This window comes from Halorubrum marinum (genome assembly GCF_048381195.1).
GTDB lineage: Archaea > Halobacteriota > Halobacteria > Halobacteriales > Haloferacaceae > Halorubrum.
The window spans coordinates 1-56,809 of record NZ_JBLWMM010000001.1 but is presented as its reverse complement, the minus strand read 5'-3'; the positions used below and the strand labels follow the sequence as shown (position 1 = coordinate 56,809).

The following is a 56,809-nucleotide window of genomic DNA, read 5'->3' as shown; positions in this document are numbered from 1 at the left end:
TCGCGTATCCGGCGCCGGAGCGGATCGGGGACGGTTTTTCGCGGAACTGGCGCAGCGACGGTCCCGTCGGACCGCGACTCGGTCGATCCGGCCTCCGCGCTGGCTGCCGGGACCGTCCAGTAGAGAACGAGCCCGGGCCCGGCGTAGAACTCCACCGCGAACCGGTCGCCACCGCCGTCGTAGTGGACCCGCGCCGCGTCGCCTTCGGCACGCCATCCCTCTTGTTCGACGAGGGCGGCGATCGCGTCGTGCATGGTCGTGCTCGGGTCGGGCGACACATGTGGGCTTCGGCCGGGGCGCGTGAGCGGCCAGAAAGAAAGGAGTTTATCGCCGCCGGACACAGGACGGGTATGTCCCTTCGCGTCACGTTTCTCGGAACTGGCGGGGCCGTCCCGACCACCGAGCGCGCGCCGAGCGCACTGTTCGTCAACCGCGAGGGCGACCGCCTCCTCTTCGACTGCGGCGAGGGGACCCAGCGACAGATGATGCGGTACGGCACGGGGTTCGGCATCGATCACCTGTTCGTCTCGCACCTCCACGGCGACCACGTCCTCGGCATTCCGGGCCTGGTACAGACGCTCGGGTTCAACGACCGAACGGAGCCGCTGACGATCCACTGTCCGCAGGGAACCGCGGACGACCTCCGCGACCTCGTCCACGCGGTCGGCCACGACCCGGCGTTTCGCGTCCGGATCGAGCCCGTGGCGACCGGCGGGGTCGCGCTCGACGCCGACGGCTACGCGGTCCGCGCCTTCGAGACGACCCACCGGACCAACTCGCAGGGGTACGTCCTCGAGGAGGACGACCGACCGGGACGGTTCGACCGCCCGAAAGCCGAGGAGCTCGGCGTGCCCGTGGGCCCGAAGTTCGGTCGGTTACACGCCGGCGACCCGGTCGAGGCCGAGGACGGGACGGTCGTCGAGCCGGAGACGGTCGTCGGTCCGCCGCGGCCCGGACGGACGCTGGTGTACACCGCGGACACGCGCCCGCGTGAGCGGACGGTGGAGGTCGCCGCGAACGCGGACCTCCTCGTCCACGACGCCACGTTCGCGGACGACATGGCCGACCGCGCCCGCGACACCGCCCATTCGACCGGGCGAGAGGCGGGAGATATCGCCGCGCGGGCGGGGGCGAAACGGCTCGCGTTGGTCCACGTCTCGTCGCGGTACGCGGCCGACGCCTCACCGATCCTGCACGAGGCTCGGGAGGCGTTCGACGGGGAGTGTCTCCTCCCCGATGACGGCGCGCTGATCGACGTGCCGTTCCCCGACGCCGACGACTGATCGGCGGCCCATATCGTTCACGATCGAAAGCCGAGTTTTGACGCCTATGAGCCCCTCTAGCGAGGGTTTTTGCGTTTCCACCGCGTAGCATATCGAGAACCCATGTCCGCCTCACAGACGACCGACGCCGACACCGAATCCGACGGCGACCCCGCGGCGACCGGAAACGTCGACGCCGATTCGACGAGAGAAGATCGGCTCGCGTCAGCCCGTGAGCGATTCGACCGGATCGATCGCGAGATCACCCGGCAGATGAATCGACTCGGTATCCCCGCTCTCCGGGTCGCGCTCGGTATCGTCTTCATTTGGTTCGGCGGACTGAAGGTGATCGGTGGGAGCCCGGCCGCGGAGCTCGTCGCGGCCACGGTGTACCTGGTTCCGGCGGAGCTGTTCGTCCCCGTTCTTGGAATTTGGGAGGTGCTCATCGGGCTGTGTCTGCTGTACCGGCCGCTCATCCGGGTGGGGATCTTCCTGCTGTTCCTCCAGATGCCCGGGACCTTCCTCCCCATCGTTCTCCTGCCGGAGGTCGTGTTCGTCACGTTCCCGCACGAGCTGACCGTTGAGGGGCAGTACATCATCAAGAACCTCGTGATAATCGGGGCCGCGCTCGTCGTCGGCGGGACGGTGCGGGAGGACGCAGACGAGTAGCTCGACGGCGGGTCGATGGGCCGGTGGTCGATGGGCCGGTGGACAAATCGCCGGAGCGCCCGACGAGTTCGACTCGGGAAACCTTGATGGGCCGCCGCGACGACTCCTCGCGTATGAGCGAGGACTGCATTTTCTGTTCCATCGTCGCCGGGGACATCCCGGCTCGCACCGTCCACGAGACCGACGACGTGCTGGCGTTTCTCGACGCGAACCCGCTCTCGCGCGGACACACGCTCGTGATTCCGAAGGGTCACGCCCAACACGTCGGCGATCTGGACGACGACCTCGCTGGCGCGTTGTTCGCGGCGGTGACCGAACTGACGCCGCGCGTGCAGTCGGCCGTCGACGCCGACGCCGCCAACGTCGGGATCAACGACGGCGCGGCCGCCGGGCAGGAGGTCCCGCACGTCCACGTCCACATCATCCCCCGGTTCGAGGGCGACGGCGGCGCTCCCCTGCACGCGGTCGGCGGAGAGCGTCCCGACCTCACCGACGAGGAACTGGACGCGGTCGTCGACGCGATCGCCGGATGAGCGACTGAGCCCGGTCGATCACAGCCGACTGCGATCGGCTGCAGCCGACCGCAGTCGACGTTCAACAGAGTTAACCCCGAAACCGCGCGAAGCCGACCGTATGCACGCGACGACGCTCGCGCTCGTCGGGGCGACCGGCGGCGCGGGGACGACGCGGACCGCCGTCGAGCTGGCCGCGCTCGGCGCACGCGACGGCCGGGACGTGGCGGTGATCGACGCCGCGTTCACGACGCAGGGCCTCGCCGAGTACGTGACGGGTCGGATCGAGACGGACTGCACCGCCTTGGTCACCGACGACACCGACGCGCCCCTGTCGACCGGAACGTACCCGATCGATGTCGATGGCGACGGAGGCGACGACGGGCGGAGCGGTGCCGAGGGACGAAGTGACACTAGCGGCGACCAGCTCCCTGGACGGGCCGACGCCGTCCCCGCCCGCGCGCCGTTCGAGCGGCTCGCGAGGGCGAAGACCGCGGCGGCGGCACAGAAGCTCGAACGGCGGATCGACGAGGCGGCGACCACACACGACGCGGTGATCGTCGACGCCGCGCCGGTCGGTTCGAACGAGGCGGTCGCGGCGGTCGCCGCCGCCGACCGCGTGGCGGCGGTGTATCCGGCCACTACCCGCGGACGGGACGCACTTCAGCGACTCCGCGGGCGGATCGCCGACGTCGGCGAGAGCGTCGACGAGGCGATCGCGGTGGCGAGGACGAGCGGAACCGGCTCCGGTTCGGGCAACAGCGAGAGCGGGGACGGAGTCACGCTCCCGGCGACCGATCCGCGGGTCGCGGCCGCGCCGACCGCGGCGACCGGGACCGGAGCGTACGCTCGGGCCGTCGCGGACGCGTACGCTGAGGGCTTCGGGACGACGGTCGGAGTCGAGTTCCCGGACCCGGGGCTGGTGGACCGGCTGAGACCCTGAGAGTGGACAGAAGCGGAGCAGAAGCCGAATGTACGGAGGAGACGAATCTGCGAGCGAAGGCCGGAACCCGGATCGGACCCGCGCTCAGCGGAGCCCGTCGGGCGACCCGAGCGCGCCGCCGAGTTCGGCACCGTCGGCGTCGGGACCGGTACCGAGCGGGGCCGACCCAGCCACGTGGGATTCGACCGCGTCGGCGACGTCCGGAAGCGGGTCGTGCGTCTCGACGAACGTCGCGAGCGCGAAGTCCGCCTCGTCGCCGCCGGCGAGCGCGACCGCCTCGCTGCGCGCGATTCGGCCGTCCAGCCAGTCGCGGACGACTCCCCGCCGGCTCGGTGCGAGCGGGCAGACGTCCGAGACGCCGCAGCGATGGAGCGCCTTCGCCCCGATCATCGGTGTTACACCGGCCTCACGGGCGGCATCGCCGACGCTCCGTCCCGCGGTGTAGGCGTCGACGAGCGTCGCCGTCGCGGCCGGGGTACACGGGAGGTCGTCCGCGTGCGACTCCAGCCGCTCGACGAGCGGGGTCTCGGTGTCGTCCGCGACGGCGACCCCGCGCTCCCGCTGGCGGGACGTCACTTCGAGACCGTCCGCGATCTCCGACAGCGTCATACGTTCCGGTGCACGCGTTAGAGGGTTAAAACCACCGTACTGCGCGGCGGTTTGGACGCCGAACACCGATCGGTTACCGGTCGGTTCGGGTGCGCCGATCGCGCCGATCGACCGCCGATCCACCCGGGTTTAAGTAAGGCATCGGGCCGGAGTTCGATGTGTGATGAGTCAGGCACGCCCGACCGCCGTTCGCTCGCAGCGCACCGAGGCCACCGACCGCGACGAAGCGCGGACCAAGACCGCCAACCGCAACAGAACGCGGACCGCGACCGCCGTCGAGGAGTGCCCGGAGTGCGGCGGGCGGACCCGCGTCGACTCCGCGGAGCGCGTCTGTGCCGACTGCGGGCTCGTGGTCGAGGCCGACCGGATCGACCACGGCCCCGAGTGGCGCTCGTTCGCGGACGACGACACGAACCCAAAGCGCACCGGCGCGCCGCTGACGCGGTCGCGGCACGACCGCGGGCTGTCGACGGAGATCGGTCGGTCCACTCGCGTGAAGGGTCGCAAGCGTCGGCGGCTCGCTCGGATGCGCACGCAGCACAACCGGGCGCAGATCTCGACGAAGCGCGACCGCAACAAGGTGTACGCGTACACCGAGATCCGGCGGCTGACCGGCGCGCTCGAACTCCCGAACGGCGTCCGCGACACGGCCTGTGCGCTGTTCGACTCGGCGCAGGACGAGAGCCTGCTTCGCGGCCGGTCGCTGGAGGGGTTCGCCGCCGCCTGCGTGTACGTGGCCTGCCGGACCGCGGACGTCGCCCGGACCGTCGGCGAGATCTGTGACGAGGCGAAGGCGACCGAGGACGAACACCGAGCGGCCTTCGACGCGATGAACCGCGAGCTCGGGCTACCGATCGGGCCGACCGGCCCCGCGGAGTACCTCCCGCGGTTCGCGAGCGATCTCGGCTGCACAGCCGAGATCGAGCGTCGCGCCGGGGAACTGGCCGAGCGCGCCGTGAGCGAGGGGATCGCGAACGGTCGCAACCCGGTCGGCGTCGCCGCGGCCTGCCTGTACACCGCCGCCCGCGAGCTGGGTGCCGACTGCACGCAACGGGAGGCCGCCGACGTCGCCGACGTGACGCCCGTCACGGTTCGGCGCACGTACGCGGATCTGACCGAGGAGTGATGTACCCCCGCGGAGCGTAATGCTCCTGAGCGGGGAGCGAGACCTCGTATCGCTCCCGGGCGCTCGGGAGCGATCGCGTGGCGTGAGGACGCATCGCACGAAAACCGTTAAGCCCGGCTGTCGCCTACGATCGCCCATGAGCGCTGACCGGTCCGCGTTACAGCGGGCCATCGAGCGCGGCGAGCAGGACGGCGGCCCGATCGAGTTCAAAGAGCGGCTGACCCGAGAGGTCCACCTGGTCGACGGCCGAATGGAGTCGCTCGTGGCGCAGCTTCGCCACCGCGTGCTCTCCGGCGACGGCGAGGCGACGTACGTCCTCGGGGTCACCGACGACGGCGGGCTCGCCGGGGTCGCACCCGAAGACTTCTCCGAGACGATGGACGTGCTCTCGCTTCTCGCCGAAGAGGCGGACGCCCACATCGCCGACGTGGAGACGTGGAGCGCCGGGGCGGACGGCGCCGGCGATAACGACGGCCTCGTGGGAATGGCGACGATCCGCGAGGGCGGGCTGTTCGAGGCCGACGACGACCACCTCGTGGTCGGGACCGCGGGCCACGTCGACCACGGGAAGTCGACGCTCGTGGGAACGCTCGTGACGGGGCGGGCCGACGACGGCCAGGGCGGCACTCGCGGCTTCCTCGACGTGCAGCCGCACGAGGTCGAGCGGGGGCTCTCCGCCGACCTTTCGTACGCCGTGTACGGGTTCGCCGACGACACCGACGAACCGGTCCGCATGGACAACCCGCACCGCAAGTCGGACCGCGCTCGGATCGTCGAAGAGGCTGACCGGCTCGTCTCGTTCGTCGATACCGTCGGCCACGAGCCGTGGCTTCGGACGACGATCCGCGGACTCGTCGGACAGAAGCTCGATTACGGACTGCTCGTCGTCGCCGCCGACGACGGACCGACGAAGACGACCCGCGAGCACCTCGGCATCCTGCTGGCGACCGAGCTGCCGACGATCGTCGCGATCACGAAGGCGGACGCCGTGAGCGACGAGCGACTCGCCGCGGTCGAGCGTGAGGTCGAGTCGACGCTGCGGGACGCGGGCCAGACGCCGCTGTTAGTGGACCGACACGGGATAGACACGGCCGTCGCAGAGGTCGGGGACGGCGTCGTGCCCCTGCTGCGAACCAGCGCGGTGACGAAGGCGGGGATCGGCGCGCTCGACCGGTTGTTCGAGACGCTTCCGAAGCGAGCCACCCCCGAACGCGAGGCGTTTCGACTGTACATCGACCGGAGCTACAAGGTGACGGGCGTCGGGGCGGTCGCCTCGGGCACCGTCAACTCCGGGTCGGTCGAGGCGGGCGACGAGCTCCTCTTGGGTCCGATGGCGGACGGGTCGTTTCGGGAGGTGGAGGTCAGGTCGATCGAGATGCACTACCACCGCGTCGACGAGGCGAGCGCCGGTCGGATCGTCGGGATCGCGCTGAAAGGCGTCGCCGAGGAAGAGATCGAGCGCGGGATGGCGCTGGTCCCGCGTGACAGCGACCCCGAACCCGTCCGGGAGTTCGAGGCCGAGGCGATGGTGCTGAACCATCCGACGCGGATCCGCGAGGGGTACGAACCGGTCGTCCACCTCGAAACGCTCTCCGAGGCGGCGGTGTTCGAACCCGTGGAGGGTCGGCTCCTCCCGGGCGACACCGGCCACACCCGCGTGCGATTCAAATTCCGACCGTATCTGATCGAGGAGGGTCAGCGGTTCGTGTTCCGCGAGGGAGCGAGCAAGGGAGTCGGGACGGTTCGCGAGGCGAATCCCGACGCCGACGGATAACAAGAAACTCGTGGTCAGTTGTGCCCATACCGACCGGATATGACGGATCGGATATTCAATGACGAATATTTCTTCGGATCATCATGAGTCTGTAACATGAACCGACCGACCGTCTGACAAGGCACTGCGAACTGCCGATTTCGACGCCAGATATGTGGCAAGATTTATCACGACCACCCCGTATCGTGAGTGTATGCCACGCGAACACGAACTGAAGTCAAGTCTCACTCGTCGGCAGGCGTTGGCGAGTGGAATGGCCGTATCGTCCTCCCTACTGCTCGCCGGGTGTACCGGCGGCGACGACGGCGACGGAAACGGCGACGGAAACGGCGGCGGCGGTGGCGGCGGCGGCGGCGATGACGGAAGCGATCTGCCGAACCAGGAGCTGTACGTCGCGCAGGTGAAGGGTCCCCTCGACATGGACCCGGTCGTCATCAACGACGTCCCTTCCCAGCAGATTGCAAACCAGATTTACGACGGTATCTACGAGTACGACGCCGGAGTCGGTATCGTGCCGAAGATCGCGTCCGACGAACCGACCGTCGAGCGCGACGGAACGCGCTACATCGTCCCGCTCCGCGACGACGCGGAGTTCCAGAACGGCGACCCGGTGACGGCCGAGGACGTCATGCACACGGTGCTCGCTCCCGCGGAAGAGCAGAGCGAGAACGCCGCGGAGGTCGACATGGTCGAGTCTGCGGAAGTCATCGACGAGACGACCGTGCAGTTCGATCTGGCGTACCCGTTCGGGGCGTTCGAGACGGCGCTCGTGCGGAACGTCGTAAACGAGTCCGTTCGGACCGAGGACACGGAGGCGTACAACACGAACCCGCTGGGATCGGGTCCCTACCAGCTCGTCGATTGGGAGCCGGAGAGCTACGCGACGCTCGAACGCTGGGACGACTACTGGGACGACTCGAACGGCCTGCCGAACGTCGCGACCATCGAGTTCGACCCGATCGAAGAGCAGACGACCCGGGTGACAGAACTCGAGACCGGCAACGTCGACATCATCGAGACGATCCCGCCGCAGCTGTACGAGACCGTCGAGAACAACGACAGCGCTACGATCGATCAAGAGCCCGGCGTCGGCTACTTCTATCTCGCGTTCAACTGTGGCGAGGGGCCGACGGCCGACCCCCTCGTGCGCGAGGCGGTCGACTACTGCTTCTCGATGGACCAAGCGATCGAGAACTTCGTCCAGCCAGCGGGCGTCCGGCAGGTGAGCCCGTACCCGCAGACGATGGCCGAGGAGTGGGACTTCCCGCTCGACGAGTGGGGAGACATCTCCCACGGCCGCGACCTCGACATGGCCGAGGACCTGTTCGACGAGGCGGGCGTGGACATGGATTACGACTGGCGAATCATCGTCCCGCCGGACGATATGCGCGAGCAGATCGGCATCTCACTCGGCGACGGGCTGCAGAATGCCGGCTTTAGCAACGTCGAGGTACAGCGTCTCGACTGGGGGACGTTCACGGACGCGTACCAGAGCGGCGACGAGAACGACTTCAACATGTACACGCTCGGCTGGTCCGGCTCCCCCGACCCCGACGCGTTCGCGTACCACCTGTTGAGCCAAGAGACGGAGGGAGTTACCAACGGAACGTTCCACGACTACGACGAGGCCTCCGAGATGTTGACGCAGGCCCGCGAGAGCGCCGACCGCGAGGAGCGCCGACAGCTCTACATCGACGCGACGACCGAGCTGCTCGAAGGTCGCGTCCACATCCCGGCGTACAACCTCAACAACTCCTACGGGATCCACGACCGCGTCTCGGACTTCAGCGCGCACGCGATCTCCAGTCAGATCCAGATCTTCACCGGACACAACAACGTCTCGGTACAGTAACCCGGCCGCGACGACGAACAGCGCGGTAGCCACCCCGGCCGCACGCCGGTTTTCGTCCGTCGACGCCGACGCGTTCCAGTCGAAACGACGGGCGGCCCGTCCGAAACGTGATAACGAACTCGCCAAGCGATCAAACGCCCAACAACTCGAACCCTAACGAGAGAAATACGGATACGGACGGCTCGACGACGATCAGTCAGGTATAATAACCCGGTCCGAACTACACAGTAACAACACGCCACGAAATGGGGCTCCTACGGTACACACTCTGGCGGCTCGCACAGTCAATTCCCGTCCTGATCGGTATTATTACGATCACGTTCTTCCTCGCAAACCAGATCCCCGGCGATCCGGTGGAGATCATGCTGGGTCCGACTCCGGCACAGGGGCAAGTAGAGGCAATTCAGGCCAGGTACGGTCTCGATCGACCCGTCCACGAGCGTTACCTGACGTACCTCTCCGGCGTGGCAGTGGGTGATCTCGGGCAGAGCATCTACTACGACCGGCCGGTCCTCGAGATGATCCTGCTTCGGCTGCCCGTGACGCTGTATCTCACGGTGTCGGCGTTCATGTTCGCGATCGTGACGGCGATTCCGCTCGGCATCATCTCGGCGAAGCGGCGCAACAAGCCGGCCGACCACATCTCGCGGATCGTCTCGCTCATCGGCGTCTCGACGCCGTCGTTCTGGATCGGGCTGATGCTCATCATCATCTTCGCGTTCTACCTCGGCTGGTTCCCGGCCCGTGGCCTCCCGTTACCGTGGGAGGCGCCGGGGGACATCAGAGGCGCGGAGACCCAACTCGACGTGATCCGGACGTCGTTACATCACCTCGTGATGCCGATGGTCGCGCTCGGGACGCTACAGATGGCACAGATCACCCGAATAGAGCGGTCGTCGATGGTCGAGTCGCTCCAGGGCGAGTACGTCAAGCTCGCACGGGCGTACGGCGTCCCCGAGTCGACGATCGTCCGCAAGCACGCGTTCCAGGTCGCACAGCTGCCCGTGATAACGATCATCGGTCTCGGGCTCTCGACGGCTCTCGGCGGCGCAGTGCTGACCGAGACCGTCTTCGAGATACAGGGCATGGGTCGGCTGATCATCACGGCGATCAACAACCAAGACTACGAGCTGATCATGGGGACGACGTTCATGTTCGGCGTCGCGTTCGTCGTCGGCGTCATCATCACCGACGTCGCGTACGCCTACATCGACCCGCGGGTCGCCTACGGTGACGAATAATGGCTACAGGAACCGAATCACAGACGGACGACCTCTCGATGGGAGACGACGAGAGCGGCGCCGGCGAGATCGAGGCACGCGTCGGGCTCCGCTACACGCTCAAACAAGTGAAACGCGACACGACGGCGCGGATCGGTATCTACACCGTCGGCTTCGTCACTCTCGTCGCGGTGCTGGCAGCGGTCGATCACTACCTCTTCAATTACGCGATCGCGGAGACGATCTGGTACAGCCCGGTTCGAGACCCGGACGAAGTCCAGCGACTGCTCCCACCCATCGGGATGGAGAACCAGTTCGGTGCCGGAGTTATCGAGCACCCGATGGGGACCGACCACCGCGGACGCGACATCTTCGTGCGCCTGTTTTACGGGACGCGAATCGCCATCACCGTCGGGTTCATGGCGACCGGAATCGGCCTCATCGGCGGGACGCTGATCGGCGCGGTCTCCGGCTACTACGGCGGCTGGGTCGACGACGTGCTCCAGCGCTTCACGGAGACCATCTACGCGATCCCCTTCCTCGTGTTGGTCATCGCGTTCATGACCGCGTTCGGCCGCGACCTCACCTTCGCGATGATCGGCGTGGGGATCACGTCGATCCCGGTGTTCAACCGACTCATCCGCTCGCGGGTCGTCTCGATCCGCGAGGAGGATTACATCGAGGCCGCGCGAGCGGCCGGGGTGAAAGACCGGAACATCATCCTCCGGCACATCATCCCGAACAGCTTCGCCCCGGTTCTGGTGCAGGCGACGCTCCAGATCGGCGTGAGCATCCTCATCGTCGCCGGGCTCTCCTTCCTCGGGTTCGGCGCGCAGCCGCCGACTCCGTCGTGGGGACAGATGCTTTCGGCGTCTCGCAACTACATGTTGCCGGCCCCGACGTTCAGTCTCTGGCCCGGGTTGGCCATCCTCGTCACCGTCATCGGGTTCAACATCCTCGGCGACGGGCTACAGGACGCACTCGACCCCCGTATCAATAACTAACATGAGCGAACCACTACTCAGCGTCGACAATCTCAAGACACAGTTCTTCACGGAAGACGGGACCGTCCGGGCCGTAGACGGGATCTCCTTCGACGTCTACGAGGGAGAGATCGTCGGGCTCGTCGGCGAGTCCGGCGCCGGCAAGTCCGTCGCCACGTCGAGTCTCCTCCGTCTCGTGGACAGCCCCGGCGAGATCGTCGGCGGCGAGATCACGTTCAAAGGCGAGACGATATTCGGCCTCGAAGAGCGCGACGACGGCGAGCTCCGACCGCGGGACGAGATGCTCACCGAGGAGGAGATGCGCAAACAGATCCGGGGCCGAGAGATCGCGATTATCTTCCAAGATCCGATGGAGTCGCTGAATCCCGTCTTTACCGTCGGGGGACAGCTCCGTGAGTTCATCGAGATCAACCGCGATCTCTCCGCGGAGGAGGCGAAAGAGGAGGCGATCGACATGCTCCGCGAGGTCGGCATCCCGGCCCCGGTGTCGCGCTACGACGAGTATCCGCACCAGTTCTCCGGCGGGATGCGCCAGCGCGTGCTGATCGCGATGGCGCTCGCCTGCCAGCCGGATCTCATCATCGCCGACGAGCCGACGACTGCCCTCGACGTCACCGTCGAGGGACAGATCCTCGAGATGGTAACGGATCTCCAGAAGAAGTACGACACCTCGTTCATCTGGGTCACACACGACATGAGCGTCGTCGCCGAGATCTGCGACCGCGTGAACGTGATGTACCTCGGCGAGATCATCGAACACGCCGAGGTCGACGACCTGTTCTACGACACGAAACACCCGTACACGCAGGCGCTTCTGGACTCCATGCCCAGGCCAGACAAGACGGTTCACGAGCTCGACCCGATCACCGGGGTGATGCCCGAAGCGATCGATCCGCCGTCGGGGTGTCGGTTCCACTCGCGGTGCCCCGACGCGAGAGAGGTGTGCCGAGAGGTCCATCCCGAGCCGCGGAATCTCGCCGACGAGGGCGAGGCGAAACACACCGCGGCGTGCGTGAAGTACGACGCGTTCGACGTCGGATACGAGGGGAGTCGTCCGATCGAAACGGACGCGACCGGCGGATTCTCGGCCGGGTTGACCGAAACGGAGGGCGAAGAATGAGCGGAGTCGGCGGCGACGAGATCCGCGAAGGCGGTAGCGGAGTCGGCGAAGGCGACGAGATCGCCGCAGAACGTCAGGCCGACGAGAGCGAATCGCTGTTGCAAGTTCGGAACCTGTGTAAGTACTTCGACAACGACGGCGGGCTGTTCGGGGGAATGACGCTCGATCGGGAGTTCCCCTTCGTCAGGCAGGAGCCGGAGAAGGTCCGCGCGGTCGAGGACGTGAGCTTCGACATCAAGAAGGGCGAGACGCTCGGGCTCGTCGGCGAGTCCGGCTGCGGAAAGTCCACGCTCGCCCGGACGGTGCTCCGGCTCCTCGAACCGACCTCCGGAAGCGTCTACTTCAAAGGCGAAGACCTCGCGACCATCTCCGGCGAGCCGCTTCGGCGGAAGCGAAAGGACATGCAGATGATCTTCCAAGACCCGCAGTCCTCGCTGGACCCGCGGATGAAGGTCGGCCCGATCGTCGAGGAACCGATGAAAGCACACGGGATGCTCGACGACGAGGGGCGCGAGGCGCGCGCCAAGGAGCTGTTGGAGAAGGTCGGACTCGACCCGCAACACTACAACCGCTACCCGCACGCGTTCTCCGGCGGACAGCGACAGCGCGTGAACCTCGCGCGGGCGCTGTCGGTGAACCCGGACTTCATCGTCTGTGACGAGCCCGTCTCCGCGCTCGACGTCTCGATTCAGGCGCAGGTGCTGAACACGATGCAGGAGCTGCAAGACGAGTTCGATCTGACGTACCTCTTCATCGCACACGACCTCAGCGTCATCCGGCATATCTCCGACCGCGTCGCCGTGATGTACCTCGGGCAGATGGTCGAGTTGGCTGACAAAGAAGAGCTGTTCGAGAACCCGCAGCACCCGTACACGCAGGCCCTGCTCGATGCGATTCCGGTGCCAGACCCCCGAAGCGCGGGCCGGACGGCGCTGTTGACCGGCGACGTTCCCTCGCCGATCGACCCGCCTTCGGGATGCCGGTTCCGAACCCGGTGTCCGGTGCTCATCCAGCCGGAGGAGTTCCAGTTGACGGAGGCGGAGTGGTCGAACGTCGTGACGTTCCAGCGGGCGGTCAAGCGGCGGGAGTTCGAGACGACAGACTCCTCGGCGATCCGAGACCGCTACTTCGCGGACGCGGAGCCGACGGGCGACGCCGGGACGCTCGTCGACGAGGCGCTAAACCACATCGGGGCGGAGGAGTGGGACGAGGCGGAACGGCTCCTCACGGAGTCGTTCGCCGACGCCAGCGTCTGTGCGACCGAAGAGCCGGCGTACGAGGTGTCTCCGACGTACGGGGACGGCCGTCACTACACCGCTTGTCACCGCGCTCGCGAGACCGCCGTCGCCTCCGGCGTGGCCGCCGACCTCGACGCGCCCGGCTACGACCAACTCGCGGAAGAAACGAGCGCCGACGACTGAGTGCGGCGACGGCGCTCGCCGTCGGCAGCGGTCGGCGGGGATAGCGCGACCGGTATCAACGGATCCGGATCCGCGTTTCGTCCTCGTGGTGTGGCCGCCGATCGGCGACGGAGAGAAACGCGGACACCGTGTGCTCGCCCCGGTCTGCGGGCACTGAGCGATCGAGGTCGTCGCCGCTCTCGCGACGGAAGTGACCGTTCCACGTCACGGTGGCGGTCTTCGTCTCGCCGGCTCGAAACGTGACGGGCGTCTGTGCGTCGCGGACGTACCGTCGCTCGTCGGTGGCTTCGAGGACGCCGTCGACGGCCCATCCCCACGGTCGACGAGTCGGAGTCACCACCTCGATCGGGAGCGGGAGCCGGTTCCGGAGGCGGACCGTTATCTCGACGGGGTCGCCTGCGTCGTACGCGGGTCGGTCGGTATCCACCGATATCGTGACTGCGCGGCGTGCGAGCCACCGGGGAACGAACCGCGAGACCGCCGCAGTGAGGTAGTTCTTCGTCTGATCGAAGCCGGTTCTGTCGTCCGTGTCGCCGTGTCGTCGCTGGACCATCGTCGTGGTGGTGTTAGAAGTCACGCCTCGCCGACGGAGACCAGTTCCATCAGCGGGTAGCCGTCGGCCATCGCCATGCGCGTGCGAACCGTGACGCCCTCGTACGCGATCCGCATCTCGACGTCCATCAGGGCACCGGTGAGCTCCGTGTAGCCGTTCTCGTGGTCGATCGCGTCCGCGACGCGGTCGTCGTGGATGTCGACGGCGACCGACTCGCAGAACGGCTGGTTCTCTATCGCCTCCGCCATCGCCGCCTCCAGGCTCCGGGTGCTCGACGGGCTGACCGGCGTCCCCGCGAACTGGTGATACAGGGAGCCGAACTTGATTCCGGCCTCGAAACACGCCTGCTGGGCGTCGGTTGCCATATCGAAAGTGGGCGGCGTCGGCGTAAGAAGCTTCGGAGGACGGAGGGGACCCATCGCTCGGATTACGCGCGTAGCGCCCCGGCGATATCGAACGGAAGGCGTTAGGTCCGGGAGCGTGAATCCGGGCTATGAACACGCTTCGCGTGACCGGCGGTCGGGTCCTCCGCCCCGACGGCCGCGTGACCGACTCCGACGTGACGATCGACCGCGACGCGGGGACGATCCTCGCGGTTGGCGAGGAGACCGAAGACGGCGTCGGCGCGGACGCGGCGGGAGCCGACGGCGCGGAAGCCGACGCGACAGCGCCAGACGAGACCCTCGACGCGACCGGGTCGCTGGTGATTCCGGGGCTCGTCAACGCGCACACGCACGCCGCGATGACGCTCTTACGCGGGTACGCAGACGACAAACCGCTCGACGCGTGGCTACAGGAAGACATCTGGCCGGTCGAGGCGGCGCTCACGCCGGACGACATCGAGGCGGGCGCGGCCCTCGGCGTTCTCGAAATGATCCGGTCAGGGACGACCGCGTTCGCGGACATGTACTTCGCCATGGACCGCGTCGCCGACGTTGTCGATCGGGCAGGCGTGCGGGCGCGACTCGGACACGGCGTCGTGACGGTCGGGAAAGACGAGGCGGACGCCCGAGCCGACGTCGAGGAGAGCCTCGCGGTCGCCGAGGACCTCGACGGCGCCGCGGACGGGCGGATTCGGACCGCGTTCATGCCGCACTCGCTGACGACGGTCGGCGAGGAGTACCTCCGAGACGGGATCGCGGCCGCGCGAGAGGCCGGGGTTCCGGTCCACCTCCACGCGAACGAGACGACGGACGAGGTCGATCCGATCGTCGAGGGGCGCGGGGAGCGACCGATAGCGTACGCCGAGGACCTCGACGCGCTCGGTCCGACCGACTTCTTCGCGCACGGCGTCCACCTCGACGGCGCGGAGATCGAGACGCTCGCCGACGCGGGGACGGCGATCGTGCACTGTCCGGCCTCGAACATGAAACTCGCCAGCGGGATGGCGCCCGTCCAGCGGCTTCGCGAGGCGGGCGTGACGGTCGCGCTCGGCACGGACGGGGCGGCCTCGAACAACGACCTCGACCTGTTCGACGAGATGCGCGACGCCGCGATGCTCGGAAAGCTCGCCGCGGACGACGCCGCGGCGGTCCCCGCGGCGGCCGCGGTGGAGATGGCGACCGCGGGCGGAGCCGAGGCGCTCGGCCTCCCGGGCGGGCGGATCGAGCCCGGCGCGGCCGCCGATCTCGCGGTCGTCGACCTCGACGCCCCGCACCTCACGCCGGTCCACGACCCCGTCTCGCATCTCGCGTACGCGGCGCACGGGAGCGACGTGCGCCACACGGTCTGTGACGGGCAGGTGCTCATGCGCGACCGCGAAGTGCTGACGCTCGACGCCGGACGCGTCCAAGAGCGCGCCGAAGACGCCGCACACGACCTCGTCGAGCGAGTCGACGGATAGCGACACCGGGAATCGAGCGATCACGATCGATAGCGGGAGTGGGTGTTGCAATAGGTTGGAGTGACTGTCTATAAGTGATCGAGTGGTGTTGCTGGCGGCTGTTTATAAGTTGTTGCCAGCGCGGTGAATCGTTGCGTATCTGAGAGTGACCGTTTATACGTCGTTGACGGCGCGGTGGACATCTCCAAAGCCCAGCCGCACAGCACCGCAACCGCACCTCACACCTCCCCAGCCTCGCGGCTCGCGCTTGTCAGCGCTCGCCGCGTCCCTCGCACCGTCGGCGAGCGGCCAAAAGGCCGCTCACCGGGGCGCGCCACCGAACAACTATTTATAAGCGATCGTCGCCGCCTCTCAGGGTTGTTTAAATACGGTATCGCCACCACCCATCCGCAATACTCACTCCCGCAGTCGATCACACGACGAATCGATCGGTATCGAGTCGCGTCCGAGTCGCGTCCGAGTCGCGAACCCCGCTGATCCGAACGCACGTCGACGCCGAGCCGACCCGATCAGCGGCCCATTCCCGTCAAACGACTGAACCGACGAAACAGCGCCGTTAACCCGATTACAATCCGGTTTAAACGGGCTTAACGAAGATTCCTTTTTATAGGGTATCCGCGCCACGGACCGACTGCACATGAGCAAACGCACGATAGGCATCCTGCTGATCGCGGTCGTCGCGCTCGGCGCGATGACCGGCGTCGCGGCCGCCGAGGGCGATCTCGGTGTGACCGTCGACGATCCGGACGGCGAACCGACGGTCACGGTGACCGAGAACAACACCACCGTCGAGAACGCGACGGTGAACGTGAGCGTCGTTGACCCCGCGAACGAGTCGTACGCGGGGACCGGCGAGTACGAGACCGACGAGAACGGGACGGTGACCCTCCAGGCCGCTGAGGAGGACGTGGCCATCGAGGTAACTGCCGAGCACGAGAACGAGACTGCCTCGACCACCGTCGACCTCGAAGCGCCCGTCGGCCTCGCGGTCGACGTGACCAACGCGAGCGGCTCACCGCTCGTGACCGTGACCGACAACGACACCGCCGTCGAGAACGCCTCGGTCAACGTCACCACCGACGACGAGAACGTCACCTACGTCGGCGAGGGCGACTACCAGACTGACGAGAACGGCACGGTGCCACTCGACCCCGCTGAGGAGGACGTGACCATCGAGGTAACTGTCGAGCACGAGAACGAGACCGCTTCGACCACCGCGGATCTCGAAGCGCCCGTCGGCCTCGCGGTCGACGTGACCAACACCGACGGTGAGCCCCTGGTCACCGTGACCGAGAACGACACCGCCGTCGAGAACGCCTCGGTCAACGTCACCACCGCCGACGAGAACGTTTCCTACGTCGGCGAGGGCGACTACCGGACTGACGAGAACGGGACGGTGACGCTCGACGCCGCTACGGAGAACGTCACGATCGACGTGACCGCCGAGTACGAGAACGAGACCGTCACGACGACGGCCGACTTGACCGCGAGCGAGGACGACGCGGAAGGCGACCAGCCGTTCGGCCAGCTCGTGCGGGACTTCATCGATAGTCTCAACGAGCGTGAGGGCGGTATCGGTGCCGCCGTCTCGGACTTCGTGACGGAGAACAACCCGGGTAACGCGCCCGACCACGCCGGGAGCCCGGGCGGACCGAGCGACGCGCCCGGTAACGCGACCGACGCCGGAAACGAGAGCGACACGCCCGGAAACGCCCCCGACCACGCCGGTCAGGGTAACGACGGCGAGCAGGGACCACCGGACCACACCGGTCAGGGTAACGGAAACGACACCGCCGGACAGGGGAACGGTAACGGCGGCGGAAACGGCAACGGCGGCGACAGCCCTGGACAGGGCAACGGCAACAGTAACGGAAGCGGAAACGATGCCGGAAACGGTAACGGCGGCGGAAACGGTAACGGCGGCGGAAACGGTAACAGCGGCGGAAACGGTAACGGCGGCGGCCCGCCGTAGCGACGGACCGGTGACGACCGCCTGACGCAGAACGCGGACCCGCGAACCGAGACCTCCACCACCCTCCCGCTGACGCGCTTCCCTTTTTCCGACGCGGTCGTTGTCGGCAGCGTTTAGTGTACCGTGAGCGAACGAATGGGTATGAGCGAAACCGCGTACGCGCCGGTCTCACAGCACCTCTCGGACCTCGAAACGGCTCAAGAGGAAGGACGCCGGAAGATGGACTGGGCGCTTCAACACATGCCGATCCTCAACGCCCTCCGCGACGACTTCGTCGACGAGCAGCCGCTCGAAGGCGAGACGATCGCGATGGCGATGCACGTCGAGGCGAAAACGGCGAACCTCGTCGAGCTACTCGCCGACGGCGGCGCCGAGGTCGCGATCACCGGCTGCAACCCCCTCTCGACCCACGACGACGTGTCGGCCGCGCTCGACACCCACGAGTCGATCACCTCCTACGCGGTCCGCGGCGTCGGCGACGATGAGTACTACGACGCGATGCACGCCTGTCTCGCCCACGAGCCGACGATCACCGTCGACGACGGGATGGACATGGTGAAACTCGTCCACGAGGAGTACCCCGATCTCATCGACTCGATCGTCGGCGGCGCGGAGGAGACGACCACGGGCGTGGACCGCCTGCGCGCGATGGACGCCGACGGCGAACTGCATTATCCGGTGTTCGCGGTGAACGACACCCCGATGAAACAGCTGTTCGACAACGTCCACGGGACGGGCGAGTCGTCGCTCGCGACCATCGCGATGACGACGAACCTCTCGTGGGCCGGGAAGAACGTCGTCGTCGGCGGATTCGGTCAGTGCGGCAAGGGCGTCGCCAAGAAGGCGTCGGGCCAGAACGCGAACGTCGTCGTCTGCGAGGTCGACCCGCGAAAGGCGCTCGAAGCGCACATGGAAGGGTACGAGGTGCTCCCGATGGTCGAGGCCGCGAAGAAGGGCGACGTGTTCATCACGACGACCGGCAACCGCGACGTGATCACCCGCGAGGACTTCGAGGAGATGCAGGACGGCGTCCTCCTCGCCAACGCCGGGCACTTCGACGTCGAGGTGAACCTCGAGGACCTCGACGAACTGGCCGTGGACCGCTACGAGGTTCGCGACGGCGTCGAGGGGTTCGAGATGGCCGACGGTCGCGTCCTGAACGTGATCGCCGAGGGGCGACTCGTCAACCTCGCCGCGCCCATCGCACTCGGCCATCCGGTCGAAGTGATGGACCAGAGCTTCGGCGTGCAGGCGGTCGTCGTCCGCGAACTGGCCGAAAACGGCGACGCGTACGAGCCCGGCGTCCACGACGTGCCCGACGAGCTCGACCGCGAGGTCGCGGACATCAAACTCACCGCCGAAGGCGTCGAGTACGACACGCTCACCGACGAGCAGCGCGAGTACATGGGCAGCTGGGAGCACGGAACGTAACGCAGCAGCGTCTTTGTGAATAGAAGTGCGGTGGCGCACGCCGTGAGCGGGCCGTCGGCCCGCGAGCGACCGTGCGAGGGAGTCGCGGGGGGGGGGGGGGGGGGGGGCCGCTTGCAAGCGGCCGCGACGAGGTTGGGGAGGCGTGAGGTGCGGTTGCGGGGCGGTGTGGGCGGGACTCAAAGGCCCAGTCGCGCTCGGCGAACCCCAGCGACGTTAGCGGCGTGGCGCTACGCGCCACGGGCAGCCGGCGGCGAAGCCGCCGGCGACACCGCAGGGAGCTCCGCTCTCTCGTCATCGCCGGAAATCGGAGATTTCTGGCTAGCAGCCAGAACGCTCTGCGTTCTGACAACATCACGAGACGCCTTCGGCGTCTCGAACGACAGCGAGCTCGGGGAGCCGAGCGCGACTGGGGTTTTGAAGGAGTTCGTCACGCCAGTAACTATTTATAAATGATCGAGGGTAGCGTCAAACCTGTCTGACGTACTACCGTCGACGACACCGAGAGATATCCGACCGCTCCCACCGATCTCGCCCTCGCGCCCTTTTTGAGTCACAACCCCCTACGCGTATCAGTGACAGTCACGAGCGTCCACGACCCGAGCCACCGCGAGGCCCTCTGGGAGTTAGAGGACGCCTTCGAGCGCGGCGATCTGATAAGCCTCTTCGGGCGCTGCACCGTCAGCTACGAGGGCCGTGCAGCCTCGGATCTCGGGAGCGGCGACCGACTGCTCGTGTTGAAGCCGGACGGCTCCGCCCTCGTCCACACCGACGAGGGACGACAGCCCGTCAACTGGCAGCCGCCCGGTTCGAAGCACCACGCCGCGGTCCGTGACGGACAGCTCCGGGTCCGATCGACGAGAACGAACCCCGACGAGACGCTCATCGTCCGATTCGATCGGGTGCACCAGCTCTCCGCGATGGGCGTCACGGGCGGCCGCGACCTCGAACTGCACGGCAGCGAGGAGGACCTTCGCACCCGAATCTTAGAACGACCCGAACTCGTCGAGCCCGGATTCGAGCCCCGCGAGACCGAGCGGCCCTCCAGCGCCGGGCCGATGGACATCTTCGGGTTCGACGCCGACGGCGTCCCGGTCGTCGTCGAGCTGAAACGCCGACGGGTGGGTCCGGACGCGGTCGGGCAGCTCGCGCGGTACGTGCGGGCGCTGCGCGAAGAGGTGGAGACCGGAGACGGAGACGACGTCTCCGTCGTCCGCGGCGTCCTCGTCGCGCCGTCGATCACCGATCGGGCCGCAGAGCGGCTGGAACATCGGGGGTTCGAGCACGTCGCGCTCGAACCGACGCCGGAGGAGTGACGCGCGGCCGACCGCATCGCGTGGTTGACTCACACACCGCATATCGGCCGCGAACCCCCGACGACGCCGTGGTATCGAAGGCTTTATCGCCGCAGCCGGGGGTATATCGGACAAGTAGCCATGTCTGACAAACCCGCCTCTATGTATCGGACGATCGACAAGCCGTCGTACACCCGTCGCGAATACATCACGGGCATCCCCGGCTCGAAGATCGCGCAGCACAACATGGGCGACCTGTCCTCGGAACCTGAGGACTACCCCGTCCAGATCAGCCTCCGCGTCGATGAGGAACTCCAGATCCGGCACGGATCGCTGGAGAGCGCGCGCCTCTCGGCGAACCGCCACCTCATCAAGGAGCTCGGCGAGGGCAACTACAAGATGACCCTCCGCAAGTTCCCCCACCAGGTCATCCGAGAGAACAAGCAGGCGACCGGTGCCGGCGCGGACCGGGTCTCTGACGGGATGCGGCAGGCGTTCGGCAAGCCGGTCGGTACCGCGGCACGCCTGAACAAGGGCGACGTCGTCTTCACCGCGTACTGCGACGTCGACCAGGCGCCCGTCGTGAAAGAGGCGTTCCGTCGCGCGTACAACAAGCTCTCGCCGCCGTGCCGGATCGACGTCGAGCGCGGCGAGAAGCTGCTCGTCTCGTAGACGACTCCACCGACGGACCCTTTTTGAGGCGGGCTTCCCGCCGGCGCGACCCACGACCCCGAGCGATGCCTGTACTCTCGGCCATCTAGTCGATCGAGACGCGACACCGCCGTTCGGCGAGCCGAACTCCTGAAATACCTCCCTCGCGTATCGACGGCCAGTGTCACAGCAGTTGGCCGAGGTCGGAACGCTGTTCCTCCACGAGGCGCGGAGCGACTACACCGTGGTCGCGACCCGCGACGGCAAGCGGGTGCTCCGTGGGCGTCTCGAGCTCAAGGAGACGTCCGCCGGCCCCCGCCCGGGTAAGTTCCGCGTCATTCAAGACGGCGAGGATCACCCTCGACAACCCGACGAGTTCGTCGAACTCGCCCGGGCGGCAGACCGCATCCGTATCTCCGAACAGACCACTCCCGGGAACCGACAGCGCTTGGAAGCGATGCTCGACGGCTACCAGCTGGAGTCGCTCACCGTCCGGACCTGTCGCCGCTGTTCGAACGACGGCCGGTACGGCCCGATCACGGCCGACACCGCGATCGAGCACAACGACGAGCTGATCTGCCGCGACTGCGCCCGACGCGAGCTCGAACGAGAGCTGTCGTATAAGGGCGCGTTCACGGGTGCCGCCGAGGAGCGGCTCGAAGAGCTGCTGTACGAGGCGGGCGACCTCGACCGAATCGTCAACCTGCTGCAGGGCGGGCTCGACCCGGATCTCACGAAGTACGACGAGGTGTCCGCCAACGTCGACGACGTCTCTCCGGTTCGAACCGAGGACCTCGACCTCCATCCCGACCTGTCCGCGCACCTGCAGGGGCGGTTCGAGGAGCTGCTCCCCGTTCAGAGCCTCTCCGTGCGGAACGGGCTGCTCGACGGCGACGACCAGCTCGTCGTGAGCGCGACCGCGACCGGGAAGACCCTGATCGGCGAGCTGACGGGGATTGATCGGGCTTTGCGTGGAGACGGCAAACTCCTCTTTTTAGTCCCGCTCGTCGCGCTCGCCAATCAGAAACACGAGGACTTCAAGGACCGCTACGGCGACCGCCTCAACGTGTCGATCCGCGTCGGCTCCTCGCGGGTGAACGACGACGGTAACCGCTTCGACCCGAACGCCGACGTCATCGTCGGGACCTACGAGGGGATCGACCACGCGCTCCGGACCGGGAAGGACCTCGGCGACGTTGGGACGGTCGTCATCGACGAGGTTCACACGTTAAAAGAGGGCGAACGCGGCCACCGCCTCGACGGGCTCATCTCGCGACTGAAGTACTACAGCGAGAATCGGATGGAGACCCATTCGGGCTACGACGGCACGCAGTTCGTCTACCTGTCCGCGACCGTCGGGAACCCCGAGTGGCTCGCACAGAAGCTCCGGGCGACGCTCATCGAGTACGAGGAGCGGCCCGTCCCCATCGAGCGGCACGTCACGTTCGCGGACAGCCGCGAGAAGGCCGATATCGCCGACAAGCTCGTGAAACGCGAGTTCGACACGAAGTCCTCGAAGGGGTACCGCGGCCAGACGATCATCTTCACGAACTCGCGTCGTCGCTGCCACGAGATCAGCCGGAAACTACGGAACGACTCCGCGCCGTATCACGCCGGGCTCGACTACAAGCGCCGGAAGAAAGTCGAACGGCAGTTCGGCAACCAAGACCTCTCGGCGGTCGTCACCACGGCGGCATTGGCTGCCGGGGTCGACTTCCCCGCCTCACAGGTGATCTTCGACTCGCTGGCGATGGGAATCGAGTGGCTCTCAGTCCAGGAGTTCTCGCAGATGCTCGGGCGGGCCGGGCGGCCGGACTACCACGACCGAGGGCGGGTCTACCTCCTCGTCGAACCCGACGGCGTCTATCACAACTCGATGGAGCGCACGGAAGACGAGGTGGCGTTCACCCTCCTGAAAGGAGAGATGGAAGACGTGGCGACTCACTACGACGAGACCGCGGCCGTCGAGGAGACGCTGGCGAACATCGTCGTCGCGGGCAAGAAAGCGAAGCGGCTCAACGACCGGATGATCGGCGAGGTACCGACGAAACACGCGGTCGGGAAGCTCCTCGAGTGGGGGTTCATCGACGGGTTCTCGCCAACTCCGCTCGGTCGGGGGATCACGCGACACTTCCTCGCGCCCGACGAGGCGTTCTTCATTTTGGACGCCGTGCGGAAGGGAACCGACCCGTACGACATCGTCGCCGACCTCGAACTGCGCGACGACGAGGAGTGAGCCTACCGAGTCGAGAGAGTCGCTGTCCCGAAAGAATCACGCTCCCGAGGTCGTCAACGTTTTTGTCCGCAGCGGATGGTAGGTAGTGTATGTCCGTGACGGGGTCGGCGCCGGTGGCGGTGACAGGGGCGTCGGTTCCTCCGCTGACCGTCGACATCCTCGTGATATTCGCGATAATCAGTGTCGCGCTGGTGCTTTTCATCGCGGAGCCGGTGCCGATCGACATCACCGCGATCGGAGTGATGGTGACGCTGATCGTTCTCGAACCGTGGACCCGCGTCGACGCGGCGACCGGAGTCGGCGGGTTCGCCAGTTCCGCGACGGTGACCGTGCTGGCGATGTTCGTGCTCAGCGAGGGGATCCGCCAGTCCGGCCTTATCAACATGATCGGGGCACAGATAGCCGACCGGTTCGGTGACAGCCCGTTCAAACAGCTGCTCGCGGTGCTCGGACTCTCCGGCGGCACGGCGGGGTTCATCAACAACACGCCGGTCGTCGCGATCATGATCCCGATGGTGTCGGCGATCTCGGAGAAGACCGGCGTGTCGCCGTCGAAGCTCCTGATGCCGGTGTCGTTCATGGCGATGCTCGGCGGCATGTTGACGCTTATCGGGACGTCGACGAACATTCTCGCGTCGGACGTGTCGGCTCGACTCATCGACCGCCCGTTCTCGATGTTCGAGTTCACGCAGCTCGGGCTGATCGTGTTGCTCACCGGTGGCGTGTACCTCGCGACCGTCGGGCGCTATCTCCTCCCCGAACGCGTGCGGGTCGACGATCAGCTGATAGACGAGTTCGAGATGACGGAGTACCTGACGGAGGTCGTCGTTCGCGGCGACTCCCCGTTCGTCGGGCAGACCGTCCACCAGATTCTCGAAACGCTCGACGTCGACGCCGACATCGTCCAGCTCGTCCGGGACGATCGGGCGTTCACGGAGCCGCTCGGTCCCAAACAGATCCGCGAGGGCGACGTGCTGGTGTTACGGACGGACCGGGAGAGCCTGATGACGCTCATCGACGCGGAAGGGCTCGATCTGGCGCCAGACGCGGAAGTCACCGAAGAACAGCTCACGACGGAGGACGAGGCGATCGAAGCGGAGACCGAACAGAATCTCGTCGAGGTGATCGTCTCGCCGGAGGCGCGGTTAATCGGCGAGACCCTAGAGACGCTCAACTTTCGTGGCCGGTACGACGCGACGGTGCTCGCGATTCGGCGGGGCGGAAAGGTCATCCACGCTCGGATGGACGAGCGACGCCTCCGCGCCGGCGACACGCTCCTCTTACAGGCGACCGAGGAGACGATCGGGCGGTTCAGCAACGACCGGAACTTCGTGGTCGGCGGCCGACTGACGCGACCCGACTTCCGGACGAGCAAGATCCCGATCGCGATCGGGATCGTCGCCGTCGTCGTCGGGCTCGCGGCGCTGGACGTCTTCCCCATTCTCGTGAGCGCGCTCGGCGGCATCGTCGCGATGGTCGCGACGGGCTGCGTGAAGCCGAACGAGGTGTACTCCTCCGTCGACTGGAGCGTGATCTTCCTGCTGGCCGGACTCATCCCGCTCGGCGTCGCGATGGAGCGAACGGGCGCGGCCGAGTGGCTCGCGAGCGTCGTCGTCGCGTCGACCGGTGGGTTCGACGCCGTGATCGTGTTGGGACTCTTCTACCTGTTCACCGCGCTCATCACGAACGTCGTCAGTAACAACGCGAGCGTCGTGTTGATGATCCCCGTCGCCATCGACACGGCGGAGGCGATCGGGGGCGATCCGTTCTCGTTCGTGCTCGCCGTGACGTTCGCGGCGTCGACGGCGATGCTCACGCCGATCGGCTACCAGACGAATCTGATGGTGTACGGACCGGGTGGGTACACGTTCACGGACTTCTTCCGACTCGGCGCACCCTTGCAGGCGGTGTTGACGATCGTGACGACGCTCGGGATCGTGTATTTTTGGGGAGTGTAGTCGGTCGAAGCAGACGCAACACTGCGGACGCGGGGTCTCCCCGGCGTCCCGTCGAACGAAACGCTTTACCGGTCCATGCAAGTACAGGTAGATACGGGACCGTGGGTTAGTGGTATACTTCGGGCCTTGGGTGCCCGTGACCCCGGTTCGAATCCGGGCGGTCCCACTTTTGCGGCGCGAGCAATACCGCGAGCGGTGCAGCCGGGCAATCTCATCGCGTTATTCGTGGTGTCCGAACAGTACCACTCCGGTGTGCATCGAACGAACCGAGACAGCGGGGCGATGTAGACACCGCGGTGGGACGGCAACCTGTCCGCGGGCTTTCGAAATCCTTTTGTCTCGAATCGGCGTTGGTCCGAGTGCGAGCCGCCTTAGCTCAGACTGGGAGAGCACTCGACTGAAGATCGAGCTGTCCCCCGTTCAAATCGGGGAGGCGGCATACTCTGAATCGGCGAGCGCAGCGAGCGGGTGAAGAAACGGCACCGAGCCGATTTGAGCGCGGAAGTCGCAGCGCGCGAACGAAGTGAGCGCAACCGTCTTCCGGAGTTCAAATCGGGGAGGCGGCGTACGTTTCGATGCAATCTACATTCGCGAGTCTCGGCTGAAGATCGAGCTGTCTTCCGTTCCCGCGAGCGCAGCGAGCGGGGACTCCGAAGACGAGTTGTGAGCCCACGCGGAGCGAGCGTCTCGGCGAGTTCAACTCGGGAAGGCGGCATGAATTTTTCACTCGTACCCCAACGCCTTCGGGCACTTCAGCCTACATTGAAAACGGAGCGCGCTCAGGTCGTGGCGGAGTAGATGAGTGACGCCACAATTCCAGAACCGGGATTTATCGCCGGTAAGGCAAGGTTACGGACGCGCATTCTCCGGCAGGCGGATTCAGCGAGGCATAACAACACCGAGCGAGGACATAACAATACCTCAACGTGACCAACGTGTAGTCGATGGAAGACCAGATCACGAGCGTATCGCTACCCGGATCACGGTTCCCGGCGACGCGGCTGTGCTCGAACGCAACCAAACGCAGTAACACACAACTACAATGAAACGCTCGTCACTCAGAGACCAGTTCGGAGAGGGCAAGTCCAGTATCGATGATCAGATAACGGAAGCGCTAGTCGAAGCCCTCTCGGCGAACGACAAAGTCATCGAGATCAGGCCTGCGAAACGGTCGAAAGGGAGGGGACTGAAAGGGCTCCTGCTGTTGGGAGCGGCGGCCATCGCCTTCGCCTACTGGGTCCAGAACGCCCAGAAGTCGGACGACTTTATCGAGAGTGTGAAAGAGGGGACGGCCGATCGGGTCCACCAAGCCGCAGAGACTATCGAAGAGGGGAGCGAGACCGCATCCGAACGGATCGAGGCAGGCTCAGAACGGGCCAGCGAGGCGGTTCAGGGGGCTGGCGATGCGGTCCAGGAAGCCGGTGAAAAGGCGGCAGAACGGACGGAAGAAGCCGGTGAAAAGGCGGCAGAACGGACGGAGGAAGCCGCCGAAGAGGAGGAGAACGAGACCTACAGCAGCGCCAGTAGTTCCTCGGAGATATGATCTCATTTCCCACCGAGAGGAACGCTCATTAGCCGCCCATGGCTATCCCCGTGGATGAGCGACGACCGCGTTATCGACCTCGACGATCCCGACGACGGCCCGCTCGCCAGTCGGAAACGCCCGCTTCGTTACGTGATGAGCGCGGCCTACGTCCTCGCGGGGATCACGCATTTCTTGGCGCCGAAGGCGTTCGCGCGAGTCGTCCCGCCGGGCCTCCCGCGACCCGAGGCCCTCGTGTACCTCTCCGGAGTCGCGGAGATCGCGTTGGGACTCGGGGTCGCGTTCGACCGGACGCGACGCGGGTCGGCGTGGGGGATCATGGCGCTGCTCGGCGCGGTCTTCCCCGCGAACGTGTACATGGCGACCGACGGCTTGGCGGCGGAGTTCGCCCCCGACCGGTTCTCGGGAATCGCCCGCGCGGTGGCGTGGGCGCGGCTCCCGTTGCAGGGCGTGTTGCTTCTGTGGGCGTGGTGGTACACGGGTCCGGAGTCCGGGCCTGAAAGCGGTGACGACGACAACGCCGAGCCGACTCGGGCGGATGAGCCACAGCCCGGGAGCGCAGCGTAGCGAGCACCCCGGAACGCCTCGGCGAGTGCAAACCGGGGAGACGGTGTATTCTTTTAACGCGTTTCGCGTCCGAACGTCTCGACTGGGGAGCGGCCGATCGCCCCTGCGAGCGGAGCGAGCAACTCACGCTCTTCCCCGCGTCACACCGGCGATCGCTCCCGACAGTCGTACTCGATTACCGTCCGGCGCGTGGGGTCGGAGTCGAACTCGCCGTTGACGGGGCTCGGCTGAATCATTCGGTACACCGTGACTCGTTCGACGGTCTCGTCGGTGTGGTCGGCGGCCTGCCGACACATCCAGTCGGCGTACCCCTGCGAGATGCTTCCGCCGTCGGAGCTGCGGACGGCCTGTAGGAACTTCCGGTGACGGAAGGTATCGTACTCCTTCGAGGCGTCCGGCGGCCGATCGAAGCTGACGGAGTCGCCGTGACGCGCGTCGATGGTCGAGCCGTCGGCCAGCTCCGCCGCGGGGATATACCAGCTGTACGACGAGGAGGGGTTCGGCGCGTACAGCCCCCACCGCTGCTGATCGAGGTGCTCGTGGTCTATCTGCGCTGGGACGTCGTGCTCGGTGACGTCCGCCGCGGCGAACACGAGGATCCAGACGAACACCATGAAGCCGGCGACCGTGAGCAGCGACCGCCCGTACGCGAGCGCGTACGAGACGCCGCCCTCGTGGCCGCGAGCGCGCAAGGCGTCGAACAGACGCTGTTCGAGCGGACGGCGACCGAGCGGACCGAAGTCGGCCGACGAGGGGAGGCGGTCGACCCACTCAGCCGGCACGCGTCGCGCGAGCGCGTCCCAGAAGCGCCCGGGGAGAAACGGGAGGATCGACGCCGACAGCACGAGCGGGAACAGCCCGACGGTCATCGAGGTGATCATACCGAGGAACGCACCGATGTAGACGAGCGCTGCGACCATGCGGACGCGTCCGACCGGCAGCAAGAGGAACAGCACCGATCCCGAGAGCAGCGTCACCCACCCGTAGTTGAGCGCCGTGAGCAGCGTCGGGTAGTCGGCGATCACGTTGCCGAGGAGGACCGTCATCGTGTCGTTGGCCATCGCGATCTGAAGCGCCTCGCCCGCGTACCAGGTGTCGCCCGCGTGTTTCTTGATCGCGTTTGCGGTGAACACCACGAGCGGCTGGACGAGCAGCGCCGCGGTGCCGAAGCTGGCGATTGCCGTCCGCGCGGACCCCCGTCGGAGCGCGTCGATCGACCAGCGCTCGCCGATCGGGGCTACGAGCGCGACGAAAAACAGGACGAGGAACAGTCGGTCGCCGCCGTTGAGGACAGCCGGGTTGCGCGCGTGCAACGAGACCATCAGCACGAACGAGACCGCACCGACGAGCCGCGTTCGGTAGCCGAGGACGAACGCGACGGCGAACAGTCCCGCACAGACGAACAGCAGCTGTTGGAACCACAGGTCACCGGAGAGCGCGTGGAGCGAGAGCCCGTTGTATTGGGTGTACGTGAGTTCGTAAGCGGTGAACGGGTACGCGCCGTTGTCGGTGTAAAACAGCTCGATGTCGCCCGCGCGGTGGATCAGATCGATCAGGAGAATGACTCCGAGCGCGATCCGCACGGCCGCCAGCGAGCGAGCGTCAACCTCGAATCGCGCCCGAACCCGGTCGCGAACGGGACGCACACGAGCCCAGAGCTGGCCGAAAACGGCGACGAGACGTGTTATCAGAGCGGGGGTGTGTCCTGACGGCATGGGGGCTAAACGGCCACGTGAGGCGGTTGTATCGGGTCACGAGCACCGCACATGTATATTTGTTGGAGACCGCGGCGGTGGATCGCGTCAGTACAGCGCGGTCGCCGCGAGGATCCCGGCCGTCTGCCCGATGCCAACGATCGAGACCCCGACGACGATGCCGGTCGGGGTGTCAGCGAGCGCGACGACGATCGCCCCAGCGACAGAACAGGCCGCAGCCGCGTGATACGCCAGCGGAGCCACCTCGTCACGGAGTCCCGTGTAGACGAACGCGGGCGCGGGGAGGAGGATCCACCCGTACAGCGCGGCCGCGAGGAGCGACTCAGCGCCGATACCCACGATCCCCCCCGGGAACGCGAACCCGACTACGCCCGCGAGCGTGACGGGCGTCCCCGCGAGTATCACGAGTTTCCACGCCCGGAGCACGCCGGTCGCCATGTCGCGCCACGACGCGACGACGAACGCGACGAGCAAGGTGCTCATAACGACGTGCGCGACGAACAGCGCATGTGTCGAGACGACGCCGGAGACCGTCGCGGCAACGACGACCCACGCGGCCGGGACCAGAAACGCCGGACCGTTCTCGCGGAGGGGACGGAACACGGACGACCGATTCGCGGCGACGAGGGATAAGAATCGGTGGTCGGATTCGGCGTCGCTCGGAACCGACGAATCGGTCGTGTTTTCCCGGTGAAAACGATTGGAAAGTCACTAAATACGGCGATTTATGTGGATGGTGAATATAAATGACCACCTACCGGCGTGGTAACTGTACACTCGCAATCCTTATCCCGGGACGGCGCTTGTGTCTAGACGCAATGGCGACCGGAAAGGTTGATTTCTTCAACGACACTGGCGGCTACGGATTTATTGAGACTGACGACGCTGACGACGACGTGTTCTTCCACATGGAAGACGTCGAAGGGCCGGACCTCGAAGAGGGCCAGGAGCTCGAGTTCGACATCGAGTCCTCGCCCAAGGGTCCCCGCGCGTCCAACGTCGTTCGGCAGTAAGCCGATCCGATAGGTGGGTCGGTCCGGCTGACGCCGAACACGGCTCTGACACGAGACACTAAGACTTTTCCCGCACCGCGGATTCACGTCCGCTGCGGGCCGTTATCACGACAAAGAGCGTCGCAGCCGTTCATTCGGACGGGTGTCGGCGACCAGCGGTAGCTACACCCCGACGGTGACCGCACAGCAATCGACGACGGTCGATGGTATCCGACGACGGTCGATGGCATCCGACGACGGTCGACGACGCCCGACGGCACCAACGGCAACTGACGGCAACTGACGGCAACCGCGCGTCCACCGCGGTACCGACCGCTCAAACGTGCTGTCCCCAGAGGCCGCGTCCCTTCATTACGGTAACGTCACCCTCGACGCGCGTCTGACAGGCGAGTCGGACATCGTGGCTCGGGTGGTGCGGCGGGAGCCAGAGGCGGGCCTTCTCCTTTTTGCCGGGCTCGCTGACCTCGCCTTCGACCTTGACGGCGCAGGTACCGCACGACCCTGTCCCCCGACAGTTGAACTGCTTGGACCGCCCGTTGTACACGGAGAGACCGGCCTCTTTCAACACGTCGCGTAACACGGCACCCTTCTCGCACTCGATCTCCTCGCCTTGGTAGGATACGGTCGGCATAGACGATCGATCAGTACGTGACCGGCTTACAAAGAGTCTGGGTCGCCGACGGTCTGGGTGTATCTCGATACGGCCCGCGTCGACACCGGGGACTCTGCACCCGGACTCGATATCGTGCGTCGGACGTCAGACGCCGGACGGGGCGTTTTTTTACCCTCGGCACCGCAGGAGAAGCATAATGGGACTCAGGTGTCTGCTCGGGCACGACTTCGACGAGCCCGAACTACAGCGCGAGCGCGAGGAGGACGGGAGCGAGGTCGTCACGACCGTCACCGAGGTGAAGACCTGCGCTCGTTGCGGCGAGACGCAGATCGTCAGCGAGAACACCGAGGTCACGACGATGGAGCAGCTGGCCGACGAGGCGACAGCCATCGGCGCCGACGACGGCGACGACGAACGCGGCCTCACCATCGACGACGAACGCGGCCCCACGGTCGACGATCAAACCGCGGACGCGACTGCTGGCACGGGCGACGTCGAGGCCGGGGACGCCACCGTCGACGACGCCACCGTCGACGACGCGACTGCCGACGACGCCATCATTCTCGACGACGAACCGGTAGACGCGACCGCCAGCGCTGAGGGCGGAAACATCGACGACAACAGTAGCGACGACGGCAGCGGCGACACGGATCCGGCAGCGGCTTCGGCGAACGAGGACGCCGAGTTGCTCGACGAGAGCACAGATGAGAGCGCAGACGACGGGGGACTCGGCGGCGACTACGAAGAGTATCCGGACGTCGAGACCGCGGATCAGGCGGCGAACCCCGAAGAGCGCGCCGAGACCGACGACGGTGTGATCCTCGACGAATCGGAGACGACCGACGAGGACCGCGAGCGGGGTGCGTGGCCCGAGGTCGACGAGGAGGAGGCCCCGGGGTCGGAACCGACTCCGTGGCCGGAACAGGCGGGCGAAGACGAGGGGTACAGCGCCGAAGTCACCAACGGAGACGGAGCCGGAGGTGTCGAGTTCGGCGGAGGCCTCACGCCGGAAGTCGATGACGCTGCGGTCGACGGGGACCCCGAGTTCGTCGAGGGGACCGACGGAAGCGACGAGAGGGTCGAAAACGCGTGGTCGACCGGGAGCGGGAGGGACGGCGCCGCAAGCGAGAGCGACGCGGACGTCGGTGAGGCTGGCGGGACCGACACAGGGAGAGACGAGGGCGTTGAGATCACCCACGGCGAGAGCCCGGCTCTCACGCGGTCGATGTCGGACGTGACGACCGAGTACTACTGCCCGGAGTGCGAGATGACCCGCTCCGCCGCGGGCAACTCCATGCGCGCGGGCGACATCTGTCCGGAGTGCAAGCGCGGGTACGTCTCCGAACGACCTCGCTGACAGCCGCCGGACTCGGCCTCGGGAGCCCATCGAGTCGGCCCACCGGACCGAGAGTGGCAGATGCGGGTCAGCACCACGGAGAGCCCGTGACGAAACTGGTTTACGCACCCCTGTCGAACGGTGGCGACATGAAGGAGTACAAGATGCGACGCGGCGAGCATCTGGAGGACCGCATGCCCGACCTGAAAGGATCTATCGAGGAGTACTTCGGTGAGGTCTCAGGCACGGAGGAGTGGAAGGGACACGAGCTGTACGTGGTCTCCGAGCCCGACAATCCGGTGTTCGACCGCATCGTCGCCGGTGCCACGAAGTACGGGAGTAAAAAGGACAAGCTCGCCGTTCACTTCGAGGAGCGCCCCGCCGAGGACGTCATCGCCGAAGGGAACGCCGACGCCGCCGCCGACGCGGTCGACGCGAAAAACGAGTTCCTGCTGGAAGCGACCGGCCGCGACGCGAAGTCGCGACGCGAGTCCCTGAAGCGCGAAGTCGAGGACGACGCCCCCGACTACTGACTCGTTTTTGCGGAGCGCTGATTCGTCGCTCACGCGTTACGGTCGCGTATGCTCACCGATCGAGCGCAGCGGATCGAAGGCGGCGGATCGAAGGCGGCGAGCAGCTGTGCCTGAGCCGGTCAGCGAGCGGCTTTCACAGAAGCGTGACATCCTCCCCATGCTAAAAGACGGGGCTTTCTCCTCGCACCTCCGTAACCGGTCTAAGTGCCGATAATCGATTTTCTGGAGCCTGTACCGCCACGCGGTTGAACGTCAGGATCGATCGGATGAGAATTAATTCAGATTCGAGTTAATAATTCAGAGGGTTTAAGAGGATCCGGGACCAAGTAGGTGTATGAGCATCGAGACAGTACTACTGGCAGTCGGAACGGAAGACGAGAAGCGAACCGAACAGCTCGCAGAGGAGGCGATCGCGATCGCCAAGCCCGCCGGCGCGGAGGTCGTGTTGACTCACGTGTTCACCGACGACGAGTTCGACGGCGTCCGGTCGCAACTCGGCGTGGACGCGTCGAGCGAGGGATCGACGCCCGACGCGGTTGCGACGCGACACACCACGATCCGGAACCTCGCGAAGGCGCTCGACGATGCCGGCGTCAACTACACCATCCGCGGCGCAGTCGGCGAACTCGCGGACGAGGTTGTCGCGACGGCTGAATCTATCAGCGCCGACCGCATCGTCGTCGGCGGTCGACGGCGCTCGCCCACCGGAAAGGCCGTGTTCGGCAGCGTCGCGCAAGACGTCATGCTCTCGGCGCCGTGCCCGGTGACCTTCGTGCGTGAAGTGGCGGCCTGACGCTGCAGACGACCGTATAAAGACGACACGTCCAGCGACACAGAGACGACGTGTCCGGGAAGTCGCCGAAAGCGTCCCGCTTAAGTGACACCGGTTCGCCCGTTTACCCGATGTACTACGTGGGCGTCGACCTCGGGGCGACGAACGTCCGAGCGGTCGTCGGCGACGAGACCGCGACTGTGCTCGGTACGGACTCGAAGGGGACTCCCCGCGGCCCGAACGGGATCGCGGTGACCGAGGCCGTGCTGAGCGTCATCCGCGGCGCGTGCGCGGACGCGGGAGTCGATCCCACCACAGTCGTCGCCGCGGGAATCGGCTCGATCGGCCCACTCGACCTCGCCGCGGGCGTCGTGCAGGGCCCGGCGAATCTCCCGGACACCGTCGAGCGAATTCCGCTCGTCGGGCCGGTCTCGCAGCTTTTGAACACCGACGAGGTCCACCTCCACAACGACACCATCGCGGGCGTCATCGGCGAGCGGTTCCACTCCGAACGCAATCCGGACGACATGGTGTACCTCACCATTTCCTCCGGGATCGGCGCCGGGGTCGCCGTCGACGGCAACGTGCTCTCCGGGTGGGACGGCAACGCCGGCGAGGTCGGCCACATGACTGTCGACCCACACGGATTCATGACCTGTGGCTGCGGGCTCGACGGCCACTGGGAGGGATACTGCTCGGGCAACAACGTCCCGAAATACGCCCGCGAACTCCACGAGGAGGACCCGATCGAGACGTCGCTCCCGATCGAGGACCCCGACTTCTCCGCGATCGACGTGTTCGAGGCGGCCGGGGAGGACACCTTCGCCGACCACGTGATAGACCAGCTAGCGCACTGGAACGCGATGGGGATCGCGAACGTCATCCACGCGTACGCTCCGCTCGTCGTGAGCGTCGGCGGAGCCGTCGCCCTGAATAACCCCGAACGCGTGCTCGATCCGGTCCGCGAGAAGCTCGCGGACATGGTGTTTATCAACGTTCCCGAGGTCCGGCTCACCGAGCTCGGCGACGAGGTCGTCGTTAAGGGCGCGCTCGCGAGCGCGCTCACGGGCGGCACGGGCGACCGCTCGCGGGCAGAGGCGCCCCCGAAGTAAGCGGAACGGTCTCAAAAGAGAGCGGTCTCGAAACGGCAGAGCCCGTCAATCCTCGAACTCGGTGAGCTCCGGCTCCACGGCCGGATCGGCCGCGTCACGCGTGTCGAGGTACGCGTCGCGGTACCGCCATATCTTCCGGAGGAGGACGTACCCGAACGCGCCCTGAAACACGACGACAAACAGGAACAGCGAGGCGATCCGAGGCAGGCCGGTAAGCGCCGAGGCGAGGGTCGTAACCGGACCGACGAGCGTGTTGTACAGCGCGTGGATCGCGGCGGCGATGACGAGTCCTTTGATAATGATCGGCCCGCGGTGTTCGGGGTTGAACTTCGCGAGCCCGAGGTAGTACCCCGCGAACGCCGAGTAGATGACGTGGCCGGGCCCGGCCAGCGCCCGGATCGCGGCGATACCATCGCCCGCCGCCAGCGCGGAGACACCGAACGTCAGCTCCTCTATTTCGACGGTTTGGACGATGTACACGAGGTTCTCGATGACGACGAATCCGAGCCCGGCGATGGCGCCGTACACCGCGCCGTCGATCACCGCGTCGAACCGGTCGTCGGTGTACGCGTACAGCCGAACCGCGAGCAGCTTCACCGTTTCCTCGACGGGACCGACGATCACGAAGAAGAAGAGGACGATCCCGAGGAAGCCGAGCGGTTCGAAGTACGGCTGCGCGAGGCTGTTGAGGACCGCCGCGAACGTCGCTGTCAGAATCGAGAGCAGAAACGTCGCGACGAGCAGTGAGAGCGGTTCGCCCGTCGTCACGTCGGAGACGTACACGTACGCGGTGAGACCGAGTGCCGGAATCGCCGACAGCCCGACGAGCATCGCGACCGTCCGGTCGAAGACGAGTCCGAGCCCGAACGACCCGAGAATGAGCAGGAGACCCGCGAGCGCGACGAGCACGACGAACGCCTTCGCCGATCGAGTGATGAGCCAGTACAGCGCGACAGAGAGCCCGTCCAACGAGGTGCGCTCCTCCCACGTGGCGATGTCGTAGAGGTCGCGGTCGTCGTCAGCGCGGGATTCGACGGGATCCGACCGGGATGGCATGTCGTGGCGTTCGGCCCGAGGTGACTTAAGCCGTGGCCGCGTGGTCGCAAGGACCCCCGACGGCGCGAGCCGATGGAGTTGAAACGGCGGCGCTCGAAGGGAAGGTATGCACTTCGACGCACGGACCCAACGGGCGCTCCGCGAGGCGGGGCTCGACGCGGACGCGATCGCCACGGCTTCGGATCGCGTCGCCGGACTCGTCGCCGCGGACGCCGATCGGCTGCGAGCGTTCTTCGGTGCCGACGGGACCTACTACTCCGACATGGATCTGGCTCACAGCACGGCCGAGGTACAGGAACACGCGAGCGCCGACGTCGACCTGTTCACCCACGGCGGCGACCTCCGCGGGTACCTCTCGCTCGACGGCTGGGGGGTCGCCGTCGAGGACGGTCGGGTGTTGCGCTCGGAGGCAGACACAGCCGGATCGGCGGACAACGATGGCAGAGACGGCGACAGTGCGGACGGTAACAGTGCGGAGAGTGCGAACGGAGACCGGCCCGTTCTGGTCGAGCTCTCGCTCGGGCCGACGGTTCACGACCGCGTCCGCTTCGCCCGCGAGCGCGACGAGCTATGACCGGAAACATCCGCGTCCGTGGCATCTACGCCACGGCCCTCACCGAGCTGTTCGTCGACGCCGGCCACGAGGTCGTCGACGCCTCCGATCCGATCCGCCGGCGATTCGACGACGAGGCGTTCGAGAACTCGGTCCCCGACGTCCGGGTGTCGACGAGCGCGGACAGACAGGGCGTCGGCGCGAGCGGCGACCCGGATACGGTGTCCGACGTCTGCGAACGCCTGCACGACGTGGGAATCGACGCGCTGGCGTGGGCCGACACCACACCCCCGGGGTCGATTCTCGACGGTGAGGTGACCGAGACCCTGGGCGGGGGTGCCGTCGTCTCGCTCCGCACTCGCGACGGGTCGAGCGAGGGATACCTTCCGTACGGGAGCATCGACGCGCGCGTCGAGACGGGCGACGCGGTCCGCGTCCAGGTCCGCGAGTCCGCCGCCCCGTGGGGGGACCGGCGTCCCGAGGTGTCTGGAGAGCTGTGCGTCGGCGGGGGCCTCGTCGCGCTCGAACCGGGATCGGGAACCCGCGTCGACGTCCGCGACGACGAGGCCGCTCGGGAGCTCGCGGGGATGGTCGATCTGCTCGGCCTCGAGCCGCCGGAGGGATGGCGTGCGATGTGGCAGCCCCCGGCGCTCGACGCCGATCGAGGCGCATTGGAATCGGGATTACGCCGGGCCGCCGAGGCCGTCGAAGGGCTCGGTTCGGTCCTGGACGGAGCGGCGGGGAACGCCGCGAACCTCGTCGGCGCTCTCGACGACGCAGACGCCATCCGAGACGAGCCGCTCGCGACGCCGAACGCCGGAGTATGGGTTTGGTTCGGACGCGAGAGCCGGTTCGGGCTCGACGACCGGCGACGAGCGGTCACGGCGACGATGCCGGGACATCACCGGGTGAAGGCGGGTTCGAGCGACGCGTCCACCGGCGTCGATCTCGCCGAGGCGCTGTGCGCCCCCGACCCGGACGCCGCGTTCCCCTTCGGCGTCGTGACCGACGCGTTCGGTCCGATGGTGGGAGACGCGCTTCGCATCGATCACGGGAAGCCCGACGGCCGGTGTTTCAGCCTCGGTGAAGGGACGGTCACCGACGTCACGGCCGACGGGTCGGTCACCGTCGAGCGCGAGATGACGAGCGGCGGGACGTACGACGGGCTTGACGTCCCGCGCGGGCCCGGCGACGTCGCGGAGACGAGCCTGAAGGAGGGTCGCTGGTGGTACCCGACGACCTATCGGGGCGCGGACGGCACGGTTCGAGGGACCTACGTCAACGTCTGCACGCCGGTCGAGGTGTTCCCTGACGCTGCCCGCTACGTCGACCTCCACGTCGACGTGATCAAACACGCGGACGGACGCGTCGAGCGAGTCGACGACACTATCCTCGACGAGTCGGTCGCGGCGGGACACACCGCAGAAAAGCTGGCGGAGAAAGCCCGGAGCGTTGCGTCCGCGCTAGAGAAGGCGCTGTGAGGCGGATATCCGCGGAAGGGTCGACCCTCTCAGAAGTGGTTCGCGGCCTCGGTTTCGTGTTTGAGCTCGCCGCCGCGACCGCCCTCAACGGTGGACGCGCCCTGATCGCCGGAGGAGGCGGTCCGGACCGTCACGTTGGTCACGTCTTCGAAGTCCATGATCAGGTCGCGGCGGATGTTGTCGGCAGTGATGTTCGAGATACCGCAGCCGGAGCAGGTACCACCGAGCTCGACGACGACCTCGCCGGTCTCCGCGTCGGCCTCGCGGACGACGCTCGTGCCGCCGTGCATCTGGATGATGGGCATCTGCCCGACCATCCACTGTTCGACTCGCTCGGCGAGGCTCTCGTCGCTCATTGTCGACCGTTGGCACCCGAGCATATGGAAGCTTGCGGTTTGCGAGCACACTGGGGCGACGAAACGAACTATATCATCGTCGTTCCGCAGAGAGCCGAGCGAAGGAACTGGAAGCGGTTTCGCGCCCGGTCACTCGTCGCGGTCGTCGACGGATTCCGACTCGCTCGGCAGTCTGGTCGGGTCGGCGGGGTCGTCGCCGTGCATCGAGTCGTCGCGTTCGAGTAGATAGAGGAGGGGACCAAGCACCGCGATCACGAGTACGCCCGGCAACGGGGCATCAGGAACGATGACACGGGTGAAGACGGCCAGTCCGCCGGTGACCGCGACGAGGACGGCCCACGAGGCCGGCGTACCGAGGTCGACGCCGACTCGGGTCGCGTCGCGATAGATAAGCATCGAGAGGAGCGCGACGGTCCCGACTGCCGCTGCAGTCCCGACCGCGGTGACGAGAGACATGACCGATGTTGGAACGAGTGGGGAAAAAGCGTGTCGCGGCTCACTCGATTGTGAGGAATCGTGTGTCATACCCCGTCTCGCCCTGGCGCGGCGTCACGATGATGAACGAGTGTGGCGGAAGCTCCGCGAGTTCCCTGGGGAGCGACGTGAGCGCCGGGTCCCAGCCGACGCTCCCTCGCCGAGGTGAAATCGGCACGACGAGGTCGTCTGACGCCGTCTCGTTCCGAAGCGTCGCAGACAGCGCCGACCACGAGTCGACGCCCTCGAAGCGGCCCGTAAGCTCCGGGTCGACCATGCTAAACAGGCGTTCGTACTGCCGAGGGTTGTCGACGACCGCGTACACGTGAAGCTCGGCACCGAGTCGGTCGGCCAGTCGCTTGACGATGTGAACGGCCTCGTAGAACCCCTCGTGGTGGTCGATACCCGGCGGCGCGACGACGAAAATCCGCTCGGTCGTGTTGAGGGGATGACCGAGCCGCGAGATGAGAACGGGAGCGCTCGTTCGGCGGAGGACGCGGTCGATGATGCTCCCGAAGACGCGGTTGCTGAGCGACTGCTCGGCGTCCCACCCCATCACGATCACGTCCGCGCGGGTTTCGGTGCTCGCTCTGACGACGCCCGACGCGATACTGTGGTTCACGCGAGTCTCAGACCGAACCGGGACCTCAGCCGCGTCCGCGAACACGGCAGCCTCATCGAGCCGCGCTTCCGCATCGGCGAGGGCCGCTTCGTCGCCGGAGCCGCGGGGCTGCACGACGGTCAGAAGGTGAATAGGGCTCTCAGCCATGTCGTCTTTGAGCGCGAACGCCAGTTCGATCAGCGGGCGCTGACGGTCCGCGTTGGTCGACAACGGCAACAGAATCCGCGGATCGAACTCGTCGGTATCGGCTGGCTCGACGTCTTCTCCGAGCGCGAGGCGCGTCCCGTATCGCTCGGTGAGCCACGGACTGAGAACGGCCGCAGCGAGCATCATCACGACGACGGCGTTGAGCACGTCGGCACCGAACAGTCCCGCGTCGAAGCCGACGAGCGTGATCGCCAGCGCGGCCGCCGCCTGACCGACGGAAAGCCCCGTGAGTACACCGAACTCGTTTCGGTCGTATCCCTGGATCGCCGAGACGAGACCAGCGGCAGCCACCTTCGTCGCGATCATCGTGCCGATGATGACACCCGCGACGAACAGCGTTCGAAACCCGTCGATCAGGACGCCGGGGTCGACGAGCATTCCGACGTACAGTAAAAAGAAGGGGATGAACAGCGCGTTCCCCACGAACTCGATGCGGTTCATCAGCGTGCCGCCGCGCGAGACGAGGCGGTTCAGCGCGATACCGGCGACGAACGCCCCGAGAATATCCGAGAGGCCGAGCACCTCCGCGAAGCTCGCCGCCGCGAAGATTGCAGCCGCGACGAGCAGGAATTCGAAGTAGCTCTCTTGGCTCGTGTTTTGGAAGAACCACCGCGCGACCGGCGGAAGGAGAAGCCAGACGCCCGCGAACAGAACGACGATCGACGCGAACACCTGTCCGAACAGCAGGAGCGTCAGCGCACCGTCGGCCTGTCCCAAGACGATCGCGAGCACGACCAACGCGAGCGTATCGGTAAAGAGGATACCACCGAAGACAGCGGTCACCGCGCGGTTTTTCGTGACGTCGAGGCGGTTAACGACGGGATAGGCGAGCAGCGTGTGTGACGAAAACACCGCGGCGAGCAGAAACGCCGCCCACTGGTCTAGTCCGAGAACGTAGACGCCGACGAGCGAGCCGACACCAAACGGAAGGAAGAAGCTCGTTAGTCCGAACAGGGCCGCATTCTCGGGCGCGGCGAGAAACCCCCGAAGATCGAGTTCGAGTCCAACGGTGAACAGGAGGTACACCAGCCCGACGTTACCGAGGAGGACGATCGCATCCGTTTCGGCTAACACGCCGAGACCGTTAGGCCCGATCGCCGTGCCGACGAGGACGATACCGACGATACCGGGAAGACCAGCCCGCTCAATGAGCATCGGAGCGACGAGAAACGTCGTCAGCGCAAGCGCGAAGACGATCACCGGCTCCTCGATCGGAAGCGGCGGGACTCCGGCCGTAAGGGGTAATTCGGAGGAAGGCAGGAAGTGGTACGTCACGAGTTGTAGGTGCGGAGGAGTGTGAGAGCGTGGACGCGACGAAGCGTTCAGTCAGACGACCGAGCGGACAGCGGTAAAACGCCGCGCTCGAAGGTGATGCCGCTCAGGGCGCTTCGCCCGTCTCGATGCTGAAGGAGTCGCGGGGGTACGCGACGCAGGTCAGGGTGTATCCGTCTTCGAGTTCCGCCGCTTCGAGCATCTGCTGGTTGTCGTGCTCGACGAAGTCCTCGGACGGACCGTCGGTGATGTGTCCGGCGCAGGAGACGCACTGCCCCTGACGACAGGCGTACGGGAGGTCCCATCCCTCGTCTTCGCCCTGATCGAGGATCGGCTCGTTGTTGGCGAGTTCGATCGTCTCGCCCTGCTTGACGAACTCGACGTCGAAGTACTCGACCTCGTCTTCGGGAATGTCGGCGGGGCCGGCGCTCGCCGTGCTTCCGTCTTCCAACTCGCCCTCTCCGCCCTCGCCGCCGGCCGGGATCGCACCGCCGCCGCCACCGCCGCCGACCGCCCGGTTGCCGGGTTCGGGGAAGTCGGTCTCGGGGACCGCAGCCGCGCGCTTTTCGAGCACTTCGTCGGAGATGTCGGTGGTCGACTCCCACCCGGTCCCCTTCAGCGAGCTGACGAGGACGATGGTCAACGTCGCGATCGCTGCGAGCACGATCGCGAGCGGGTTCACGATCGCCGTGAGCGCGATCGCCAGTGGGTTGAGCATACGAACGGATATGAAGAGGTTGCTTAAGGTCGTTTTGATCGGTCCAACCCCATGAGAGGCCGACGGGCGGCACGCGAGCAACCGCGGTGGCGGCCGCGATCTCTGGCGACAGAAACGGTCCCAGCGGCGACCGGGACTCCGAGCGACGGGCGGCAGCCCCAGCGGCGACCGCGCGCCCGGGTGACGGAGACGGACCATTTATCGGCCGAGCGGTCGAGTAAGCGACCATGGACGTGAAATCCCGGCACCACCTCCGAAGCGACGATATCAAGACGATCCGCGAGGCGGTCGGCGACCACCTCGGCGTCGACATCGACGGCGACACCTTCGAGCTCGTCGAGTTCGTCAACGCGAACTACGAGCTCGTTCTGGTCGACGGCGAGCCCGCCGTCTTTTACGTCGACGACGACGAGCCGTTCCTCACCGTCCGCGGCGCGAACGACTACGAACCCAAGATGGGGATCGTGACTGTCGACGCGGGCGCCATCTCGTTCGTCTCCGACGGCGCCGACGTGATGCGCCCCGGTATCGTCGAAGCGGATTCGGCCATCCGCGGGGGCGACCTGGTCGTGATCGCGGAGGAGACCCACGGCAAGGTGCTCGCGGTCGGTCGCGCGCTGGTCGACGGCGACGAGATGGTCGGTGACAGCGGGAAGGTCGTCGAGTCGATCCACCACGTCGGCGACGAGCTGTACGAGTTTTCGGGATAAGCGAGCGAGTGAGAGAGTGTATATAAATAGTCGGACGGCAGCGACGACGACTATTTATAAGAGAACGGTGCGGCGGGCGCGACCCGCCCCCGAGGTCACCGGCGGCGAAGCCGCTGGCTGCCAGAGAGGCCTCCGGTCCCTCGCTGGAGTCGGATCGGCGCGTGCACGCGCCGATCCGACGAGGCGGGACGGTGTAAGGTGCGGAGAGGGAATCAGAGTCCTCGTCGTGAGGCGTCACTGCAGAGTCTCCAGGAGTCAGGTATAATCGAGCGACTGGGGCTTTGGAACTGGTCACCGTCGACCCGTCGAACGCTATTTATAAGCGAACGAGCGGAGCATCAACGACGAACCCGCCGTACTCGCGATCGCTCCGCGCCTTTTAATCGCCTCGCCCGCGATTCCCTCGACAATGACCGCGATTCGGGTGTTAAGCTACAACGTCCGCTACGCCAGCCGCGACGACCACCACGACGCGTGGCACGACCGGCGCGACGCCGTCGGCCGACTCGTCCGCTTTCACCGCCCGGACGTCGCCGCGTTTCAGGAGCCGCTTCCCGAGCAGCGCAGCGACCTCCGCGAGCGACTGCCGGGCTACGAGTTCGTCGGCCGCGGCCGTAACCCCGGGGGCGACGGCGAAGGATGCCCGATCGCGGTCCGTACCGACCGCTGGAAGGTCGTCGATGACGACACCTTCTGGCTCTCGGAGACGCCCGCAGAGCCGTCAAGCGACTGGGACGCGGCCCATCCGCGGATCGCGACATGGGCGCGGGTTCGGGTGGCCCCCGACGACGGCGACGACGCGCGAACCGACGGCGGCAATCCTCGTCAGGAGCTACTCGTCGTCAACACGCACTTCGACCACGTGAGTGCCCGCGCCCGGCGCGAGTCGGCCCGGCTCCTGCGCGAGCGACTCCCGAAACTAGCCGACGGGGCGACGGGTGAGTCGAATCCCCCTCTACCCGTCGTTCTCGTCGGCGATTTCAACTGTACGTCGGGGTCGGAGCCGCATCGGATCCTCCTCGGTGACGATCCGGAGGCGGATCCGAAGGATCCGACCGGCGACGACCGACTCGCGCTCCACGGCGCGGCCGAGAACGCTGTCCTCCGGCACGGTCCGAAGACGAGCCTCACCGACTTCGTGCACCTGATCGACGGGCGGCGGATCGACCACGCGCTCGTCTCTGCAGGCGTCGACGTCGAGGCGTTCGCGACGCTCACCGACCGCGACGACCGCGGGCGGTACCCCTCCGACCACCTGCCGATCCTCGCGCGGCTGGACGTATGAGACGCCGAAGACGCTATGAGACGCAGAAGACGTTATAAAACGCAGAAGACGCTCCAAGACGCTCTCGGGGGTCCCCGGAGACCGCTCTACTCCTCGCTCTCGTCCGCGTACTTCTCCAGGACCGTCTCGTAGCCGCGCTTCGCCGTCTCGTACGTCTCTCTGAGGTCCGCGATCGGCGTCTCGGTGGCGTCGACGCGGAGGTCGTCGTAGTAGGGGTCCTCGGTCTCGTCACCGTCGGTCGTCCGCACCAGCAGCGCCGCGGACTGGACTTCGAGGTCCTCTCGCTTGTCGCCGCCGGCCTCGTGTCCCGCGGCCAGCGCGTCGATCAGTCGCTCAGCGAGCGGAGCGTCGCCGTGAGCGTCCGACTCGTAGGCCGCGGCGGTGTCGTCGATCACGTCTTCGCCGGTCAGCAGGTTCCCGGCGACGGTGTAGTTCTCGCCGACCGTGTGGCCGTACCAGTCGTTACACTCCTCGCCGGAGAAGGCGAAGGTGCCGTCGGCGTCGACGCCGTGGAGCTGCCGTTGGGGCTTCCCGTCGTCGGCGTTCAACAGCGCTTCCAGCGCGTCTTCAACGGCGAGCCCGTCGTCGAGGTATTCGATCCCTTTCCGTCCGAGATCGACGTTGACGAGCGACTGTGTCGCTACCGCGCCGTTGTCCGACGCGAACGGACACAGCGTCCCGACGCCCGGCAGCCGCGTGGTCACCGCCACGCCGTATCGTATCTGGTCGTCGCCGTCGTCGTCGGTGTATCGCTCGCGAACGCAGATGCTGAACGTCACACTCGGGGGTCGGCGCGGCGGCCGCAAAAGGGTACGTTCCGGGGGCGACGTTTCCGGTTTCAGCCGCGTTCCGACGACACGTCGGTTCGTGTGGGAGACCCACATCGCCGTGGAGACAAACGGGGAGCCGAGATGAGCGCAGTTACGGCCGCTAAGGGGAGCCAAACCGCTGGCACCGGAGACGGTAGTAGTTTCATGGGTGGTGCCAACGGGCGACACACTTATGCGTGCCAATCCCTCCCATACATATAGCCTCGGTTACGGGCGAACGGCGATCCACCGCGGGTCGCCCTCGACGACAGCGGCGTTCGCGGCTCGATGAGCCGTCGTCTCAGGCACGCAGAGCCGTGCCGCCGCGCGTCGGGGGGTACTCAACAGCGGATCGCCGCCCGTCCGAGCGACCAGAGACGAGATACAATGTCAGACCGACACACGCTCGAACGGCTCAGCGAGGAGTACCGGACGAACGTCCCGGACGACCTACGAGAGTCCCGTTCGTTCGACTGGTACCTCGACGCGCTGTACGAGGACCCCCGCATCGCGCGCAACGCCCACCAGCGGGTCGCCGATATGTTCGACCACTACGGCACCCGGTACGACGAGGAGCGCGGCGTCGTGGAGTACGCGCTCGCCGCCGACGATCCCCTCCACGACGGCGAGAACGTGTTCTACGGCCGTGAGATCCACGAAGCGATTCACGAGTTCGTCAACAAGGTGAAATCCGGTGCCCGCGGACTCGGCCCGGAAAAACGGATCAAGCTCCTGCTCGGACCCGTCGGCTCGGGGAAATCCCACTTCGACTGGCTGGTTCGACGCTACTTCGAGGCGTACACCCGCGAGGAGTCCGGGCGGATGTACACCTTCCGCTGGGTCAACCTCTGTTCGGTGATCGGCGACCAAGACCCCGGCGACGACACCGTGCGCTCGCCGATGAGCCAGGACCCGCTCGTGCTCCTCCCGCGCCCGCAGCGGGAGGCCGTCCTCGACGACCTCAACGAGCGACTCGACGCCCCGTACACCCTCCGAAACGACCAACACCCGGACCCGGCCTCGGAGTTCTACCTCAACGAGCTGCTGGCCCACTACGACGACGACCTCCGGCGAGTGCTCGACGAACACGTCGAGATCGTCCGACTCGTCGCCGACGAGAACCGGCGGGAATGCATCGAAACGTTCGAGCCGAAAGACAAGAAGAATCAGGACGAGACGGAGCTCACCGGCGACGTCAACTACGCGAAGCTCGCGGTGTACGGCGAGTCCGACCCGCGCGCGTTCGATTACGCCGGCGCGTTCTGTAACGCGAACCGCGGGCTGTTCTCCGGCGAGGAACTGCTCAAACTGCAGCGGGAGTTCCTCTACGACTTCCTCCACGCCTCTCAGGAGTCCACGATCAAGCCGAAGAACAACCCGCGGATCGACATCGATCAGGTGATCGTCGGCCGGACGAACATGCCGGAGTACCGCGAGAAGACCGGCGACGAGAAGATGGAGGCGTTCAACGACCGCACCAAGCGGATCGACTATCCGTACGTGTTGGAGTACGAGAGCGAGGCGAAGATCTACGGCAAGATGCTCGACAACGCCGACGTACCCAACGTCCACGTCGAGCCGCACGCCCTCGAGATGGCCGGGCTCTTCGGCGTGCTCACCCGACTGGAGGAGCCGACAGACGAGACCGTGAGCCTGCTCGACAAGGCGAAGGTGTACAACGGCGAGATGGAAGACGAGGAGATCGACCGCCGGAAGCTCCGGACGGACGCCGCCGAGTCCGCCGACATCGGCGAGGGGATGGACGGCGTCTCCGCCCGCTTCATCGGCGACGAGATCGCCGAGGCGATCATGGACGCCACCCACCGCGACCGGGGGTACCTCTCGCCGCTGTCGGTGTTCGACCACTTCGAGGCGAACCTCGGCGGTCACGGCTCGATCGCCGAGGACGACCTCTCTCGCTACGAGCGCCTCTTGGAGACCGTCCGCGAGGAGTACCGCGAACGCGCCATCGAGGACGTGCGTCACGCGCTGGCGTACGACGTCGACGAACTCCGTCGACAGGGAGAAAAGTACATGGACCACGTGATGGCGTACATCGACGACGCCACCGTCGACGACGAGCTCACCGGCCGCGAGACGGAGCCGGACGAGACGTTCATGCGCGCCGTCGAAGAGCAGCTCGACGTCCCGTCCGACCGCAAGGACGACTTCCGTCAGGAGGTGTCGAACTGGATCTCCCGCCGGGCCCGCGAGGGTCGCGGGTTCGACCCGCAGGAGAACGATCGCCTCCGCCGCGCGCTCGAACGCAAGCTCTGGGAGGACAAGAAACACAACATCAACTTCTCCGCGCTGGTCTCGGCGACCGACCTCGACGACGAGGAACGGAGCAGCTGGGTCGACGCTCTCGTCGACCGCGGCTACTCCGAGGACGGCGCCGCGGAGGTCCTGGAGTACGCGGGCGCCGCCGTCGCCCGTTCGGAAATCGAGGGCGGTGGGGACTGAGATGACCGAACGAACCCGCACAGACGGCGACGACTTCGTTCGCGACGCCGACGAGACCCTCCGGGGCGCGTACGACCCGCCGATGGGACTCGACGAGTACGTCGACCGCGTGTTGGAGACCCCGCTCGCTGCGGCCTCGGGCGCCCGATACGTGCTCGCCGCCATCGAGTCGCAGGGGACCCGCGAGGTCCGCGAGCGCGGAGAGCGATTGGAGCGGTACCGCTTCTTCGACGACCCGTTCAACGACGGCGAACACGCCGTGTTAGGGAACACCGCCGCGCTCAACGCGTTCGTTGACGACCTCCGGGCCGCCGCGGCGGGCCGCGGCAACGACGAGACCATCGTCTGGATCGACGGGCCGACGGCGACCGGGAAATCGGAGTTCAAGCGGTGCCTGATCAACGGTCTCCGCGAGTTCTCGAAGACGGAGGCCGGGCGACGGTACACCGTCGAGTGGAACGTCACCGGCGCCGGTACCGGGCTTGGCAGCAGTGGCGGGCGGTCGCTCTCGTACGGCAGCGGCGGCGACGCCTCGGCCTGGTACCGCAGTCCCGTTCAGAGCGCACCGCTGTCCGTGTTTCCCGCCGACGTCCGGGAGTCCATCGCCGACGCCGTCGCCGATGACGCCTACCCGATCGCGGCCGACGTCGACCTCGATCCGTTCAGCCGCGAGGCGTACGACCACCTCGAATCGGCGTACCGCGACGAGGGGCGACGAGACCTGTTCTCGGCGATCACGGACCGGAGCCACCTCCGCGTGACGAGCTACGTCGTCGACGTCGGCGAGGGGATCGGCGTGCTCCACGCCGAGGACGACGGGAGCCCCAAGGAGCGGCTCGTCGGCTCGTGGATGGGCGGCATGCTCCGCGAGCTCGACTCCCGCGGGCGAAAGAACCCGCAGGCGTTCAGCTACGACGGCGTGCTCTCGCAGGGAAACGGCGTCGCGACCGTCGTCGAGGACGCCAGTCAGCACGCCGACCTCCTCCGTCGGCTGCTCAACATCCCGGACGAGAGTCGGGTGAAACTCGACAAGGGGATCGGGATGGATCTGGACACGCAGCTGATAATCATCTCGAACCCCGACCTCGACGCCGAACTCGACCGTCACGCCGAGCGCGAGGGCGCGGACCCCCTGAAGGCACTGAAACGGCGGCTCACGCGTCACCAGTTCCGATACCTCACGAACCGCCGGCTGGAGGCGGAACTGCTCCGACGCGAGGTCGGCGGCGTGACCGGAACGCCGACGGTCGACGGCGTCGAGGCGTCCGCGGACCACCACCGGCGAACCGATGCCGCACTCACCGTCGACGTCCGTGGCGGGGACGGAACCGTGACGGAGCGCGAGCTCGCGCCCCACGCGATCGGCGCGGCCGCGCTGTACGCGGTCGTGACGCGACTCGACGCCGACGACCTCCCGGCAGGGATCGACCTCGTGGAGAAGGCGGAGCTGTACGAAGCGGGCGAAATCCACCGAGAGGCGTCCGGCGGCGACGGCGAGGAACGAATCGCTATCGACGACGTCGAGATCGGCGACGGCGACGGTCAAAACGGGATTCCGGTCACGTACACGCGCGATGTCATCGCGGAGTTACTCGGGAGCGATGCCGACCGAAGCCACCCCGATCTCCCCGTCGAGCGCGTGGTAACCCCGACGGACGTGCTCGACGCGATGGCCGAGGGGCTGGCGGACGCTCCCGTGTTCTCGCGCTCGGAGGTCGCCGAGTTCGAGAGCCGGAGGGCTCCGGTCGCGGAGCGCATCCGGGAGCGGCAGCGGGCCGACGTGATCGACGCGGCCCTCGCGGAGGCGACCGTCTCGACGGAGACCGTCGCGGAGTACGTCGAGCACGTGTACGCGTGGGACGCCGACGAGCCCGTCGAGACGGAGCGCGGCCCCGAGGAGCCCGATGCGCTCGCGATGAAGGTGTTCGAAACGGAGACGCTCGGTCGGTTCGACGGTCGCGACTACCGCGGGACCGCGCCGTCGGAGACCGTCGCCGAGTTTCGTCGGGAGCGCGTGATCCGCGCGCTCACTCGGTACGCCTGGCGGAATCGCGGCGACGAGTTCAGCGTCGACGACGTCGATCTCGACGAGATTCCGGAGCTCCGGGCGGTCCTCGACGCGAACGACCTCGCGGACCTGAAACGGCGGTTCCCCGAGCTGGATCCGAACGAGTGGGCCGACCCGCCGGCGGACACGGAGACGGCGCGCGTGAAATCGGAGGCGATCGACCGGCTCGTCGACCGCGGATACGGCCGCGCGTCCGCGGAGCTGACGACTCGCGCGGTCATGCGCGACGCCCGCGACGAGTGGACGGTGCTCGACGTCGACGGGGACGACGGCGAGCGGAGCCGCGACGGCGGCGACGACAGGAACGGGGGCGGTCCCTCGTGGGACTGACCGAGGACCGCGAGCGGTTCAGAGCGATCGGCGAGAAGCGCCGCGAGGACCTCTCGGAGTTCATCGCTCACGGCGACCTCGGCGGCTCCGATCCCGACCGCGTCCGCATCCCGATCAAGATCGTCGACCTCCCCGCGTTCGAGTACGACCGGCGCGAAGCTGGCGGCGTCGGGCAGGGACAGGGCGGACGGCCGCAGCCCGGGCAGCCCGTGGACCCGGAACCCGGCGAGGGCGACGAGGACGGCGAGCCCGGCGAGGAGGGCGGCGACCACGAGTACTACGAGATGGATCCCGAAGAGTTCGCCCGCGAGCTCGACGAGGCGCTCGGGCTCGATCTGGAGCCGAAGGGGAAACGCGTGGTCGAGGAAGTCGAAGGGGAGTTCGCCGACACCGCCCGCGCCGGCCCGAAGGGCACGCTCGACGTCGACGAGTTCTTCAAACGCGGACTGAAGCGACACCTCGCGACCGACTTCGACGACGCGTACGTCCGAGAGGGGTTGTTCGTCGCCGACGCGGACGTGGACGACGTGTTCGCGTGGGCGCGCGAGCAGGGGATCCCCGTCTCCCGGGCGTGGATCGCCGACGCGGCCGCGACCGTCGCCGAGGAGCACGACGAACCGGTGACGGCGCTCGACCGGTGGGAGAGCTTCGACGCGCTCGAAGCGGAGGTCGACATCGAACCCGTGAGCCACCGGATCCGACGAGAGGGGATCGACAGCGTCCCGTTCCGCCGCGAGGACGAGCGGTACCGACACCCCGAGGTGATCGAGAAACGCGAGCGCAACGTCGTCGTCGTCAACGTCCGCGACGCCTCCGGGTCGATGCGCGAGACGAAACGCGAGCTCGTCGAGCGGGTGTTCACGCCCCTCGACTGGTATCTGACCGGCAAGTACGACGCCGCCGAGTTCCGGTACGTCGTCCACGACGCGGAGGCGTGGGAGGTCGACCGCGCCGAGTTCTTCGGGATTCAGTCCGGCGGCGGCACCCGGATCTCCAGCGCGTACGAGCTCGTCGAAGAGATATTGGAGGAGTACCCCTTCAGCGAGTGGAACCGATACGTGTTCGCCGCCGGCGACTCCGAGAACGCCGGCAGCGATACGACGCAGTCGGTGATCCCCCTGATGGAGTCGATCGACGCGAACCTCCACGCGTACGTCGAGACCCAGCCCGGCGGCACGGCGGCGAGCGCCCGTCACGCCGACGAGGTGGAGAAGGCGTTCGGCGACGCGGACGACGTCGCCGTCGCGCGCGTGTCGGAGCCCGCCGACGTCACCGACGCGATCTACGAGATCCTCAGCACCGAGGCGGAAGCCCGTGACGCGACCGTCGACAGCCGGTCGGCCGGTCGAACCGACGGCGGTGATCGGCGATGAGAGACGACCGCGTGGAGGCGAAACGCGAGGCGGAGTCGCTCGACGAGCCGGCTCGAGAGGCGCGGGACCTCGCCGAGCGACTCGGGCTGAAGCCGTACCCCGTGCGGTATTGGGTGGTCGACCACGACGAGATGAACGAACTGATCGCCTACGGCGGATTCCAGCGACGCTACCCGCACTGGCGGTGGGGGATGAACTACGAGCGCCAACAGAAAACGGACCGCCACGGTCTCGGGAAGGCGTTCGAGATCGTCAACAACGACGATCCGAGCCACGCGTTTCTCCAAGAGTCGAACACGCTCGCCGACCAGAAGGCCGTCATCACCCACGTGGAGGCGCACGCCGATTTCTTCGCGAACAACCGTTGGTTCGGGCTGTACGCCGACCGCGGCGAGGACGGGCCGAACGCCGCGGCGCGGTTGGAACGCAACGCCGATCGGATCGCCGCGATCATGGATCGGCCGGACGTCGACCGCGACACGGTCGAGCGGCTGATCGACGCCGTCTCCACGCTGGAGGACACGATCGACCAGCACAACCCGGTCGACGCCGCCCGGTCCGCCGACGATACCGGGATCACCGCCGATGTCGACGACGATACCGAGGACGCGATCGCCGCGATCGAAGCGCGGATCGACGAGCTCGACCTCTCCGCGGAGATCCGTCGAGACGTGTTCGACGACGAGTGGCTCGAAGCCAGCGCCGACGGCGTCGAGCCGGCGGAGCCGCGTCCCGACGTGCTCGCGTTCCTGCGCGATCACGGGAAGCGGCACGACGATGAGAGCGGAAAGGCGATCGACCGCGAACCGTGGGAGACGACGGTGATCGACGCGGTCCGCGAGGAGGCGTACTACTTCGCCGGACAGAAACAGACGAAGGTGCTCAACGAGGGGTGGGCCACCTACTGGGAGTCGATCATGATGGGCGGCGAGGGGTTCGCCGGCCCCGACGAGTTTCTGACCTACGCCGACCACATGTCGCGGGTGCTCGGCTCGCCCGGGCTCAACCCCTACAAGCTCGGATTCGAGCTGTGGACTCACGTCGAACTCGGGGCGGCCCGACGGGACGTGATCGACAAGCTGCTCCGCGTCGAGGGAGTGACGCCGGAGAGCTTCCACTCGCTGATCGACCTCGACGCGGTCGCCGAGGCGTTGGAACCGCACCCCGCCATCGCTGGTGCGGGACCGACGACCCTCGACGAGCTCGCCGAGCTCGCCGCCGCTGGCGACCCGCGGGTCGACGCGGAGACGGTCGATCGAGCGCTGTCGGCGCGAGACGGAGACGACACGGAGTCCGACGACGCTCCCGACATCGAGCGCTACCCGTGGAAGCTGCTCACGTACGAGGGGCTCGCCGAGCGCCACTACGTACTCGCGCGCCCGGAGCACCGCGGCGCCCTCCGGAACGTCTCCCGCGAGAGGCTGAGCGAACGTGCCCGCTACATGTTCGATTTCGACCGGTACGAGAGCGTCGAGGACGCGGTCGCCGACGTGGATCGGACCGCGGGCTGGGAGCGGCTGTTCGAGGTGCGCGAGAGCCACAACGACGTGACGTTCATCGACGCGTTCCTCACCGACGAGTTCGTGCGCGAGGGGAACTACTTCACTTACGAGTACAGCCGCGCGGCCGAGGAGTATCGGGTCGCCAGCGTCGACGCCGATGACGTCCGTCGGAAGCTCCTCTTGCGGTTCACGAACTTCGGGAAGCCGACGATCGTCGTGCTCGACGGGAACTTCCGAAACCGCGGCGAACTCCTGTTGGGCCACCGGTACAACGGCGTTGCGCTTGATGAGACGTCTGCGAAAGCGACCTTGGAACGCGTTTTCGAACTATGGGGTCGGCCAGTGAGCCTCGCGACGATACGCGTCGAGTACTCCGAGGAGGCGGTTCGACGCGCCAAGCGGCGGGGACGCGAGCCGGAAGGCGAGGAAGTCGGCGTCCGGTTCCAGTACGACGGCGGCGAGGTAACGGAACACGAACTCGACCCGTCGATCGAAGCACAGATCGCGGCCGACGAGGTGGATTACGACACGAAGCCCGACGATTGGCTGGCGTGAGTGAGCCCTATAGGCCCGCGACGACCGACGAAACCGCCTCGATCTCGTCGTCGTTGATCCCGTGACCCATCCCCTCGTAGATCCGGGTGTCGACGTCGGCCCCGAGCGCCTCCAACACCGCGGCCGTCTCGTGGACGCGCTCTTCCGGAATGTGCGGGTCGACGTCGCTGCATCCGAGGAACACAGGGGCACCGTCAAGCGCGTCAGCTGGCGTCTCGTTGCCAGCCGCGACCGCGCCGTCGACGTAGTCGTCAACTGCGACCGACTCGCCGATCAGGCCACCGCTGAAGACCGCGAGGCCGCCGTACCGCGTGGGATTTCGAGCGACGAACTCGCTGGCGAGGCAGGCGCCCTGCGAGAACCCGCCCACGAGCACGCTCTCCGCGTCGATCCCGGCGTCGGTCGCCGTCTCGACCGCGCGGTCGACCGCGCGTAGGCCCGAACTCCGACCGGGCTCGTTGTCCGAGACGGGCGAGAGAAAGGAGTTCGGGTACCAGGTGTTAGCCGCCGCCTGCGGTCCAAGCAATGCGATGTCGCGATCGCCGCCGAGTCGAGCGCCGAGTTGAAGCACGCTCCGGGCGGTCGCGCCCCGACCGTGGACCAACACCAGCGCGGCGTCCGCCTCAGCGACCGCGGTCCCGTCGGTGACGAGCGGCTCGTCGCCGTGGGGGTCGTCCCCACCGTGTGGCGATCGACGGCTCATACCCCCACACCCGCGTCGGCGTCGGGCAGATCGTATTTGTCGACCGGAAGTCCGAGCTCCTCCAGGGCCGCCTCCATGTGACGGTCCTGCGCGAAGTCCGCGCCGTCCTCTTCGCGAAGCCGCTGAGCAGTCGCGAGCACCTCACCCTTGCGGTCATGCGGAATGTCGTACTTGTCCGAGGAGAGCTCGATGACGAGCCCGTTGTTGTCCCGGGTGTAAATCGAGTGGAAGATGCCGCGGTCGAAGACGTTGTACCCTTTACCGGCCTCCTCCAGCGCGCGCATGATATCCTCGTACTCGTCGGGGTTCACGCTGAAACAGAGGTGGTGAACCGCTCCAGTTCCGGGACGCTGGCCGCGAGCGGACGGGCGGTCGTCGCTCACGAAGAACGTCAAGATCCGGCCGTCGCCGGTGTCGAAGAAGAGGTGGGTCTGCGAGGGGTCGTCGAGGTTCGGCTGGCGTAAGACGAGCGGCATGCCGAGGAGGTCGCGGTAGAAGGCGATCGTGTCGGCCTCGTTGCTCCCCCAGACCGTGATGTGGTCGGTGCCGGTCGTGTGGAACGGTGCGTCCGGGCGCTCCGGAGTGACCGGAGCCGCGTGATCGTCGCTCATACCACTCCTACGAGACGGGCGCCAATAAAACGGAAAGGGACCTCCGGGTGACCGGCTGACATCGGTGTTATCGAGACGGCCAGCGAGAGGCGACGAGAAGCGAACCGTTTAATCGACCGAACGGGAACCAAGTGGCATGGAGATACTGCTTCACTCAGGCCTCGAACACCCGAGCACCCTTTGGATCGCCGTCTCCGCGATCATCGCGTTCGTGCTCGGCATCGGCGTTAGTACCTACGGGCGCGCACTCATGAGTCGGTTCGACGAAGCCGCCGAAGAAACGAACTGATCGCCGAGAGCCTGCTGACACGACCCGTTCCGAACCACGCCTACGACCGCTGCCAGACCGGTGGGGCGACCCCGAGCGCACGAACGACAAACGGGTAGACGAACGCGACGGCCAACACGAGTACCATCGACGCGAGAAAGCCGAGCTCACCGACGAACCGCTGGACGACGGCCAACGCGACGAACATCGCGACGAACATTACACCCCAGTGTGGGGCAAGCTGACGGACTTTTTCGCCTGTCGAGGTCATATCGTCCGAAACGGACCCGGGAGATATAGCTTGTCGGTCGAAAGCCGCGGGAGAAACGGGGCGTTTTGCGGCCGCACTCCGACTGAGGACCGCATCACGCGGAAAAGACACTGGTTCCGCAGCGAGGGGATCTCAGTATCGCGTGGGAACGAACGCAACCGCGAGGAGCAGCACCGTGGAGAGAATCCCCAGAAGAACGACACGGAACAGACCGCTCGTGTACTGGTTAAACTGCTCTATTTCTGCGGCCTGTGCCTCGTAGGCTTCGATATCGGTGGACAGCGTGAGCGTCGACGCATCCGAGAAGTGGGCGACGTATTCGGATCCGCCGAGCGTGACCGTCGACTCCTCCTCGAGTTCGACCGCCGTGGTCTGAACGCCCTGCCAGACGACGACCGCGCCGTCTGCCGTGACCGCGTCGACGGTAACAGTCTCGTTGTTATACTCGAACGTATCACCGGCCTCGTAGGAGCGCTCGTCGGGTGCCGGGAAGTACTCCTCAGCGGGCACGAGCGTCGTGTCGCCGCTCTCGTCGGTGACGGCGACGTACTCACCGTCGTCACGCTCTATCGTCTCGTTATCCGCTGTATCGTCGGCTTCGAGGATGGCCTGTCGGTCAAATACTTCGACGAGAGTGAACGCCGTCGGCTCGTCGCCGTCGATCTCCACGCGCCACTCGTTGTCGTCGATCTCAACAGTGTCTCCGTTCGACCACGTCTCGGAGAGTTCCGCCTCTTCCTCGCGTTCGAGGACGGCGCTCATCGTCGTCTGGCCGTCATCGTCGGGCTCGCTCTCCGTAATGTCGGCGACGGTGTACGACTCGCCGTTCGCGTCGATCTGGTCACCCGAAGACACCACGAAGTCCGGATTGTCAAACGATATCTCGGGAGTCTCGGCCGTCACAGTGAGGGCGCCCGCCGCACCCGCGATGAGAACGAAGAGCGCGACGTACACGGCCACAGCGCGTCGTTGCATGGTTTCAGTGTGGGTCACCCGGTGTATAACGGTTACTAAGCCGGTCTCTCTGACAGTGGTAGCGATCCGGTCCGCTCGTCCGACCGACCGCCCCGTTACGGCCGATGAGTCGCCCCGACAACTGGATACCGACGGATCGGTCGAGCGCGAGCCGCGTGGTAGACAAGTAAAATCGTCTTTGAGACAACGCTACCGAGTATATCGCAAGCGAAGTTGAAAATGGAGAGGCTGAACGGGCCATACAGCGGCTGAACGCGAACGGTGTACAATAGCACTTTAATTGTGGAGACGTAACCGCAACCAATGGCAGATCCTGAAGGAGAGACCCCTCCAGACGTGCTCGACAGTAAGCGCGACGCGACGCGCTATCAGGTGTTGGTCGAGATCGCCGCACGGCAACCGGCGGTGAGCCAGCACGAGATCGCTGAGGCGATCGGGGTCACCTCGCAGGCGGTGAGCGATTACGTCAGAGACCTCGTTGAGCACGGATACGTGAAGAAAGGCGGTCGCGGGCGATACGAAGTAACGAAGGAAGGCGTCGATTGGCTGATCTCGCGTACCGACGACCTCCAAACGTATCTCGACCGCGTCAGTTCCGACGTGCTTGGCAGCGTCGAGGTCGACGCCGCGATCGCCGTGACCGACGTTGATGAAGGACGCGAAGTCGGGCTCATCATGCGAGACGGAATCCTCCACGCGACTCCCGCAGGCGGAACCGCGACGGCAGTTACCGTCACCGCCGCAAAGGCCGGAGAAGCGGTGGGCGTTGCGGATTTCGAGGGCGTCGTCGATTACGAGACCGGGTACGTCACCGTCGTCCCAGTCCCCGATGTCACCGACGATGCGTCGCCAGATCCGACCGCGGTTACCGCGGATCTTCCCGCAGAGAGCCTTCTCGCTGTCGCTGGAACGGAAGCGTACGCGCTCGTGTCACAGAGCGACCGGCAACCAGATATCCGATTCGGAACGGTCGACGGAGTCGCCGAGGCGGCAGTCCGGGGACTAGCTGTCCGTCTCGTGGTCGCAACCGGTCAGCTCCCGCAGCATACCGCCAAACTCCGCGAGGAAAACATTCCACACGAGGTCCTCGACCCGATCGATCGATAGCGGCGTATCGCCTGCCACGGTTCGACGCTCGCCTCAAACCGGCAGCCAGTGCGTGTGAAACGAGCGACCTCGCTCGAACTACCGATATCGATAGACAAGAGAGCCAAGGGCCGGATTTGAACCGGCGTTGGGCGGCTCTGCAGGCCGCTGCGTCTGACCAGACTCTGCCACCTTGGCGCGTGTCGATTTTACCGCAGTCGAGCGTTTAAGCCTAGCGGTCGCGATGGGAACGCCCGCTCGATAAATACGACAAGCCCACGGACGCGGTATCCGTGGGCTTGAAAACTTGTGTGGGGCAATCGCCCCGTATGAATGGGTAGGCGGCGAACCGCGGTTCCCAGAGGATCGCTCACTCCAGTACTTCCCGGTACGCTGGTGGGCTTAACTT

General features: G+C 66.5%; 52 protein-coding genes and 3 tRNA genes (1 of these 55 cut by a window edge). 37 read left to right on the top strand and 18 right to left on the bottom strand.

The features are described from left to right. Positions 1-254, bottom strand: partial view of a DUF7538 family protein gene (locus ACNSN4_RS00275; protein WP_418283769.1) — the 5' portion only. The gene continues 52 nt to the left of window position 1, outside the view; the window shows 254 of its 306 coding nt (coding positions 1-254); its start codon is at positions 252-254; its stop codon lies off the left edge, out of view. A gap of 96 nt (positions 255-350) precedes the next feature. Here ACNSN4_RS00275 and rnz point away from each other — a divergent pair, with 96 nt between their 5' ends. The 4 genes from rnz to ACNSN4_RS00255 all read left to right on the top strand — a co-directional run bounded on the left by rnz (position 351) and on the right by ACNSN4_RS00255 (position 3,386). Beyond that, entirely contained in the window at positions 351-1,283 is a 933-nt protein-coding gene (rnz, locus tag ACNSN4_RS00270) for a ribonuclease Z (RefSeq protein WP_418283768.1), read from the top strand. 102 nt (positions 1,284-1,385) lie between these two features. Then, complete coding sequence (locus ACNSN4_RS00265) at positions 1,386-1,931, top strand: hypothetical protein (protein WP_418283767.1); 546 nt, start codon at positions 1,386-1,388, stop codon at positions 1,929-1,931. A gap of 113 nt (positions 1,932-2,044) precedes the next feature. Beyond that, complete coding sequence (locus tag ACNSN4_RS00260; RefSeq protein ID WP_418283766.1) at positions 2,045-2,464, top strand: HIT family protein; 420 nt, start codon at positions 2,045-2,047, stop codon at positions 2,462-2,464. 100 nt (positions 2,465-2,564) lie between these two features. Continuing rightward, a complete protein-coding gene (locus tag ACNSN4_RS00255) occupies positions 2,565-3,386 on the top strand; it encodes a ParA family protein (RefSeq protein ID WP_418283765.1) in 822 nt (273 codons plus the stop codon). An 84-nt stretch (positions 3,387-3,470) separates the two neighbouring features. On the opposite strand, the gene ACNSN4_RS00250 is transcribed toward ACNSN4_RS00255, so the two are convergent. Then, complete coding sequence (locus ACNSN4_RS00250; RefSeq protein WP_418283764.1) at positions 3,471-3,995, bottom strand: DUF7858 family protein; 525 nt, start codon at positions 3,993-3,995, stop codon at positions 3,471-3,473. A 163-nt stretch (positions 3,996-4,158) separates the two neighbouring features. Here ACNSN4_RS00250 and ACNSN4_RS00245 point away from each other — a divergent pair, with 163 nt between their 5' ends. The 7 genes from ACNSN4_RS00245 (at position 4,159) to ACNSN4_RS00215 (ending at position 13,512) form a co-directional block, all read left to right on the top strand. Further along, the gene (locus tag ACNSN4_RS00245; RefSeq protein ID WP_418283763.1) at positions 4,159-5,121 is read left to right on the top strand and encodes a transcription initiation factor IIB; all 963 of its coding nucleotides are present in this window, start codon (positions 4,159-4,161) and stop codon (positions 5,119-5,121) included. 136 nt (positions 5,122-5,257) lie between these two features. Continuing rightward, on the top strand, positions 5,258-6,895 hold the full coding sequence (locus tag ACNSN4_RS00240; protein ID WP_418283762.1) for a GTPBP1 family GTP-binding protein: 1,638 nt from the start codon (positions 5,258-5,260) through the stop codon (positions 6,893-6,895). A gap of 193 nt (positions 6,896-7,088) precedes the next feature. Next, the gene (locus ACNSN4_RS00235) at positions 7,089-8,747 is read left to right on the top strand and encodes an ABC transporter substrate-binding protein (protein ID WP_418283761.1); all 1,659 of its coding nucleotides are present in this window, start codon (positions 7,089-7,091) and stop codon (positions 8,745-8,747) included. 245 nt (positions 8,748-8,992) lie between these two features. Next, the gene (locus tag ACNSN4_RS00230) at positions 8,993-9,988 is read left to right on the top strand and encodes an ABC transporter permease (RefSeq protein ID WP_418283760.1); all 996 of its coding nucleotides are present in this window, start codon (positions 8,993-8,995) and stop codon (positions 9,986-9,988) included. Then, on the top strand, positions 9,988-10,971 hold the full coding sequence (locus ACNSN4_RS00225; protein WP_418283759.1) for an ABC transporter permease: 984 nt from the start codon (positions 9,988-9,990) through the stop codon (positions 10,969-10,971). The genes ACNSN4_RS00230 and ACNSN4_RS00225 overlap by 1 nt, the downstream gene beginning before the upstream one ends. Before the next feature lies 1 nt (position 10,972). Continuing rightward, a complete protein-coding gene (locus ACNSN4_RS00220) occupies positions 10,973-12,091 on the top strand; it encodes an ABC transporter ATP-binding protein (RefSeq protein WP_418283758.1) in 1,119 nt (372 codons plus the stop codon). Beyond that, positions 12,088-13,512, top strand: coding sequence for an ABC transporter ATP-binding protein (locus ACNSN4_RS00215; protein ID WP_418283757.1), 1,425 nt, complete (start codon positions 12,088-12,090; stop codon positions 13,510-13,512). The genes ACNSN4_RS00220 and ACNSN4_RS00215 overlap by 4 nt, the downstream gene beginning before the upstream one ends. A 55-nt stretch (positions 13,513-13,567) precedes the next feature. On the opposite strand, the gene ACNSN4_RS00210 is transcribed toward ACNSN4_RS00215, so the two are convergent. Continuing rightward, complete coding sequence (locus ACNSN4_RS00210) at positions 13,568-14,065, bottom strand: DUF7974 family protein (protein WP_418284341.1); 498 nt, start codon at positions 14,063-14,065, stop codon at positions 13,568-13,570. A gap of 20 nt (positions 14,066-14,085) precedes the next feature. Beyond that, positions 14,086-14,430 (bottom strand): dihydroneopterin aldolase family protein, encoded by a 345-nt coding sequence (locus ACNSN4_RS00205; RefSeq protein ID WP_418283756.1) that lies wholly within the window; start codon positions 14,428-14,430, stop codon positions 14,086-14,088. A gap of 128 nt (positions 14,431-14,558) precedes the next feature. Between ACNSN4_RS00205 and ACNSN4_RS00200 the strand changes: the two genes are divergently transcribed. From ACNSN4_RS00200 to ACNSN4_RS00150, 11 genes are all read left to right on the top strand, one after another. After that, complete coding sequence (locus ACNSN4_RS00200) at positions 14,559-15,908, top strand: amidohydrolase (protein WP_418283755.1); 1,350 nt, start codon at positions 14,559-14,561, stop codon at positions 15,906-15,908. Between the two features lie 637 nt (positions 15,909-16,545). Beyond that, entirely contained in the window at positions 16,546-17,880 is a 1,335-nt protein-coding gene (locus ACNSN4_RS00195; RefSeq protein ID WP_418283754.1) for a DNA primase, read from the top strand. A gap of 141 nt (positions 17,881-18,021) precedes the next feature. After that, complete coding sequence (locus tag ACNSN4_RS00190; RefSeq protein WP_418283753.1) at positions 18,022-19,311, top strand: adenosylhomocysteinase; 1,290 nt, start codon at positions 18,022-18,024, stop codon at positions 19,309-19,311. Positions 19,312-19,883: 572 nt separating this feature from the next. Then, on the top strand, positions 19,884-20,624 hold the full coding sequence (gene nucS / locus ACNSN4_RS00185; protein ID WP_418283752.1) for an endonuclease NucS: 741 nt from the start codon (positions 19,884-19,886) through the stop codon (positions 20,622-20,624). Between the two features lie 120 nt (positions 20,625-20,744). Next, positions 20,745-21,275, top strand: a complete 531-nt coding sequence (locus ACNSN4_RS00180; RefSeq protein WP_418283751.1) for a 50S ribosomal protein L16 — start codon at positions 20,745-20,747, stop codon at positions 21,273-21,275. Between the two features lie 160 nt (positions 21,276-21,435). Then, positions 21,436-23,490: a DEAD/DEAH box helicase gene (locus ACNSN4_RS00175; protein WP_418283750.1), complete on the top strand. Its 2,055-nt coding sequence runs from the start codon at positions 21,436-21,438 to the stop codon at positions 23,488-23,490. Between the two features lie 89 nt (positions 23,491-23,579). Next, the gene (locus tag ACNSN4_RS00170; RefSeq protein ID WP_418283749.1) at positions 23,580-25,448 is read left to right on the top strand and encodes an SLC13 family permease; all 1,869 of its coding nucleotides are present in this window, start codon (positions 23,580-23,582) and stop codon (positions 25,446-25,448) included. A gap of 95 nt (positions 25,449-25,543) precedes the next feature. Next, positions 25,544-25,614 (top strand) — tRNA-Pro (locus tag ACNSN4_RS00165). Between the two features lie 199 nt (positions 25,615-25,813). Continuing rightward, positions 25,814-25,887, top strand: a tRNA-Phe gene (locus tag ACNSN4_RS00160). 603 nt (positions 25,888-26,490) lie between these two features. Then, positions 26,491-26,991: a hypothetical protein gene (locus ACNSN4_RS00155; protein WP_418283748.1), complete on the top strand. Its 501-nt coding sequence runs from the start codon at positions 26,491-26,493 to the stop codon at positions 26,989-26,991. Between the two features lie 54 nt (positions 26,992-27,045). Continuing rightward, positions 27,046-27,558 (top strand): DoxX family protein, encoded by a 513-nt coding sequence (locus ACNSN4_RS00150; RefSeq protein ID WP_418283747.1) that lies wholly within the window; start codon positions 27,046-27,048, stop codon positions 27,556-27,558. Positions 27,559-27,698: 140 nt separating this feature from the next. On the opposite strand, the gene ACNSN4_RS00145 is transcribed toward ACNSN4_RS00150, so the two are convergent. Beyond that, a complete protein-coding gene (locus ACNSN4_RS00145; protein ID WP_418283746.1) occupies positions 27,699-29,204 on the bottom strand; it encodes an HTTM domain-containing protein in 1,506 nt (501 codons plus the stop codon). A 156-nt stretch (positions 29,205-29,360) separates the two neighbouring features. Next, positions 29,361-29,876 carry a hypothetical protein gene (locus ACNSN4_RS00140; RefSeq protein ID WP_418283745.1) on the bottom strand — a complete coding sequence of 172 codons (516 nt, stop codon included), beginning with the start codon at positions 29,874-29,876 and terminating at the stop codon, positions 29,361-29,363. Positions 29,877-30,091: 215 nt separating this feature from the next. On the opposite strand from ACNSN4_RS00140, the gene ACNSN4_RS00135 reads away from it, so the two are divergent. Next, complete coding sequence (locus ACNSN4_RS00135; RefSeq protein WP_004048101.1) at positions 30,092-30,286, top strand: cold-shock protein; 195 nt, start codon at positions 30,092-30,094, stop codon at positions 30,284-30,286. A gap of 316 nt (positions 30,287-30,602) precedes the next feature. On the opposite strand, the gene ACNSN4_RS00130 is transcribed toward ACNSN4_RS00135, so the two are convergent. After that, complete coding sequence (locus tag ACNSN4_RS00130; protein ID WP_418283744.1) at positions 30,603-30,917, bottom strand: 2Fe-2S iron-sulfur cluster-binding protein; 315 nt, start codon at positions 30,915-30,917, stop codon at positions 30,603-30,605. A 178-nt stretch (positions 30,918-31,095) separates the two neighbouring features. Between ACNSN4_RS00130 and ACNSN4_RS00125 the strand changes: the two genes are divergently transcribed. From ACNSN4_RS00125 to ACNSN4_RS00110, 4 genes are all read left to right on the top strand, one after another. Next, positions 31,096-32,256, top strand: coding sequence for a DUF7093 family protein (locus tag ACNSN4_RS00125; protein ID WP_418283743.1), 1,161 nt, complete (start codon positions 31,096-31,098; stop codon positions 32,254-32,256). A gap of 128 nt (positions 32,257-32,384) precedes the next feature. Next, positions 32,385-32,768 (top strand): DUF5611 family protein, encoded by a 384-nt coding sequence (locus ACNSN4_RS00120; protein WP_418283742.1) that lies wholly within the window; start codon positions 32,385-32,387, stop codon positions 32,766-32,768. 334 nt (positions 32,769-33,102) lie between these two features. Then, positions 33,103-33,561, top strand: coding sequence for a universal stress protein (locus ACNSN4_RS00115; RefSeq protein WP_418283741.1), 459 nt, complete (start codon positions 33,103-33,105; stop codon positions 33,559-33,561). 110 nt (positions 33,562-33,671) lie between these two features. Continuing rightward, complete coding sequence (locus tag ACNSN4_RS00110; protein WP_418283740.1) at positions 33,672-34,652, top strand: ROK family protein; 981 nt, start codon at positions 33,672-33,674, stop codon at positions 34,650-34,652. Positions 34,653-34,697: 45 nt separating this feature from the next. Here ACNSN4_RS00110 and ACNSN4_RS00105 read toward each other — a convergent pair whose 3' ends face one another. Further along, a complete protein-coding gene (locus ACNSN4_RS00105) occupies positions 34,698-35,708 on the bottom strand; it encodes a PrsW family intramembrane metalloprotease (protein WP_418283739.1) in 1,011 nt (336 codons plus the stop codon). Positions 35,709-35,814: 106 nt separating this feature from the next. Here ACNSN4_RS00105 and ACNSN4_RS00100 point away from each other — a divergent pair, with 106 nt between their 5' ends. Beyond that, a complete protein-coding gene (locus ACNSN4_RS00100) occupies positions 35,815-36,282 on the top strand; it encodes a DUF7532 family protein (RefSeq protein WP_418283738.1) in 468 nt (155 codons plus the stop codon). Beyond that, positions 36,279-37,742, top strand: coding sequence for a ribonuclease FAU-1 family protein (locus ACNSN4_RS00095; RefSeq protein WP_418283737.1), 1,464 nt, complete (start codon positions 36,279-36,281; stop codon positions 37,740-37,742). The genes ACNSN4_RS00100 and ACNSN4_RS00095 overlap by 4 nt, the downstream gene beginning before the upstream one ends. Before the next feature lie 29 nt (positions 37,743-37,771). On the opposite strand, the gene ACNSN4_RS00090 is transcribed toward ACNSN4_RS00095, so the two are convergent. The 4 genes from ACNSN4_RS00090 to ACNSN4_RS00075 all read right to left on the bottom strand — a co-directional run bounded on the left by ACNSN4_RS00090 (position 37,772) and on the right by ACNSN4_RS00075 (position 41,391). After that, positions 37,772-38,098 carry a NifU family protein gene (locus ACNSN4_RS00090; RefSeq protein WP_418283736.1) on the bottom strand — a complete coding sequence of 109 codons (327 nt, stop codon included), beginning with the start codon at positions 38,096-38,098 and terminating at the stop codon, positions 37,772-37,774. A gap of 129 nt (positions 38,099-38,227) precedes the next feature. After that, positions 38,228-38,554 carry a hypothetical protein gene (locus tag ACNSN4_RS00085; protein WP_418283735.1) on the bottom strand — a complete coding sequence of 109 codons (327 nt, stop codon included), beginning with the start codon at positions 38,552-38,554 and terminating at the stop codon, positions 38,228-38,230. A 40-nt stretch (positions 38,555-38,594) separates the two neighbouring features. Then, entirely contained in the window at positions 38,595-40,676 is a 2,082-nt protein-coding gene (locus ACNSN4_RS00080) for a cation:proton antiporter domain-containing protein (protein ID WP_418283734.1), read from the bottom strand. Positions 40,677-40,779: 103 nt separating this feature from the next. After that, a complete protein-coding gene (locus tag ACNSN4_RS00075) occupies positions 40,780-41,391 on the bottom strand; it encodes a 2Fe-2S iron-sulfur cluster-binding protein (protein WP_418283733.1) in 612 nt (203 codons plus the stop codon). Between the two features lie 227 nt (positions 41,392-41,618). On the opposite strand from ACNSN4_RS00075, the gene ACNSN4_RS00070 reads away from it, so the two are divergent. Then, positions 41,619-42,101 carry an RNA-binding protein gene (locus ACNSN4_RS00070; protein ID WP_418283732.1) on the top strand — a complete coding sequence of 161 codons (483 nt, stop codon included), beginning with the start codon at positions 41,619-41,621 and terminating at the stop codon, positions 42,099-42,101. A gap of 409 nt (positions 42,102-42,510) precedes the next feature. Then, a complete protein-coding gene (locus ACNSN4_RS00065; protein ID WP_418283731.1) occupies positions 42,511-43,386 on the top strand; it encodes an endonuclease/exonuclease/phosphatase family protein in 876 nt (291 codons plus the stop codon). Between the two features lie 86 nt (positions 43,387-43,472). Here the strand turns inward: ACNSN4_RS00065 and ACNSN4_RS00060 are convergent, their stop codons facing one another. Then, on the bottom strand, positions 43,473-44,165 hold the full coding sequence (locus ACNSN4_RS00060; RefSeq protein ID WP_418283730.1) for a DUF1028 domain-containing protein: 693 nt from the start codon (positions 44,163-44,165) through the stop codon (positions 43,473-43,475). Between the two features lie 417 nt (positions 44,166-44,582). Here ACNSN4_RS00060 and ACNSN4_RS00055 point away from each other — a divergent pair, with 417 nt between their 5' ends. The 4 genes from ACNSN4_RS00055 to ACNSN4_RS00040 are packed head-to-tail and all read left to right on the top strand — an operon-like array spanning position 44,583 to position 52,486. Then, positions 44,583-46,658, top strand: a complete 2,076-nt coding sequence (locus tag ACNSN4_RS00055; protein ID WP_418283729.1) for a PrkA family serine protein kinase — start codon at positions 44,583-44,585, stop codon at positions 46,656-46,658. A 1-nt stretch (position 46,659) separates the two neighbouring features. Beyond that, positions 46,660-49,056: a PrkA family serine protein kinase gene (locus tag ACNSN4_RS00050; protein ID WP_418283728.1), complete on the top strand. Its 2,397-nt coding sequence runs from the start codon at positions 46,660-46,662 to the stop codon at positions 49,054-49,056. Continuing rightward, positions 49,047-50,429, top strand: coding sequence for a DUF444 family protein (locus ACNSN4_RS00045; RefSeq protein WP_418283727.1), 1,383 nt, complete (start codon positions 49,047-49,049; stop codon positions 50,427-50,429). Before ACNSN4_RS00050 ends, ACNSN4_RS00045 begins: the two co-directional genes overlap by 10 nt. After that, entirely contained in the window at positions 50,426-52,486 is a 2,061-nt protein-coding gene (locus tag ACNSN4_RS00040) for a SpoVR family protein (protein ID WP_418283726.1), read from the top strand. The genes ACNSN4_RS00045 and ACNSN4_RS00040 overlap by 4 nt, the downstream gene beginning before the upstream one ends. Positions 52,487-52,493: 7 nt before the next feature. Here the strand turns inward: ACNSN4_RS00040 and ACNSN4_RS00035 are convergent, their stop codons facing one another. After that, complete coding sequence (locus ACNSN4_RS00035) at positions 52,494-53,189, bottom strand: alpha/beta hydrolase (RefSeq protein WP_418283725.1); 696 nt, start codon at positions 53,187-53,189, stop codon at positions 52,494-52,496. After that, the gene (locus ACNSN4_RS00030; RefSeq protein ID WP_418283724.1) at positions 53,186-53,800 is read right to left on the bottom strand and encodes a VOC family protein; all 615 of its coding nucleotides are present in this window, start codon (positions 53,798-53,800) and stop codon (positions 53,186-53,188) included. Before ACNSN4_RS00030 ends, ACNSN4_RS00035 begins: the two co-directional genes overlap by 4 nt. Positions 53,801-53,936: 136 nt before the next feature. On the opposite strand from ACNSN4_RS00030, the gene ACNSN4_RS00025 reads away from it, so the two are divergent. Continuing rightward, positions 53,937-54,089 (top strand): hypothetical protein, encoded by a 153-nt coding sequence (locus tag ACNSN4_RS00025; protein WP_418283723.1) that lies wholly within the window; start codon positions 53,937-53,939, stop codon positions 54,087-54,089. 40 nt (positions 54,090-54,129) lie between these two features. Here the strand turns inward: ACNSN4_RS00025 and ACNSN4_RS00020 are convergent, their stop codons facing one another. After that, positions 54,130-54,339 carry a hypothetical protein gene (locus ACNSN4_RS00020; RefSeq protein ID WP_418283722.1) on the bottom strand — a complete coding sequence of 70 codons (210 nt, stop codon included), beginning with the start codon at positions 54,337-54,339 and terminating at the stop codon, positions 54,130-54,132. A 132-nt stretch (positions 54,340-54,471) separates the two neighbouring features. Further along, a complete protein-coding gene (locus tag ACNSN4_RS00015; protein WP_496923279.1) occupies positions 54,472-55,314 on the bottom strand; it encodes a DUF8231 family protein in 843 nt (280 codons plus the stop codon). A gap of 303 nt (positions 55,315-55,617) precedes the next feature. Between ACNSN4_RS00015 and ACNSN4_RS00010 the strand changes: the two genes are divergently transcribed. Beyond that, the gene (locus ACNSN4_RS00010; RefSeq protein WP_418283721.1) at positions 55,618-56,421 is read left to right on the top strand and encodes a DUF7839 domain-containing protein; all 804 of its coding nucleotides are present in this window, start codon (positions 55,618-55,620) and stop codon (positions 56,419-56,421) included. A 101-nt stretch (positions 56,422-56,522) separates the two neighbouring features. On the opposite strand, the gene ACNSN4_RS00005 is transcribed toward ACNSN4_RS00010, so the two are convergent. Next, positions 56,523-56,598 (bottom strand) — tRNA-Cys (locus tag ACNSN4_RS00005). Positions 56,599-56,809: the final 211 nt, after the last annotated feature.

Excerpts from the sequence above, each read along its gene's own strand:
- rnz (WP_418283768.1), top strand. The coding sequence starts at position 351 with ATGTCCCTTCGCGTCACGTTTCTCGGAACTGGCGGGGCCGTCCCGACC.
- ACNSN4_RS00265 (WP_418283767.1), top strand. The coding sequence starts at position 1,386 with ATGTCCGCCTCACAGACGACCGACGCCGACACCGAATCCGACGGCGAC.
- ACNSN4_RS00260 (WP_418283766.1), top strand. The coding sequence starts at position 2,045 with ATGAGCGAGGACTGCATTTTCTGTTCCATCGTCGCCGGGGACATCCCG.
- ACNSN4_RS00255 (WP_418283765.1), top strand. The coding sequence starts at position 2,565 with ATGCACGCGACGACGCTCGCGCTCGTCGGGGCGACCGGCGGCGCGGGG.
- ACNSN4_RS00250 (WP_418283764.1), bottom strand. The coding sequence starts at position 3,995 with ATGACGCTGTCGGAGATCGCGGACGGTCTCGAAGTGACGTCCCGCCAG.
- ACNSN4_RS00245 (WP_418283763.1), top strand. The coding sequence starts at position 4,159 with ATGAGTCAGGCACGCCCGACCGCCGTTCGCTCGCAGCGCACCGAGGCC.
- ACNSN4_RS00240 (WP_418283762.1), top strand. The coding sequence starts at position 5,258 with ATGAGCGCTGACCGGTCCGCGTTACAGCGGGCCATCGAGCGCGGCGAG.
- ACNSN4_RS00235 (WP_418283761.1), top strand. The coding sequence starts at position 7,089 with ATGCCACGCGAACACGAACTGAAGTCAAGTCTCACTCGTCGGCAGGCG.
- ACNSN4_RS00230 (WP_418283760.1), top strand. The coding sequence starts at position 8,993 with ATGGGGCTCCTACGGTACACACTCTGGCGGCTCGCACAGTCAATTCCC.
- ACNSN4_RS00225 (WP_418283759.1), top strand. The coding sequence starts at position 9,988 with ATGGCTACAGGAACCGAATCACAGACGGACGACCTCTCGATGGGAGAC.
- ACNSN4_RS00220 (WP_418283758.1), top strand. The coding sequence starts at position 10,973 with ATGAGCGAACCACTACTCAGCGTCGACAATCTCAAGACACAGTTCTTC.
- ACNSN4_RS00215 (WP_418283757.1), top strand. The coding sequence starts at position 12,088 with ATGAGCGGAGTCGGCGGCGACGAGATCCGCGAAGGCGGTAGCGGAGTC.
- ACNSN4_RS00210 (WP_418284341.1), bottom strand. The coding sequence starts at position 14,065 with ATGGTCCAGCGACGACACGGCGACACGGACGACAGAACCGGCTTCGAT.
- ACNSN4_RS00205 (WP_418283756.1), bottom strand. The coding sequence starts at position 14,430 with ATGGCAACCGACGCCCAGCAGGCGTGTTTCGAGGCCGGAATCAAGTTC.
- ACNSN4_RS00200 (WP_418283755.1), top strand. The coding sequence starts at position 14,559 with ATGAACACGCTTCGCGTGACCGGCGGTCGGGTCCTCCGCCCCGACGGC.
- ACNSN4_RS00195 (WP_418283754.1), top strand. The coding sequence starts at position 16,546 with ATGAGCAAACGCACGATAGGCATCCTGCTGATCGCGGTCGTCGCGCTC.
- ACNSN4_RS00190 (WP_418283753.1), top strand. The coding sequence starts at position 18,022 with ATGAGCGAAACCGCGTACGCGCCGGTCTCACAGCACCTCTCGGACCTC.
- ACNSN4_RS00180 (WP_418283751.1), top strand. The coding sequence starts at position 20,745 with ATGTCTGACAAACCCGCCTCTATGTATCGGACGATCGACAAGCCGTCG.
- ACNSN4_RS00170 (WP_418283749.1), top strand. The coding sequence starts at position 23,580 with ATGTCCGTGACGGGGTCGGCGCCGGTGGCGGTGACAGGGGCGTCGGTT.
- ACNSN4_RS00155 (WP_418283748.1), top strand. The coding sequence starts at position 26,491 with ATGAAACGCTCGTCACTCAGAGACCAGTTCGGAGAGGGCAAGTCCAGT.
- ACNSN4_RS00150 (WP_418283747.1), top strand. The coding sequence starts at position 27,046 with ATGAGCGACGACCGCGTTATCGACCTCGACGATCCCGACGACGGCCCG.
- ACNSN4_RS00135 (WP_004048101.1), top strand. The coding sequence starts at position 30,092 with ATGGCGACCGGAAAGGTTGATTTCTTCAACGACACTGGCGGCTACGGA.
- ACNSN4_RS00130 (WP_418283744.1), bottom strand. The coding sequence starts at position 30,917 with ATGCCGACCGTATCCTACCAAGGCGAGGAGATCGAGTGCGAGAAGGGT.
- ACNSN4_RS00125 (WP_418283743.1), top strand. The coding sequence starts at position 31,096 with ATGGGACTCAGGTGTCTGCTCGGGCACGACTTCGACGAGCCCGAACTA.
- ACNSN4_RS00120 (WP_418283742.1), top strand. The coding sequence starts at position 32,385 with ATGAAGGAGTACAAGATGCGACGCGGCGAGCATCTGGAGGACCGCATG.
- ACNSN4_RS00115 (WP_418283741.1), top strand. The coding sequence starts at position 33,103 with ATGAGCATCGAGACAGTACTACTGGCAGTCGGAACGGAAGACGAGAAG.
- ACNSN4_RS00110 (WP_418283740.1), top strand. The coding sequence starts at position 33,672 with ATGTACTACGTGGGCGTCGACCTCGGGGCGACGAACGTCCGAGCGGTC.
- ACNSN4_RS00105 (WP_418283739.1), bottom strand. The coding sequence starts at position 35,708 with ATGCCATCCCGGTCGGATCCCGTCGAATCCCGCGCTGACGACGACCGC.
- ACNSN4_RS00100 (WP_418283738.1), top strand. The coding sequence starts at position 35,815 with ATGCACTTCGACGCACGGACCCAACGGGCGCTCCGCGAGGCGGGGCTC.
- ACNSN4_RS00095 (WP_418283737.1), top strand. The coding sequence starts at position 36,279 with ATGACCGGAAACATCCGCGTCCGTGGCATCTACGCCACGGCCCTCACC.
- ACNSN4_RS00090 (WP_418283736.1), bottom strand. The coding sequence starts at position 38,098 with ATGAGCGACGAGAGCCTCGCCGAGCGAGTCGAACAGTGGATGGTCGGG.
- ACNSN4_RS00085 (WP_418283735.1), bottom strand. The coding sequence starts at position 38,554 with ATGTCTCTCGTCACCGCGGTCGGGACTGCAGCGGCAGTCGGGACCGTC.
- ACNSN4_RS00075 (WP_418283733.1), bottom strand. The coding sequence starts at position 41,391 with ATGCTCAACCCACTGGCGATCGCGCTCACGGCGATCGTGAACCCGCTC.
- ACNSN4_RS00070 (WP_418283732.1), top strand. The coding sequence starts at position 41,619 with ATGGACGTGAAATCCCGGCACCACCTCCGAAGCGACGATATCAAGACG.
- ACNSN4_RS00065 (WP_418283731.1), top strand. The coding sequence starts at position 42,511 with ATGACCGCGATTCGGGTGTTAAGCTACAACGTCCGCTACGCCAGCCGC.
- ACNSN4_RS00055 (WP_418283729.1), top strand. The coding sequence starts at position 44,583 with ATGTCAGACCGACACACGCTCGAACGGCTCAGCGAGGAGTACCGGACG.
- ACNSN4_RS00050 (WP_418283728.1), top strand. The coding sequence starts at position 46,660 with ATGACCGAACGAACCCGCACAGACGGCGACGACTTCGTTCGCGACGCC.
- ACNSN4_RS00040 (WP_418283726.1), top strand. The coding sequence starts at position 50,426 with ATGAGAGACGACCGCGTGGAGGCGAAACGCGAGGCGGAGTCGCTCGAC.
- ACNSN4_RS00035 (WP_418283725.1), bottom strand. The coding sequence starts at position 53,189 with ATGAGCCGTCGATCGCCACACGGTGGGGACGACCCCCACGGCGACGAG.
- ACNSN4_RS00030 (WP_418283724.1), bottom strand. The coding sequence starts at position 53,800 with ATGAGCGACGATCACGCGGCTCCGGTCACTCCGGAGCGCCCGGACGCA.
- ACNSN4_RS00025 (WP_418283723.1), top strand. The coding sequence starts at position 53,937 with ATGGAGATACTGCTTCACTCAGGCCTCGAACACCCGAGCACCCTTTGG.
- ACNSN4_RS00020 (WP_418283722.1), bottom strand. The coding sequence starts at position 54,339 with ATGACCTCGACAGGCGAAAAAGTCCGTCAGCTTGCCCCACACTGGGGT.
- ACNSN4_RS00015 (WP_496923279.1), bottom strand. The coding sequence starts at position 55,314 with ATGCAACGACGCGCTGTGGCCGTGTACGTCGCGCTCTTCGTTCTCATC.
- ACNSN4_RS00010 (WP_418283721.1), top strand. The coding sequence starts at position 55,618 with ATGGCAGATCCTGAAGGAGAGACCCCTCCAGACGTGCTCGACAGTAAG.